Here is a 55,889-nt window from a genome sequence, read left to right as displayed (position 1 = left end):
AGGTAGAGCCTGCGTTCACCGCCGTCGCGGCGCGGCACCGTCAGCGAGAACCCGCCGACCTCCCCCACCGCCTCGGTGACACCGTCGAACAGGTCGGGGCGGTTGTCCACCAACCACTGCGAGCCCCACTTGCCGCCGTTCTCCTCGTCGGCCAGGAACGCGAAGACGATGTCGCGGGGCGGCACGGTGCCTTCGACCTTGAACTGGCGCGCCACCGCCAGCATCATGCCGACCATGTCCTTCATGTCGATGGCGCCGCGACCCCAGACGTAGCCGTCGCGCACCGCGCCGGAGAACGGGTGCACGCTCCAGTCCGACGCCTCGGCAGGCACCACGTCCAGGTGCCCGTGCATCAGCAGCGCGCCCCGGCTGGAATCGGCGCCTTTCAGTCGCGCGAAGACGTTGCCGCGGCAGGGCGCACCGGATTCCACGTATTCGGTGGTGTATCCGACCTGGTGCAATTGATCGGCCACCCACTGGGCGCATTCGCGCTCACCCTTCGTGGTGGCCAGATCACCCGTGTTCGAGGTGTCGAACCTGATCAGTCGACTGACCAGCTCGACGACCTCGTCCACCGCGCGAGATCTGCTGTTCGGACCGGAGCCTTCGCCGTTAACGGACACGTCCCCTTTCCTACCACTCGTCGCCGGTGCGGCGCTCCGCCACCGCGCCGCGAGTCCGCACGCGACGCGCCGTGGCGTGCGCGATCGCGGCGCCGTCCGTTAGCGATCAGCGTGCGGCAAACCCGTGCCCGCGGCCGAAACATGCTGTCGCGGCGGGCGGCACCGCGGCGGACGGCCGACAGGAACTGGTGGATCCGACCCACTACACTGCCGGAGACCTGGTCGACAGACTGTCAAGGTCGTTCGGGGGGCGTGCTCGGAGTTCCGCCGAAATCAGACCCGCGCTCGCCGAGCGTCGACGACAAGTGAGGAATTGATGACGTACCCCCCGCCCCAGCCCGGCTTCGACCCGTACAAGCAGTCCGACCCGTACGCGCAGCAGCAGCCGCAACCGGCGAGCGACCCCTACGCGCAGCAGCCCGGGTACCCGGCCGCGCCGGGGTATCCCGCGGCGCCGGGTTACCCTGCCGCGCCCGGCTACCCCGCGGCGCCGGGTTATCCGGCCGCGGGTGGCTACCCGCCCGCCCCGGGCTACCCGGCCGCTCCCGGTTACGGCCCCGGCTACAACCCGGGAACGCCGCCGGAGAACAACATGGTGTGGGCGATCCTGGCGACGGTGTTCTGCTGTCTTCCGTTCGGCATCGTCGCGATCATGAAGGCGGCCAACGTCAACAGCCTGTGGGCGCAGGGGCAGGCTGCCGAGGCCTACCGTGCCGCCGAGGACGCCAAGAAGTGGACGATGATCTCGGCGGTGTGCGGCGTGATCGTGTTCGTGATCGCCCTCGTCGCCAACATCGCGCTCATCGGAGCCTCCGGGGTGTGAGCACGCCCGTCTCCGTCTCGCACCGGCTGGCCGCGCCCGTCGCGGTCGCCGGTGCGGGCGCACTGGTCTGCGCCGCCGTGCTGTGGGCCGACCCCACCACGCCCGGCGGCGTCATCCCGGTCTGCCCGTCCAAGGCGCTGTTCGGCATCAACTGTCCCGGCTGCGGCAGTTCCCGCATGCTGTACTCGCTGCTGCACGGCGATCTGCCCGCTGCGCTGCACTACAACGCTCTCGGCCTGCTCGCGTTGCTCGCGCTGGTCGGCACGTTCGTCTTCTGGACGCGCGACCGCGTCCGTGGCCGCGACTCGGTGCGCTGGTATCAGTACCGCAACGCCCCGCACGTCACCCTCGCTCTGGTACTCGGCTGGCTGGTGCTGCGCAACATCTCGTTCGCGCCCTTCACCGCTCTGCGCGTCTGAACTCAGGCGCGCGGTGTCGCCGTCATCGGGACCGGCCCGTCCGGCCCGCCGGTGAACGACAGCGCCCGCCGAATCGGTTCCTCGGTCGCCAGGTCCATATCCATGCGCTGCGCCAGAACCGCCAGCGACAGCACCATTTCCATCATCGCGAAGTTCTGCGCGATGCAGATGCGTTTGCCCGCGCTGAAGGCCAGCGATCCGTGCCTGCGTTCGGTGGTCAGGTTCTCCGGCAGGTGCCGCGAGGGGTCGAAGCGTTCGGGGTCGGCCCAGACCGACGCGTTGTGGTGCACACCGTGCAGGCTGATCACCACCGTCGTCCCCGGCTCGATCCGGTAGCCGGCCAGCACATCCGGTCCCTTCGCCACCCGGGTCAGCCCGATGATCGGCGGATACAGTCGCATCGATTCGGCCAGGACGGCTTTGGTCCACACCAGCTCGTCCACATCGGCGGCGGCGGGGGTGCGCTCGCCGAGTACGTCGCGCAGCTCCTCGTCCATCCTGGCGCGGGCCTCGGGATGCTCGGCGAGCAGCTTCCAGGTCCAGGTCAGCGCGGTCGCCGAGGTCTCCATCCCAGCGCCGATGAAGGTCATCAGCTCGTCGTGGATCTCGTTGTCGCTGTAGGCGTGGCCGGTTTCCGGATCGCGCGCTTCCATCAGCAGGCCGAGCAGATTGTCTTTGCGCGCGATGCGGCCGTCGCGGTGATCGGCGACGAGGGTGTCCACCGCCCGCTCGATGCGGCGCAGCTCGAGCATGATGTGCGGGGCGGTGAGCCAGGTCAGACAGCGCATGGCGCGGATGGGGACGCGTGAACCGGCGCGCCGCTCTTCGGGTGTCGTGCATCGGACGACGAACGTCGACAGCGCACGCAACGGCCTGCTGATGTTGGTGGCGAAGCCGACGCCGAAGAACTTCAGCAGGTTCGTCAGCCGGATCTGGGAGATGGGGCCGGACAGGTCGGTGCCGAACATGGTGCGCGCCACGATGTCCAGGGTCAGCCGGTTCATCTCGGCGCCGATGTCGACCGAGCCGTCCGCGGCGCAGACGCGCAGGATGCGGTCGGCGGCGTCGGCGGCCGCCTCGGTGATCGGTCCGGCGAACTGCTCGATGTTGCCGCGCGCGAAGATGGGCTGCACGAGGCGGCGGTTGCGCTGGTAGCGCCGGTCGTCCATATCGGTGACGAGGCCCTGGCCGAAGGTCACCGCCATCATGTCGTATTCCGCGCTCTTGCAATAGTTTTCCTGATTCGAGACCAGGATGCGGCGGGCCAGTTCGGGGTTGCGCACCACGGCGTAGCGCAGCATCGGCATGCGCGCGACGAGCACGTCGTCGGCGCCGGGCAGCTCCACGGTCAGGTAGTGCACCAGCGTCCGGTCGCGCCAGCGCGGAATCAGCGCGGCGGCGTAGCGCCAGGACTGCGCCCAGCCGACCTCGGTGCGATGCCAGCGCATGGGCGCGGGCTGCCAGCGCGGCGGGTGCAGGGTGGTGTCGCCTCGGTCGTCGGTGGGTTTCTCGGTTGCCGATGTCGTCATGCGGCAGTCCTCATCGTGTGTGAATGCGTATGCGCCGAAAGGTGTTCGGCCCGTGCGGGCTCGGTCGAAGAGTAGACGACGCGTCCGGCGCGCGACGGGTCCTCGCGGCCCGTCGAAAGTACCGGCTTGCGGGAACTTTTTTCCTCGATTACCGGCGGGTAGCTTTCCGTCGCGCGCTGCCGCCGATTGGTGTACGTTGCTGTTTGTAAATAGAAATTCCTGCTCGGGCAGGGGTTTTCACACAACCCGTCACGAAAGTTCCTGGTGCCTCAGACGTTCGACGACGTAGTGGTGCGAACCGCTACGAAACAGGATGTGCCCGAGCTGGTCTCGGTGCTGGATCGAGCCTTCGACGCCGACGATCCGTTCGGCGAGTACATGTTTCCCGACCCCGCGCAGCGTCGCCGCAACCAGCCTCGGCTGACCAGGGCGATGATCCGCCACCAATACCTGCCCGCGGGCGGGGCTCTGGTCGCGACCAGTGCGGGACGCATCGTCGGAGGCGGACTGTGGCAGACCCCGGACTACCGCTTCGGGCCGCTGCGCTACCTCGCCTCGATCCCGGAATTCGTGTGGGCCATGGGTTCCGGCGGCCCGCGCGCCTTGGCGATGGACGCCACGATCAGCAACCTGGCCAAGGGCCTACCGCACTTCTTCGGCGTGACCCTCGGCGTCGATCCCGCGCACCAGCGCGGCGGGGTCGGCCGGGCGGTGCTCGCCTACGCGATCGCGGAGATCGAACGGGTGGGCGCGCCGATGTTCGGGGTCTGCAAGGACGGCAATGTCGCCTACTACCGGGCGCTGGGGGCACTGCGAGTGGGCCGGGTGCGGATCGGACGCACCGGTCCCCTCGTCAACGTGATGATGTGGCTGCCGAGCAGCCTCGCCGAGTGAAGGAGCACATTTCGTGACCGACATCGCGATCGTCGGCATCGGCTGCCGCTACGCCGGTGGCATCGACTCGCCGGACACGTTCTGGGATTTCGTGGTGGACAAGCGCGACGCGGTCACCGAGATCCCGGCCGACCGCTGGGACTACCGCCGCTACTACGACCCCGACCGCCGCGCGCCCGGCCGGATGTACACCAAGCGCGCCGCGTTCCTGACCACCGATCCGTGGGCGTTCGACCCCGACTTCTTCGGCATCTCCCCGCGCGAGGCCACGGCGATGGACCCGCAGCAGCGGCTGGTGCTCGAGGTCGCGTGGGAAGCCCTCGACGACGCGGGCATCGCGGGCCGCACCGGCGAGGCGCCGGTCGGGGTCTACCTGGGCGCGTTCACCCTCGACCAGCTCGCGGCCGGCTTCACCGGCGAGGCGGTGCCGCACATCGACATGCACTCCTCGGCGGGCGCGTCCTACACGATGCTGTCCAATCGAATCTCCTACGCGCTCAACCTGAGTGGGCCGAGCGTCACCGTCGACACCGCGTGCTCCTCGTCGCTGGTCGCGCTGCATCTTGCCTGCCAGGCGCTGCGCGACGGCGACTGCCGCACCGCACTGGCGGGCGGGGTGAACCTGATGCTGCAACCGGGCACGTTCATCTCCATGTGCAAGGGCGGTTTCCTCGCCGAAGACGGACGAAGCAAGTCCTTCGGAGCCACCGCCGACGGATACGGGCGCGGTGAGGGCGCGGGCATGGTCGTGCTCAAGGCACTCGCCGATGCCGAAGCCGACGGCGACCGCGTCTACGCGGTGATCGAGGCGACCGGTTCCAACCAGGACGGCCGCACCACCGCCATCACCGTGCCCAACGCCGAGGCACAAGAGGCGCTGGCGAAATCGGTGTGCGCGCGGGCGGGCATCGCACCGCACGAGGTGACCTACGTCGAGGCGCACGGCACCGGAACGCCGGTCGGCGACCCGCTGGAACTGCGCGCGATCGGGCGGGCCTACGGCGCCGTCGCGGGGCGCACCGCGCCGTTGGGTGTGGGGTCGGTGAAAGCGACCCTCGGGCACACCGAGGCCGCCGCGGGCGTCGCGAGCGTCATCAAGGCCGCGCTGGCCATCTTCCGGCGCACGCTGCCGCCGCAGGGCTGGCTCGACGACGAACTCAATCCAGACCTCGCGCTCGACGAGCTGCGGTTGACGATTCAGACCGAGGCGCAGCCGGTCGGTCCCGAGGAGTGGATGACGGTGGCGGTCAACGGGTTCGGCTATGGCGGTACCAATGCCCATGCCATCTTGCGGGAGTACCGGCCCGCCCATGGGCGAGGGACCGCGCCCGCGGCGTCCGTCGCGGCGCACGTGCCGGTCGACCGAGCGTCCACGTCGGTTGATCGAGCGCTCACCTTGGTCGGTCACACTCCGGCAGCGTTCGATACCGCTCCCGCGGCTGCGGCAACCGCCCCGCGCCACCGTGGCGTGCTGCCCATTTCGGCGCGCAACGAACAGGCCGTGCGCGAGCTCGCGGCCGCGTACGCCGAGCTGCTCGCCACCGGCGCTGATCTCGATCACGTGGCCGCAGCGGCCTGGACCAGGCGGCACCACCACCCGTTTCGGGTCGGTGTGCCGTTCGTCGATCCCGCCGAGTTGATCATCGACCTGCGCGGCTTCGCTGCGGGCGAGGGTCGCGCACCGGTGCGCGCCGTCGGAAACCCCTCCGTCGGACCGGTTTTCGTGTTCACCGGTATGGGTCCGCAGTGGTGGGGCATGGCGCGGGATCTGCTCGCCACCGACCCGGTCTTCGCGGCGGCGGCCGAACGTGTCGACACGGCGTTCACCGCCCTGGCCGGTTGGTCGATCCGCGCGGAACTGTCCCGTCCCGAGCACGAGTCCCGGGTGACCGCGACCGAGATCGCTCAGCCCGCGAACTTCCTCGTCCAGGTCGCGCTCTTCGAAACGCTTGCGGCGCTGGGTGTCCGGCCGTCGGCGGTGGTCGGGCACAGCGTCGGCGAGGTGTCGGCCGCCTACGTCACCGGCATGCTCTCGCTCACCGACGCGGTCGCGGTGGCCTATCACCGCGCCCGTCTCCAGGCCACGACCGCGGGCACCGGCGGCATGCTCGCGGTCGGCCTGCCCGCCGAGGAGGCGGCCGACCTGCTCGGCGCGGGCGTCGACATCGCCGCGATCAACAGCCCGACCGCCGTCACGCTCTCCGGCGCGATCGACCGGCTCGACGAGATCGCCGAAATACTCACCGAGCGCGGCATTTTCGCGAAGCGACTACAGGTCGAGGTCCCGTACCACAGCGCGCTGATGGATCCGATCCTCGACTCCCTGCGCGCCGCCCTCGCCGACTTGACCCCGCGACCCCCGTCGATCCCGCTCTACTCCACCGTGACCGGCGACCGGGTGACCGAGGCGGACTGGGACGCCGACTACTGGTGTGCGAACGTCCGTCGGCCGGTGCGCTTCGCCGCGGCGATTCGCGGCCTGATCACCGCGGGCGAACGCGTCTTCCTCGAAGTGGGCCCGCATCCCGTGCTGGCCGCCAACCTGCGCGAGCTGCTGCTGCACGCGGGCGAGAAAGGCGCCGCCGTCGCGACGCTGCGGCGCAAGCAGGCCGACGCGGTCAGCGTGCGCGAGATGATCGCCGGGCTCTACACCGCGGGCGCCCTCGACATCCCCGCCTTGGTCGGCACGGCGCCCGTCGCGCACCTGCCGCTCCCCCGCTACCCGTGGCAGCGCAAGCGCCTGCGCTCCGACCTGCCGGGATCGTCACAGCAGCGGTACGGCACTCCCGGCCTCTACACCATGCTCGGCGACCCTGGCTTGGACGACGAGCGGCACTGGACCGTCCCGATCGCCGCCGAGGTGCTGCCCTGGATCGATGATCACGTCGTCGACGGCTCCCGAATCCTGCCCGGCGCAGCGTATTTGGACGCGGCGTTGAGTGCGGCCGCCGTCGAGTACGGCGCGAGCGTCGAACACGGCATCGCCGCGGTGGAGCAGGTGCGGTTCATCGCGCCACTGCTCGTCGAACGCGGCGACGTTCCGGTGATGCAGTTGCGCGTGGAGGAGTCGACCCGCCGCTTCACCATCCGCTCCCGGACCGCGGTCGGGACGACGTGGACCGTGCACGCCACCGGCCGGCTGGTCGAGGGCGCGTTCGAACCGGGCAAGATCGCGGTCCCCGACACCGCCGCCATGACGCCCGTCGTGCCCGAGACTCTCTACGACGACCTGACAGCGACCGGCGTCGCCCACGGCCCGGCCTTCCGATTGGTGCGGGAAGCCTGGGTGGACGGCGACACCGTCGTCGCGACGCTGGACGCGAGCATCGCCGCGACCGCCGGGCATCTGGCGCACCCGTGCGTGCTGGACGCGGCCTGGCAGGTCGTCTCCCTCGGCGACGCGGGCGGGCCCGAACTGACCGGTGCGGTCATCCCCGTCGGCGCGGCCGCCGTGCGGATGTTCGCGCCGCTGCCCTCGCGCGCGGTGGTCGTCGCCCGGCTGACCGAACCGCTGCGCGCCGAGGTCGCGGTGCTGGACTCCGAGCACAACCTGGTGTTGCAGATCGTCGGCGCGAAGTTCCAGGCGGTGCCGTTCGGCGGCGGGCTGCGGCGCCGGCTCGAAGACCTCTACTACGAGGAACGCTGGACCCTGCGCGATCCGCTCGACCGCGCGGCGCTGCCGCAGGCCGCCACCGCGTACACCGTCGTCGTCCCGCTGTCCGGCGCCGCCCCCGCCCGCGTCGAACAGGTCGCGCGTTCGACCAGCCGAGCCGAAATACTCTTCCCGGCAAACGATTTCGAACAAGCGCTGGCCGAGCGGCTGAGTGCCGCGCACGCCACCGAAGGCGTCGACCGCGTGCACGTCTGCGTGGTGGCCGGGACGAGCGCGGACCCGGTCGCCGACCTGTGGCTGTTGAGCAGGCTGGCGCTGATCGTGGAAGAAGTCGCCGACGAAATGCATCCCGAGCCGCTGCCGTTGACCGGGGACGGCTCCGTGCACGTGACTTTGGTGACCGAACGCGCCTTCACGCATCCAGAGGACACGGCCGTGCCCAATCCCGCCCACGCGGCCCTCGCGGGCGCGCGCCGGGTGTTGCTCAACGAGCAGCCACCGCTGCGTTGGCGTCTGGTCGACATCGAACCGGAGACCTCCGAAGCCGAGCTGCTCGCCGAACTGTCCGTCCCTGGCGCGTTCAGCGCCGACGGGACCGACGAAGTGTTCCTGCGCAACGGATTACGGTGGTGCACCGTCGTGACGCGCGCGCTGCCCGACCGGCTCACCGCTCTCGACGATCCGGCGCCGCTGACCGATCCCGAGGCCAATTTCGTCCTCGACATCCCGCGCTCGCGCGTGCTGTCCCAGCTCGGCTGGCGCCGCGCCGCGCGCCGGGCCCCCGGTCCCGGTGAGGTCGAGGTGCGGATGGCCGCCATCGGACTGGGCTTCAAGGACCCGCTCAAGATTCTCGGCGTCCTGGGCGCGGACGACTTGGGTGAGACCCACTTCGGCGTCGCGCCGGGCATGGAGGGCGCGGGCACCGTGGTGCGGGTCGGCCCCGACGTGACCCGGTTGCGCGTCGGCGACCGCGTCGGGCTGGCCTCGGCGGGCATGATCGAACGCTTCCACGTCGCCAGTACCGAGGTCGTGGGACCCGCGGCGGAGAGCATTCGGCCGGAACTGTGCACCTCGACGGTCTCCTTCGTCACCGCCGAGTACTCGCTGCTCGATCTGGCGCGGCTGCGCGCCGGGGAGACGGTGCTGGTACACGGGGCGGCGGGCGGCGTCGGGGCTTGCGCGATCCAGGTCGCCAAGCGGCACGGCGCGCGAGTGATCGGCACCGCGAGCACCGACGAACGGCGCGCCTACGCGCTGGAGCAGGGCGCGGACGAGGTGGTGAACTCGCGGTCGCTGAACTTCGTCGACGACGTCCTCGGCCTCACCGACGGCCGCGGCGCCGACATCGTCATCAGCACCGCGCCGGGCGAGATCGTGCACCAGAACTTCAAGGCCGTCGCCGAATTCGGGCGCATCGTGGAGATCGGCAAGGCCGACATCTACTCCGGCGGCGTGCTGGACCTGCGCAACTTCGACAAGAACGTCGCGTACTTCTCCTTCGATCTGGACCGCATGCTGAAATTGCGCCGGGCCGAGGTGGTGGCCAGGGTGCAGGCGGTGAACGAGAGACTCGCCGACGGCACCTACCGTCCGCTGCCGTACCACAGTTTCGGCGTCGACGAGGTCGGGGCCGCGTTCGAGGAGGCCCTGCGCTCGACCCGCCTCGGGCGCATCGCCCTCGACCTCACCGGCGAAACACCGCCGGTACGACCGCAATCCGCCGACGTGCCCATCGATGCGGACGGCCGCTACCTGATCACCGGCGGCTTCGGCGCTTTCGGCCTGGCCACCGGCCGCTGGCTGGTCCGCCGCGGCGCGCGGCGCCTGGTGCTGATCGGCCGCGGCGGTGCGGGGCACCGACACCGCCCGCGCGCACCTGGACACCTGGCGCGCCGAAGGGGTCGAGGTGCTCGTCGAGCGCGCCGACGTCACCGACGCCGATGCGATGCGCGAGGTCGTGGCGCGCGTCCACACCGAAGCGCATCCGTTGCGCGGTGTCTTCCACGCGGCGGGCGTTCTCGACGATCAGCGCATCACGACGATGGACCGGGCCAGCCTGACCGCCGTCTTCCGTCCGAAGCTCGACGGAGCGCTGGCATTGCACACCGCACTGACCGCCGCGAAGGTGCGCCCCGACCTGATCGTGCTGTTCTCCTCCGGCAGCGCCATCATGGGCGGGATCGGCCAATACTCCTACACCGCGGCGAATCTCGCGCTCCAATCGTTCGCCGACCAACTGGCGCGCCGCGGCGAGCGGGTGCTGTGCATCGGCTGGGGCGCGATGTCCGGCGGCGGCATGGTCGACGCCGACGAGAACGTGCAGCGCTACCTGCGCATCGCGGGCTTCGAGGCGATCGATATGGACGACGGCACCGAATACCTCGGCGAGGCATTGCGTCTCGGCGTCCGGCAGGCCGCGATCATCCCGGTCGACTGGAGCAAGGTGGTGCTGGCCGCGCCGCAGCTGGCCTACACCGCGCGCGTCGCCGAGCTGATCGCCGCGGCCTCGGAGGACAATTCGGCCGCGGCGCGGCTGCGCGGCGAGATCGTCGCGCTGGACGAGGCGCAGCGCGCGGCCGTCGTCGGTTATGTTCTCGCCGAACAGCTCGCCGAGGTGATGGGCGTGGCGCCGGATTCCATCGACCTGTCGGTTCCGCTGCCCGAACTCGGCCTGGATTCGCTCATGGCGGTCGAATTCGGCGCGCTGGTGAGCAAGACCCTCGGTGTGGAGATGAACAGTATGCAGCTGGGTCGTTCGTTCAGCCTGGCGCAGGCCGGCGCCAGGATCGCCGAGATCATCGTGGGATCCGTAAGCGCCCAGGCGGTTCCGGCATGACCGACGAGCGGGACATCGCGCGGCGGCTGCTGGCCGGTGCCCGCGAGCGCGACACCGCCGCGCCGCCGGATCGGCCCAAAGCCGCGCAGGCCACTCCGCGCACCAGCGCGCGGCGCGGACCGGGACGCCAGTTCGCCGACCATCCGGCCGTGGTGGCGGCGCTGGAGAAGCAGGCGGCGATCCAGCGGCTGATCGACGCCACCGGGCTGCCGCATCCGCTGTTCCTCTCGCCGGAAGGACACAACGGCGCGGTGATCCGTTCCGGCGGAAACGCCTTGGTGAACTACAGCTCCTACAACTACCTGGAGTTGGCCGGACACCCGCGCGTCATCCGCGCCGCCAACGAGGCCGCCGAACGCTACGGCACCTCCGCCTCGGCCACCCGCATCGTCACCGGGGAGATCCCGCTCTACGGCGTGCTCGAACGCCGCCTCGCCGACATCTACCGGGCGGGCGCGGCGCTGGTGACCTCGAGCGGGTTCCTCACCAACGCCGCGGTGATCGGCTTCCTGCTCGGCGAAGGCGATGTCGCCGTGTGCGATTCGCTCGCGCACGCCAGCCTGGTCGCGGGCACCCAGTGGGCGGGGTGCCGACGAGTCACCTTCCGGCACAACGATCCCGAGTCGCTCGCCGCGCTGCTGCGGACCTGCCGCCACCAGTTCGATCGGGCGCTGGTGATCATCGAGGGCCACTACAGCATGGACGGCGACCTCGGCCGGATCGCCGAGATTGCTGCCGTGGCACGGACATACGATTGCGCGGTCCTCGTCGACGAGGCGCACGCCATCGGCGTCCTCGGCGCCACCGGACTCGGCAGCCGGGAACACTTCGATCTGCCCGGCGACCTGGTCGACATCTGGGCGGGCAGCCTGTCGAAGGCGCTCGGCAGCACCGGCGGGTTCATCGCGGGCGACGCCGACCTGGTTCAGGCGATCAAGTACGCCGCGCCCGGCATGGCGCTCTACACCGCGGGACCGTCCCCGGCCAACGTCGCCGCCGTCCTCGCCGGGCTCGACGTGCTCGCCGACGAACCCGACCGGCTGACCCGCCTGTGGTCGAACGCGCGCTTGTTCACCGGCGCGCTGCGCGCGCGAGGCATGAATCTCGCCGACTCCGAATCGACCCCGATCGTGCCGGTCATCGTGCCCGGTGAGATCCGCGCCGGATACGCCGCGGCGGCGCTGCTACAGCGCGGCTACAACGCGGGCGCCATCCTGTCCCCCGTCGTGCCCGCGGGCGCCGAACGGCTGCGGTTCTTCCTGACCAGCGAACACACCGAACGCCAGCTGCTCGACACCGTCGACCAGCTCGGCGAAATCCTCGACATCGTCCACCACATCCCGGACCTCACCATCGGAGCCTTCGAGGCCCCCGACCAACTCGGCCCCCTGCCTGTCCCCGGACGCTGAGATCGGCGCGCGTTCGTTGCTCGAGCCCACCTCACTCCGTTCCAGTCGGGGGTGAAGCCGAGATCGGTGTGTGTTCGCGGACCGAGCCCACCCGACCGGACCGCGGGGCGGATGCTGGGACGTAGCCCGGCCTCGTCGCGGTTGCCATCACCGCTTCTTGTCGGGCGATGGCAACCGGACCGCGTCCCAGGGCACCCAGTGCCGCAGGGTCGTCTCGGTGAGCTTGTTGCGGGTGCGGTAGTCGACCGCGACCTCGGCATACCAGGCGACGTAGTGCCCCAGGTGCAGCCGGACCCAGCCGTACTGGGTCGCCTGGACCCACGGTTCTTGGAACCTCGGGTCCAGGCTGTTGGACGCGACGCCCAGCGACGGACGCTGCGGTCCCGGCCGGTTCGGCAGCAGCCAGATCCGCTTCGGATCGACCAGCACGGGACGTGGTCGCGGCAGTCGCCGGACCGCCGACCAGCCGTCCTCGCTCACCGTCGACCACCCGACCCGGCCGCGCTGCAATTCGAACACATGTTCCCATCATGACATGTCTACGGACCGGTCGGAATGCCCCCCGCTACTGAAGTTGCTGAGCTTGCGCGACGAGCTCGAGAAACGTCCACAACTCGCCGGTGTCGTAGGTCTCGGGCGCCTCGCTGCCGCCCAGGAACGGATAGGGCGTCGCGATGTAGACCTGCTCCGGCGCGAGCGGCCCGAGCAGGTCGCGAATCCGCGCCACATGCTCGGTGCGCAGCACGTAATCGGCGAACCCTTGCTCGCGCAGCACCCGATCCGCGAACTCGGCGGGATCGGCGAACGCGCCATAACCCTTCGCGGCGGCCCGATAGGGATGCAACACCGCGCACTCCCCCGACTGGCTGTTCACCAGGAACGTGTGCCCGAGATCCGAATACCCGAAAACGAGATCGAACTGCGGAAAATGCGGCGCCCACGCCGGCATCGCCTCGACCACCGGCCGCTGCCCGATCAACTGAAAACCCTCGACTGTCACGCACCGATCCAATCAGCCGAGACCGCCCGCTGTCTCCACGCCGCGCGGTTCGTCGCGCCTCGGCGAGTCGTAGCTCGATGACCACCGATGTCGCCGTCGAGGTCGCGGGCTGCTCGACCTGCCGGACGACGCACCGGTCGCGGCATCGATTTCGGCGGGGATCGCACGGCTGACAGACGTTCGGCGCGAACACGATCGCGCGGATGTTTTGCGAATTGATGACGGCGATATGTCGATTGCGATCAAAAATCGCGAATTGTCTGCGGTGGCGGTGCTTGTCGAGTTATCGTCGGCAGGCTCACCGCCATTCCCGCGCAGATCGAAGCGCCCGCGGCGAGCGCCCAGGTCAGTGAACCGGTCAAAATCGCAACGCCGCAGGCCAGGGCCGTGGCGATGAGAGCGCACAGCACGGCCGTACCGCGCTCGATGCCGATTATTCGGCGAGCTCGGTCGTTCCGTGAAGTCATATCGTTGTAGTACCCGAAGGCTCCGTGATTGAAACGTTATTCTTTGTTTCTTTTCTCGGGGCGGTGTTTTCGTCGCGTACCGCGAGCACACGGCTGGGAGTGCGCGAAAGAGGTTTCGCCAGGGCGGGCTTGCAGAAATTGATCATGACGGCGTGCCCGGCAAGCCCACATCATTCCCGTGTGACACCGGCAAGTGGTGCGCTTGCCCGAACCTTCGCGACGAAGGCGGCGCCGAGTGCCTTGGCGGAGTAGGGATCCTGCCCGGTCAACAGCTCGCGGTCGTCGACGATCTTGCTGCCCATCGGCAGCCGGGTCTGCTCGACGCGCGCGCCGCACTCGCGCAGCAGCTCGGTCGGATCGACAGCGAGGTGACCGCGGAACCGGCGCGCCACCGGGACGACGCTGAGCATGGTGTCCACGACGGTCTTGAAGCACGTCATCCGGTAGCCGTCGTAGATCCAGCGCCCATCCACCTTCGGGGCCGCGGCGAGCGCGGCAGGTGCGTGGCAGATCAGCGCGGTCGGCCGGTCGTGGTCGTGGAAGTACCGCAGCAGCGCACCGAAGTCCTCGTTGCGCGAATCGTCGGTGAACGCGTCGCGGTACAGCAGGTCGACCAGCGGCGCGTGGCCGCCGGGGACGAACACCGCGTCGAAACCGGCGAGGTCGCGCGGCGAAGCGGCCAGGTCGGCGAGGTCGGCGGGCTCGGCGAGGCCGAGCTCGAGCAGGCGGGTGTAGCTGGTCAGCGCCGCGTCGCGGGCGCGGCGGGACATGCCGAAGTACATCAGGCTGCACGAGGTGCCGTCGATCGTCGGGATCTTGCCGCCCGGTGTCGCGAACGACAGCCGGAAGCCAGCGGCGAGCATGGCATCGGTCGGCTCGACGAGTTCACCGAGATAGGTGCCGGTCGGTTCACTGCCGCCCTCGCGCAAAGGGATGCGATCGGCGGCGGACACCACGACCAACACGGTGCGGAGCGCACCAGCACTCCGGCTGGCGGCAGGCGAATTCGAGGCGGTCACAGCCGTCGCGTACCCGCGCGACTTCGCACGAAACCGGCGGTGAATTCCGCTCGTTCGCAACTCTTTTGCCACGGCATGCCCGCCGTACCGCAGCCGAACGGGCCATCTGGCTATCACACAGCTCATCCAGGCCTTCGATCGTTCGATCTCGCACCCGCGTCGAGGTCCGATCACCCGTTGTGCGCGCTCGTGCGTTTCACATATCGGACCGCTCCGGCTTTTCGCAGGAAGAACGCGGTTACAACCGCCTCATATTCGGCGTAGCGTCGAAGACTAGGGGCGTGATGTGATCCGGCCCACCTCTGAACGAGTGAGGCTGCAACCGGGCTCCGTTTCGCACACGCGCTGATATAGAGCGGATGGCAAACCAGGAGTGACCATGAAGGGTGGAGCGAGGCTGGCGGCGGGGGTGGGGATCGGATACGTGCTGGGACGCACGCGCAAAATGCGACTGGCGTTGATGCTCGCGGGCGCGGGATTGAGCAGGCAGGCGGGGGGCCCGCAGGCGCTGCTGCAACGCGGTGCGTCGGTGCTCGGGTCGTCGAAGGAACTGACCAAGATCACCGACACGATTCGCGGTGAGCTGATGGACGCCGCGCGGGCCGCGGCGGTCAGCGCCGCGAGCAACCGTATAGATGCGTTGAACGCCCGCCTCCAGGGCGGCGGGGAGACCTCCGAGGCGGACGAAGACACCGGCCAGGAGGAGCGGCCCGACGACGCGGACGACTATGCCGAAGAAGACTACGAATCCGACGAAGACCGGGAGGGCGAGGACGAAGACCAGGAGGACGCCGAGCCCGAGAAAGGCAAGAAGTCTTCATCCACCCGCTCACGCACGCCCACCCGCCGTCGGGCCGCGGCGACCAGTTCCAAGCGGACACCGGCCAAATCGTCCGGCTCCGGGGAGCGTAAGCCGACGGGCTCCCGACAGCGTCGAGCCCGAGCCGACACCGCCGACAGCGCGCCGGTGCGACGCACCAGGAGGTGACGGCGATGGCTGCGAAATCTCTCGAAGACGTCACCCGCAAGCTCGGTGAGACCGCGACCGGAGCCGCGAGCCGGGCCAAGAAGACGGCCGGTTCCGCAACACCGCAGCAGCAGCTGCAGGACTCACTGCGGAACCTCACGGGAACCATCGCCGAGCGTGCGCTCACGAGTGTCGCCGGCCGGGTAGCCGGGACAGCTGATCGTCTCACCCAAGTGGCCGAGGGCGGCGGCGGCAACCTGCTGTCGGCGTTGACCGGGGTCGAGAAGCTCGCCGAAGGCAAATCACCGATATCGGCGGCGATGAGCGCGGGTATGGACAAGCTCAAGAGCTCCGCCACCGAGAAGTTCCAAGACGTGAAGGAATCCCTGACCGGTGGTAAAGGCAAGGGCAGCGGCGGCAAGAAGCTCAAGCTGACCAATATCGTCGAGCACATCGATGTCGGTGTCCCGATCGACCTCGCCTACGACCAGTGGACCCAGTTCGCGGACTTCCCGAAGTTCATGAAGAAGGTCCAGCAAGTCGAGCAGGTCTCCGACGAGAAGCTCGAATGGTCCGGCAAGGTCTTCTGGTCCAAGCGGACCTGGAATTCCACCATCGTCGAACAGGTGCCGTTCGAGCGGATCGTGTGGCGGTCGAAGGGCCACAAAGGTTATATCGACGGCGCGGTGACCTTCCACGAACTCACCCCCGATCTGACGCGGATCATCGTGGTGCTCGAGTACCACCCCGCCGGGCTCTTCGAGAAGACCGCCAACCTCTGGCGTGCGGCCGGACGCCGGGTTCGTCTGGAACTCAAGCACTTCCAGCGTCACGTCATGACCGAGAGCGTGCTGCACCCAGACGACATCGTGGGCTGGCACGGCGAGATCCGCGACAAGAAGGTGGTCAAGGACGACGAGACCGCCCGTCGTGAGGAGGAAGAAGGCGAGGACGAGGAACGCGACGAGGCCGGCGAAGGTGAGGAATACGACGAAGCCGAGGAAGAGGAGACGGACGAGGACGAAGAACCCGACGAAGACGAAGAACCTGACGAGGACGAGGACGAGGGCGAACGCGACGAGGCCGAGGAAGAAGAACCCGACGAGGACGAAGACGAAGAACGCGACGAGGCCGACGAAGGCGAAGAGGCCGAGGAAGACGAGCGGCCCGCCCGTCGGCCCGCGGCGCGCCGGCGCACCACCTCGACGAGTCGTCGCACCACATCAGGGAGCAGGCGCGGCACCACGGAACGCCGATCGACCGCGCGCAGGAGGCAAGAAGCATGACCATCGAACCCGCGGGTGGCGGAGGTGTCGCTGCTCGCCCGAATTCTTCGGGCTTGGCCGACGTCATCGACACGATTCTGGACAAAGGTCTGGTCATCGACGCGTTCGTGCGCGTGTCGCTGGTCGGTATCGAACTGGTGACCATCGACGCCCGAGTCGTGGTGGCCAGCGTCGACACTTATCTGCGATTCGCCGAGGCCGTCAATCGACTGGAAATCTCCGACACCGAACCGAAGGGTCTGCCGGATCTGGTCGGGGAGGTCGCCAGCGGCGGTGCCAAGCACAAGACCCAGGGCGCGCTCGAGGCCGCCGGCGAGAAGGTCCTGAACTTCATGGACGACGTCGAGGCGAGGCGCGAGAAGCAAAGCCGGTCGACGAAACGTAGGGAGGATTGATGTCCACCGAACAAGCGACCGAAGCGCGAGAGAAGGAAAGCGCTGGGAGTACCGCGGTGTACGTCTACGGAATCGTGCCCGCGGATGTGGAACCGGAAGAGCAGGCCTCGGGAGTCGGCGATCACGGCGTCACCGTGGTGCGACATGGAGACATCGGCGCGCTGGTCAGCGAGATCTCGACCGACCGCCCGCTCGGTACTCCGGCCGACATGACCGCGCACGCGGAGCTGCTGGACGGCTCGGCCGCCGTGACACCGGTGCTGCCGCTGCGGTTCGGCGCCGTCATGTCCACCGCCGAAGCGGTGGAAAAGGAGTTGCTCGAGGCCCATCAGGACGAATTCCGCGCGGCGCTGGAGGAATTGGAAGGTCGCGCGCAGTTCGTGGTCAAAGGTCGCTACGTCGAGAAGACGATCCTGCGGGAACTGCTCGCCGAGAACGCCGAGGCGGCTCGATTGCGCGACGCGATCCGTGACAAGGAAGCGGATGCCACGCGGGACGCCAGGATGGCACTCGGCGAGATCATCAACCAGGGCATCGAAGCGAAACGAGCCCAGGACACCCGTCGGGTGCTCGACGCGCTCGACGAGCTGGACCCCCTCGTCAACGAGCGGCCCCCGACCAACGAGCAGGACGCGGTGCACGTCGCGATCCTTGTGGAGCTGGCCAGGCAGGGCGACTTGGAGGATGCGCTGGCTCGGCTCGCCGACGAGTGGGAGGACCGCGTGACCTTGTCGCTGCTCGGTCCGATGGCGGCCTACGACTTCGTGATGAAGCGCGCACCGGAGGGCTGATCGGTGGGTTTGATTTCGGCGATCGTCACGTTGCCGCTCGCTCCGGTCCGCGGCGTGATCTGGCTCGGTCAGGTCATCCAGGACGAAGTCGAACGGCAGCTGAACGATCCGGCGACCATCCGGCGTGAGCTCGAGGCGATCGACGAGGCCAGGGCGGCCGGTCAACTGTCCGAGGAAGAGCACGCGCAGGCCCAGCAGGCGGTCCTCGACCGGATGATGCGCCCGCGCGGCACCGCCTGACCGGAGGGAGTGATCCGAGTGAGCGCCCGGAGAGCCGACGACGAGACCGAGGACGGCGGCCGATCGGATCGATCGCAGTGCCGGACCGCCGCACAGGCGGCCGCGGCGGCGATCGCGGAGCTGGCCGAGCTGACTTCGAAGCAGGCCGAGGGGGCAACCTCGGCCGAGCCCATCGAGGAGGGCTGGCTGGTCGAGATCGAGGTGCTCGAGGACCGTCGCATCCCCTCGTCGTCGGACATGCTCGCGCTCTACGAGGTGGAACTCGACCTGGACGGAAACCTGGTGGCCTACCGCAGAACCCGGCGTTACAGCCGCGGCAGCACCGACATCGGTGTCCGAGGTTCGTCATGACCGTCGTGAACAGCGGATCATCGATGCCGGAGCCGTACGGTGGCGGCCACCGGTCGACGAACCTCGGCGACATCCTCGAGCGGGTCCTCGACAAAGGCTTGGTCATCGCGGGCGACATTCAGGTCAATCTGCTCGACATCGAGCTCCTCACGATCAAGCTGCGGCTGGTGGTCGCGTCGCTGGAGACCGCGAAGGCGGTGGGCATCGACTGGTGGGAGACCGATCCGTGGCTCAACAGCAAGGCACGGTCCCTCGAGCGGCAGGATCACGATCTCGAACTCGAGAACCAGAAGCTGCGCGATCGGATCGCCGAACTGGAGTCGCGAAAGGATCTCGGCCGCAAGCCCATCGAGCGCGCACGCGAACCGGAGGAAGAGCGAGACCGTGACTGACGCCGACGGAGTCTGGCTGTACGCGGTGACCGCGGACCTCGGGGCAGACCTGGGCGACCTGACCGGCGTGGCCGGGGAGGCGGTGCGCACGGTGGTCTCCGGCGATCTCGCGGCAGTCGTGGGGTCGGTGCCGCTCGCGGTCTTCGGCGACGAGCCGCTGCGCCGGAATCTGGAGGATCTGACGTGGCTGGAGGCGACGGCTCGGGCCCACGACACCGTGGTCTCCGCACTGGCGCGACGAGGCGCGGCCGTGCCGCTGCGCTTGGCCGTCGTCTTCCTCGACGACGACCGGGTGCGCGGCATGCTCGACGAACGCCGCGCGGCCTTCGAATCGGCGCTTGCCCTGATCCAGGGGCGGACCGAGTGGGGCGTCAAAGCCTACGGCGACCGGGCGGCGCTCACCGCCGCGGTGGCCGAGGCCGATCTGGCCCGGACCGAAAGAGGCGGCGCGGGCACGGCTTATCTGCTGCGGCGGCGCGCGCAGTTGTCCGCGCGGGAGACCGTCGAACGCGACGCGGCCGAGCGCGCCGACCAGATTCACGAGCGCCTCGTCCGGCAGGCCGCGGCGGGTCGGCGTCAGCCGCTGACCGATCCCGTGCTGAACGGTCGCCGGGACTGGATGGTGCTCAACGGCACCTACCTCGTCGACGACGACCGCGCCGACGAATTCGCCGCGGTGGTGGAGGATCTCGGGAAGCAGTTCCCCGGCATCCGGCTCGAACTCACCGGTCCCTGGCCGCCGTACTCGTTCGCCGGTGCGGAACGGGAGGCGCGATGACGCGCACCGACAGCGAGCGACGCGTCGCGCTCATCGATCTGCTGGATCGGGTGCTCGCGGGCGGCGTCGTCGTCACCGGCGACATCAGGCTCTCCATCGCGGACGTCGACATGGTCCAGATCTCGCTGCGCGCCCTGATCTCCTCGGTCAGCACCATCTCCGCCAACCCGCTCGCGCCGACGGCGCGCAGCGCACTGGAACCGGCCCCGGATGACTGAATTCGACGGCCTGTCACCGCGTATCGACGCCGATCCCGAATCCGTCGAACGCGGACTCGTCACGCTCGTACTCACCTTGGTGGAGCTGCTGCGACAGCTGATGGAGCGCCAGGCACTACGCCGCGTGGACGACGGCGACCTCAGCGAGGTGCAGATCGAACGCATCGGCACCACCCTCATGCTGCTCGAGCAGCGCATGGACGAATTGCGCGAGCACTTCGGTCTCACACCCGAGGACCTGAACATCGACCTCGGCCCACTGGGCACGCTTCTGCCCGAGAGGTGACAGTCCGTGCGGACTATGCGGCGAGGAGGCCGGGATCATCGGCCACGGGGGTGCCGCCCGCTCGCTCCAGCAGGCGGGCGAGGGCGTCGGCGACGTGGCGTGGTTGCTCGAGGATCACGGAGTGGCCAGCGCCCTCGACCATCACCAGGTCCGAGTACTCGATGGTGGCGGCCATCGCGACGGAGTGCGAGGGCGGCGTCATCAGGTCGGCCGAGCCGCACAGCACCAGCGTCGGGATCTTCGAGAGGACGGCGAGCGCGTCGGTCTGGTCGTAGACCATGAAGGCGCTCAGGAAGCTCGCCATCGTCACGATCGAAGTCTTGTTGTGCATCGCGTTGGCGAGCGTCAGCACCCGCGAGCTGACCTTGCGATCGCCGAACTCGGCGGTGCGGATGAGGGGGGCGAAGACCTTGCAGGCCAACAGCTTCGCGTGGTGCATCATGGTCGGCGCGCGCCGGACGGCGGCCTGGAACAAGGAAATGACCGGGTTGCGCAGGAGGCGGCCGAAGCCCGCGTCGGCGAGCCCGCTCGCGGCGGTCGCGATGAGCGCGACGCCGACGACGCGAGTGCCGATTTCGTGCGGGTACAAGCTGGCATAGGTCAGCGCGGTCATGCCACCCATGGAGTGGCCGACCAGCACGACCGGCCCGATGGGGGCGACGGCGTCGAGCACGTCGCGCAGGTCGTGGCCGAGCTGCTCGAGGTTGTAGGTCTGACGGGACGCGACGGCGGAGTCGCCGTGGCCGCGGTGGTCGTAGCAGACGAGCCGACCGCCCGGATACTTGCGCATCAGCGCGTCGCGGACGTAGGCCCAAGACGCGGTGCGCAGGCAGTGTCCGTGCAGGAGTACGACCGTGAGCTCCGCGTCTTGCGGTCCGTATTCACGAAGGGCGAGTTCCACACCGTCTCGGGTCGAGACCGTGGCACGCCGACCCGCCGAGGTGGCGGCTGTGCTGGTGATCGACATCGGAGGCTCCGGTTCGCTGGTGGTTACGTGTCCCACTGTCCGCCGGATCGTCCGCCGTAGTCAGTGCCCCGAGAGCTGAAGTCGCTTCCCCAAGGGTGAACGGATCACCACCTTGGTGGAACCGGATCTACGCGGCGCAGAACTCGTTGCCTTCGGGGTCTCGCATGACCCACCAGTGCCCGGCGGGTCCGTTGTCGAACTCGCGGACGCGAGTCGCGCCGAGCCCTTCCAGCCGTGCCACGAGCCCCTCGAGATCGCCCGGCTCGCTGTGCACGTCGATGTGCAGGCGGTTCTTGCCGGACTTGTCCTCGGGTACGTCCTGGAAGAGCAGCCGCCTGCCGCGCCCGACGCCACTGAGCGGATCGAACGGATCGTCGGGATGCCGGATTCCGGCGTAGCCGCGAAAGATCTTGCGGCCTCCGTGCTCCAGAATCGCCTCCTCGCCGAGATGGCCCGCGGCGAGCAGCTGCTCGATGAGAGCGCTGGGGTCTTCCACCTCGTACTCCAGGGCCGCGGCCCAGAAGTCCGCGAGGGCGGGCGCGTTCTTGCTGTCGATGACGAGCTTCCAGTTCAATGCCACGCGCCGGAAACTACACCGCCGGTACGACAGAAACGCGGCGCCAGGCCCGCACCGACACATCGAAGCCGAACCCGACTCCGGTCACGGTCGGTAGCGCCAAGGTGACAGGTCGAGGTCGGGGTAGCGCAACGCCATGCCCGCCAGAGTTTCGTCGGTCCAGAAGGCATGGCCGGGCGGCGGGAATCCGAAGAGCTGTAGCTGACGCGGGCTGGCGCGTTCGACGAACCGATACCAGGCGGGTTCGTGGCTGCGCAGCGCCCATCCGTAGCGCTGGCCCCACTCGTTGTCGGCGCGGCGGTAGCCCAGATGCATCGAGAAACGCGCGCCGCCCGGCCGTGCCATGCCGGTACCGCGGTGAAAGGTGCCCAACTCGAACGCCACCACCGTGCCGGCGGGACCGGCGGCGGAGACCTCACGTTCGTACAGGTCCGGTCGGCCCGGCCCGCGGAACCTCGCGGCCGGGTCTTGTCCGGACTCCCCATCCGGAAACCAGTTCGGTGTGGCGGCGATATCCCTTGTGTGAGTTCGCGATACGAGATGGGGAGGGCCCAGAGCCTCGGGGACGTCGTCGAGGAAGACGAACATCTCGACCTGCTTGAAGGCCGGAGCGCTGCTCGGCACCAGCAGGGTGTGGTTGAGGTAGTCGCGGTGTAGATGCTGGTCGTAGTCCGCCGCACCGGTGTACTTCGCCCACGCCTCGGCCGTGTAGAGGCGTAAGTCGTTGCTGCCCAGCAGTTCCTCGGCCAGATCGATGAGCAAATCGTGCACCGCCAACAGGGCGACCTCGGTGCCGGCGAAGGGAAAACTGTCGATACCGGCGAACTCGTCGCCGACGAAGCGGTCGCGGCGCGGGTCGCTGCCGTCGTGGAACCCATGCGCCGAAGGGAACATCGACGCCAGATCGGCGACCGCGGGCGTCAAGACGTCTTCGGGCAGATATCCGGGCAGGACGGCGAAACCGTGCCGATTCCACGCACGGGATGCGTTCGTAAGATCCACCGGCACAGTCTCGCCGCATATCTTTCTGTCCGCCAATTGATTCCGAGCGGCTGGGGCTGCTCAGCGAGACGGTAGGGCGCGGATGATGTCGAGGGCTTGGCCGAGGTTGTCCAGGCGAGCGGCGAGGGTGTCCCCCGCGGGATAGAGGCGGACGGTGTCGACACCGGCTTCCTGCCAGACCCGCAACCGGTCGCGCACCATGCCGCACGTTCCGATGAGGGTGGTGGCCAGCACCATGTCGTCGCTGATCAGCGCCGCCGCACCGGCGCGGTCGCCCGCGTGCCAGCGCTCGTTCACCTCGGCGGCGATATCCGACCAGCCCTGCCTGCTGTAGGCGTTGTTGTAGAAGTTGGTCGTGCTGGTGCCCATCGCGCTCAGCGAGAACGCCAGCTCCAGCTTGCGACTGGCGAGCACTTCCGGCAGGTCCGCCTCGTCGGCGACGATGTTCACTTCCGCGCCTTGGCAGATGTCCAGATCGGCGCGGGTGCGACCGAAGCGGCTCAGGCCTTTGTCCAGATGGGAGAAGTACGCCTCGTCGGCGCCTTCCGGGACGAAGCTGGTACCCAGCCAGCCGTCGGCGATCTCACCGGTCAGTTCCAGCATCTTCGGCGACAGCGTCGCGAGGTAGATCGGCACCGACACCGGCTCCAGGGAAACCCGCATCGGCTTGCCCTGTCCATCGGGCAGCGGAATCGCGAATTCCCTTCCGCGATAAGCGATCTTGTCGCCGGTGAACACCTGGCGGACGATCTCGACGGTCTCGCGCATGCGCCGCAGCGGGTGGGCGAACGGTACGCCGTGCAGCCCCTCGATGACCTGTGGACCCGAGGCGCCCAAGCCGAGCAGGAACCGGCCACCGGACAGCTGCGCCAAGGTCATCGCGGTCTGGGCGATCGTGACCGGCGATCGGGTTCCGAGCTGAATGACGCCCGAACCCAACAGGATTCGTTCCGTGCGCGCGGCCAGATAACCCAGCGGCGACGGCGCGTCGCTCCCCCACGCCTCGGCCACCCAGCACATGTCGAGCCCGAGCTTCTCGGCTTCGACGACGAACCCGGTGATCGTGCGCCAATCGCCGCCGGTACCTTCCACGGTCGTCGCGGTGCGCATCACTTCTCCTGTTCGGCGAGCCGCTTGATGGCGGCGAGGTTGGTTCGGATACCTCTCTCGAATTCGCGCAGCCGCACGAAAACGATCTTCTGTTCCTTGTCGGGCATCGCCTCGATCGCGAGGCTGAGTCCGGACGGCGCCGGTCCCATCTGCGCTTCCTGGCGCAGTGTCGTCCCCGAACCGGTGGGCTCGAGCGCGAACCGCCACACCGACGACGGATGGGCGGGATCGCCTATCGCCCAAGCGAATCGACGTGGTCCGTCGAACTCCACCACGGTGCTGACCGTCTCCCATTCGCCCAGGGATGGATGGGCATTCCGGCCGACGAACCGGCGCCCGACGCCGGGGCCGGTGGCCTCGTCCAGCCAGGACACGTCCTGCACCTCGGCGCTGAGCTGCGGCATCAGGTGAATATCGCTGATCAGCTCCCATACCGCGTTCGCGTCCGCCTCGATGTAGATCTCCGCGGCGACCGCCGGCACGTCCGCATAGACCTGTCCGGTCCACTCCATTTCCGAACCCTTCCCGCTAGCCCCTCTACCTCCATAGTTGCGTAGATAGACCCACTAAGCAAATGCAGAAGACTGGTTCTAGCTGCTGAGTCTTATAAATAGATCCGCTAGCATGGTCGAATGAGGCGTACCTCGTTCGCACACTGGCCCTGCTCGTTCGCGCGCACCATCGACCTGCTCGGCGACTGGTGGACCCCGATGGTCATGCGCGAAGCGTTCTACGGATTCCGTCGATTCGACGAGTTCCAGCAGGAGCTCGGCATCGCCAGGAACACGCTGTCCGAGCGGCTGCGCCGACTTGTCGAGGCCGGATTGCTCGACAAGGTCCTGTACGAAACGCAGCCGCCCCGATACGAGTACGTGCTGACCGAATCCGGGCGCGACTTCTACACCATCGTCGCCGCGATGACCCGATGGGGCGATCGGTGGCTCGCCGACAGTGACGGACCGCCGCTGGTCTTTCACCACGAGCCCTGCGGACACGACAGCACGGCCGAGGTGGTGTGCGGACACTGCCGAGAACCGATCGATGTCGACGACGTCGTACCACGCCCGGGCCCCGGCTACCCCGCCAAACTGCTCACCCGCCCGGATGTGCGGCGGAGATTCCACCTCGACGAATCCGGCGACGCCCGGCCGCACGACAACCCCGCGCGAGCCGAAAACGCCACGACTCCATAACGCGCTCGGTCGGTCTCGCCTCGGGACGCCTGCCCGCTTCGACGGACTATCGAGGCGAGCCATGCGCGCTGCACCCGGAGCTTGCGGGACCGATCGCGTTCGCGATCGCGAAGCCGACGACGATCAACGTCGGAACGAGCAACACCTCGAAGCTCACCACCGGCCCGGCGCTGTGGTGCCCGGCATGCGCCGCCGCGCCGGGGCTCGTGCCCATCGCCGCGGCCATGAACGCGGGATCGGCGATGTACAGATACATCGGATAGCACACGGCGACAGTGACGGACAGACCGGCGGCCGCGATCACGCCCGCGGCGGGCCCGGCCGGAAGATGTCGCGAGGCCCACTGGATGACCAGCCAGGTCAGAACTCCGGGAGCGAAACCCCATCCGAGGACGAACCAGGTCGCCATCAGCGTCTTGCGGGCCGGATCCTCGGCCATGGCAAGCAGATCCGCGTGCCAGGCGAGCAGATCGAAGCACGCGCCGATGACCGTGAGCCGGACGCAGACGCCGAGGGTGCTGGAACTCGATTCCTCCATCGGGCTCAGTGAAACACGGCTTCTATGAATTATGCAATAGTGTATAGAACTGCGGGCCTCCTCGGCCCGCGCGTGACGTCGAAGGAGGGGCCGTGCCCAAGAACACCAGGGCGGCGATGATCCACAGTGCGGTGGAAGTGCTGCGCGAGCGCGGGGTCGGCGGCGTGACGATCGACGCGATCCTGGCCCGCAGCGGCTCGCCGCGTGGCTCGGTGTATCACCACTTCCCCGGCGGCCGAGCGCAATTGATCACCGAGGCCCTGGAATTCGCCGGGGACGCGATCGGCGCCATCATCGAGGGGGCGGCCGCGGAGGGATCTACCGCGATCCTGCACGAGTTCGTGCGATTCTGGCGGCAGATGCTGCTCGACAGCGATTTCACCGCGGGCTGCCCGGTGGTCGCGGTGGCCGTCGGCTCCAACGACGAGGCGCCCGAACTGTTCGACAGCACGGCCGGAATCTTCCAACGCTGGTGGGACGCACTGCATCGGGCGTTCCTCGGCGAGGGTCTGGCCGAGGACGATGCCGGGCAGCTGGCGACCATGGCGATCGCCTCGGTCGAAGGCGCTGTGGTGCTGTGCCGGTCACGGCGCGGCCCGCAGCCGCTCGACGACGTCGCGCACCAGCTGGAACTCCTGATCGACAGTCAGCGCTTCCTCTCCCGCGCACGCCGCTCGACATCGACCGAGCGGTCTTAGCCGAGGATCTTCCGCTCGATCCCTCTGGTCTATGCATTATGGTATGTGACATACTCTGCACCAGCCGTCGACCACCGCTCGACCGGCCATCCCAGCGACCCACTCGGCGTCGTCACACCACCGGCCCGCACCGGTGCAGATTCAGGAGTACTCAATGGCCACGATGCCGAATTTCGCCACGACCGCAGGACCGTCGATGTCCGAGGGTGAACGCCGAGCTCTCCGGACGATCAAGGTCTTCATTTCCCTGGGTTTCCAAGGGGAACTGTTGTTCTTGATCATCGGGTTGATCCTCTTTCCCGATAACGGCCCACTCGTATGGCGTTTGGTTTGGACCCTCGGCTTGTGCGGAATCGGCATGGGCGCGGCCGTCGGCGGCATCACTTACCTGATCGGCCACCGATTCCGCCCCGGCACCCGCGCCGCCTACCTCGTCACCGCGTTGTCCGCGGCAGCGGCATACAGCGTGTGCCAGACGCTGTGCTGGAGCCTGGACCACAACGTCGGCCTGAACTACTGGGGTTCGATCGACATGCCCGAACTGTTCTTGATCAAGGGCTACACCGCCGCGATTCTCGGCGGCGTGACAGGCAGCTTCCTGCTGAATTCCGACCTCGGCACTCGCTTGCTCGATCGAGCGAGGATGTGAGCGGTTCCCTCGGAGGCTTACCCTCAGTTCCCGGAAAGCACTGAAAAACGAACCACCGCGCGGTCTTTCGACTGCGCGGTGGTGGCGTTTGCTTATCGAGGCGCCTGCTGAATGATCTTGCGGCACCGCCGATGCAGGTAGTTCACGGAGAGCCATAGCGTACGGAACGCCGGGCTGCGGGTCTGCTTGTGGTGGTAGCGGTGAGCATGCCGGGCAGATGGCTTGGCTGGCGACGGGCGCGGACCGCACCGTGTTCATCGCCCATCAGCTGACCTTGGCGACGACGCGCAGCGGCAGAACCCGCATGGCGGCCGCCAGCGGCAAGCCCGGCCAGGCGGGGACTTTGGCCTGGACGCGTTCGGCCTCGATGGCTTTGACCATGGCCCGCACGCCTTTTCGGGTCGACACCATCAGCGGCGTTCGGCCCGCGGCGGCGGTCATCTCCGACTCGATGTACCCCGGGTACAGCGTGGTGACCGCGATCGGAGTGTCGAGCAGTTCGGCGCGGATCCCCTCGGCCAGCGCCGCGACACCGGCCTTGCTCGCGGCATAGGTGGTGAGATTGCGCGGCAGGCCCCGCATCGCGCTGATCGAGGAGATGACGACGAGGTGACCGGACCGCTGACGGCGGAAGATCTCCACTGCGGCCTCGCATTGGGCAAGTGCCGCAACGAAATTCGTCTCGGCGGTCTGCCGGTTCGCGTGGAAGCGGCCGGTGCCGATCGGCTGGCCTTTGCCGAGCCCGGCGTTGACGATCACCCGGTCCAGGCCGTCGAGGTCGTCGCGGAAGGCATGGAACACCTCGAAGACCGCGTCGTGGTCGTTGACGTCGAGTTCGCGCACGCTGACCCGAATGCCGGGGTGCGCGGCGAGCAATTCGTCGCGCAGCTGGTGCAGCCGCTCGACGCGGCGCGCGCACAGCGCGAGGTCGCGTCCTTTCGCGGCGAAGCCGCGGGCCATCTCCTCGCCGAGGCCGCTGCTGGCGCCGGTGATCAGAATGCGCTGTCGGGTGGTCATCGACGATCCTCCTGAGGTTCGAATGTGTGCGGCCGGGTCACGCGCGGTCCCGATACCGGGCGAGTTCGACACGGGCGACGACGCCGAGGTGCACTTCGTCGGGGCCGTCGGCCAGCCGCAGCGCCCGCGCCGCCGAGAGGAACCCCGCCAGCGGGGTGTCGTCGGACAGTCCCGCCGCGCCGTGCAGCTGGATCGCCATATCGATCACCGAGTAGGCCATGCTCGGCACCGAGGCCTTCACCTGCGACAGCTCGCTGATCGCCGCCGCGGCTCCCCCGGTGTCCAGCAGCCACGCCGTGTGCAGGACTTGCAGCCGCGCCTGGTTGATCGCGATGCGCGCGTGCGCGATGCGTTCGCGGTTGCCACCGAGATTGATCAACGGTTTGCCGAAACCGTGGCGGCTGCTGGCCCGTTCGCAGGCCAGCTCGAGCGCGCGCTCGGCCATGCCGATCAGGCGCATGCAGTGGTGGATCCGGCCCGGTCCGAGGCGGCCCTGGGCGATCTCGAAGCCGCGGCCCGGTCCGGCGATGATCGCGTCCAGCGGCAGGCGGACGTCGGTGAACGACACTTCGCCGTGGCCGTAGGGCTCGTCGTAGTAACCCATCACCGGCAGCATCCGTTCCACCCGAACGCCCTCGGTGTCCAGCGGCACCAAGACCATCGAATGCCGTGCGTGGCGGTGCGCTTCGGGATCGGTCAGGCCCATGAAGATGACGAATCGGCAGTTCGGATGCCCGATTCCGGTGCTCCACCACTTGCGGCCGTTGAGGACGACGCTGTCGCCGTCCACGATCGCGGTCGCGCTCATGTTCGTCGCGTCCGAGGATGCCGCGTCCGGCTCGGTCATGCAGAACGCCGAACGAATCCGGCCCTCCAGCAGCGGTGTCAACCATTCCGCGCGCTGGGCGTCGCTGCCGTAGTGCACCAGCACCTCGGCGTTGCCGGTGTCGGGGGCGTTGCAGTTGAACACCTCGGGAGCCAGCAGCGAGCGACCCATCAACTCCGCCAGCGGCGCGTACTCCACGACCGACAGGCCCGCCCCGTACTTGTCGTCGGGCAGGAAGAGGTTCCACAGCCCCTGCTCACGTGCCGCGGCCTTGAGTTCCTCGACGACGGGCGAGACGACCCACCGGTCCGAAAGACCGTGCAGCGTGGCGAAATAGTCCGCCTCGCGCGGCGTGATCTCATTGTCGATGAACGTGCGTACCCGGTCGATGTAGTCACGAGCGACGGCTGAATGTGTGAAGTCCACGATGGCTCCTTGTCGATTCCCCCGATACGGCGACATTAGAACATTTCTAAGCAATGCTCAATAAGGCGCGCCTCGAAGGACTCGATGCAGGGTTCAGCGGTGTCAGTCTGCGGGCGAGCCGAACAGGCGGCCGAGGGCGTCGACGAGGTAGTCGACCAGATCCGAGGTGGCCACGTCGTCGTCGGCTTCCACGGCCATCTCCTCGGCCATCGCGAGCCAGCCGCGGACGGCGAGGCGCGTCATCGCGTCGGCCTCCGGACGCCCCATCGCGTGCAGGATCCGGTCGGTCAAGGTCGCGCGAACGTCCTGGAACACTTCCATGACTCGGTCGTCGCCGCCGCTGGCCGCGCGCACCAAGGCCACGTAATTGGCGCGACGACGCCGGATGAAGTTCACGAAGCCATCGGTGACAGCGTGCTCGCGCGTTTGCGACGTTCCGTCTTCGGGCACTTCGGTCTGACCGAGCATCCGGTCCCCCGCCGCCCGGACTACCGCGATGTAGTAGTCGCGCTTGGTCGGAAAGTAGTGGAACAGCAAGCCGCGCGAGATGCCGGCCTCCGCGGCGACCTCGTCGATGGCGAGCTCGTGGATCGGGCGGGTGACGAGCAGGCGCAGCCCGATGCCGATGAGCTGTCGGCGACGATCCTCGCTCCTCAAGCGGATGCGGGCGCTCCCGGACGCGGTCATCTGGCGAAGGTACCACCGTTGTGCAAAGCTCCATCCACTATTGAGCGTTGCTCAACCTGACGCTAGCCTGTAGCCCCGCGACGATGAGTCGACCGCTGACCAGGCAGGAGTCACTATGCCGACCAGTCACATCAATGGCGCCGAACTCGCCTACATCGACACCGGCCTCCCGCCGCGGCGGCCGCACGCGCCGACCATCGTGTTCGGACACGGGCTGTTGTTCGGCGGCTGGATGTTCGAACCGCAAATCGAGTCGCTGCGTTCGCGTTACCGCTGCGTCGCGATCGACTTCCGCGGCCAGGGCTACAGCGCACCGACGCCGTCGGGCTACGACATGGACACTCTCGCCGATGACGTGGTGGCCCTGATCGACCACCTGGATCTCGCGCCGGTGCACTACGTCGGCGTGTCCATGGGCGGGTTCGTGGGGCAACGCATCGCCGCGCGCCGCGGCGAATTGCTGCGCTCGCTGACCCTGCTCGACACCAGCGCCGAGGCCGAGAGCGCCGTGCAGTCCGCCAAGTTCAAGCTGCTCGCGTTGGTCTACCGGCTCGCCGGAACCAGCCTGGTGCGCGACCGCGCCGCGAATCTGCTGTTCGGGCCGGTGTTTCGGGCCAGCTCGGCGGGTGAGCCGGTCATTGCCGAATGGGCTCGGCGGCTGAGTCGATCCGAGCGCGCCGGAATCCACCGCGCGATCATCGGTGTCGCCGACCGTCGCGCGATCCTGCCGGAACTGGACCGCATCGATGTGCCCACCCTCGTCGTCGTCGGCGCCGACGACATCGACACCCCGCCGGACAAAGCCAAGCAGATCGCCGACCGCATCAAGGACGCCACGCTCGAGATCGTCCCCAACTGCGGCCACACGAGCACGCTCGAGCAGCCCGAGGTGATCACCGAGCTGATCGCACGATTCGTCAAAACGACCGACGACGTCGCCGCGGCCCGCACCAGGCGCTGAGCCGCGTTCACGAAACCGCTACGCGCCCAGCGTCTCCAACACCCGCCGCGCCTGGTAGTCCGCCCCGAGCTGGTTGGGATGGAAAGGCACGGCGAGACCGGCCGGTGTGCTGGAGAACGGGACGAGCCCCTCTACCCACCGCACCCCGGGAGGTTGGCAGGCGTCGTGGCCGGTGCTGCCGGTGTGGCTGTCGACGAACTCCACACCGGTGGCCGCGGCGACGCGGGCGAGCATGTGGTTGAGCTCGATGAGCTTGTCGCCCAGCCAGATCGCGTCGGCGTCGGAAATGGGAATCTCCGGGAAGCAGCCGCCGGTGGTGCCGACGGCATCGAAGTAGTCCAGCAGCAGGATGCGGGCGTGCGGGGCGCGTTCGCGGATGCCAGCGATCGTCGCGGTCACCCGGGTGGCGGCGACGCCGATGGCCTCGGTCATGCGGTCGGTGTCACCGGTGATCATTCTGTCCAGGCACGGTGTCGCGGCGGGATCGAGCGTCAGGCAGGTGAACACGGACTTCGCCAGGGCGGCGTCGTTGCCGCCGATGCCAAGGGTCACCAGATCCGTGGTGGGAGTAAGACTGTCGAATTGGGGCGGGTTGCTGCCCAGCCCTGTGGCCTGCGGGCTCGTCATGTGCCGGGTCTCGGCGCCGCCGCAGGTGGCGTCGCGAAAGACCGGTATCGACAGCGCGGCGGCCACCTGCTTCGGATAGTTGAAGGCGCTCTGCAGGCAATTCACCGGCGCGAACTGTGTGCTGATCTGACTGCCCGTGACATCGGCCGCCCACGAATCCCCCAGCGCCACATACTCGGAATACCCCGGATCGGCCGCCGCCGGTCCGGCGGGCAGTCCCGCGGCCGCGAGGGGCAGCATCGCCACCGCGGCGGACGCCAGCACTGTACGCGTGGTCCCCAGCACTGTTTCTCCGCTCGAAATACCCGACCCCGTGTATGAATTGGACTAACGTCCAGACGGAATGTAGCACGGTTGTGCGGGCATGCGCCCGCAACCGCGGAGATCGGCTTCGGTAACGGAGAATTCGTCCCCGCGCTCCTTAGGGATTGAGCCGGTATCGGCCGCCGCCGAGGGAGCGAGAGCGGGAGCGGACCTGGTCGGAATACTCGCCCCAGCGTGTCGCTTCCGACCACGTCACGTCTTTCGCCGTCGCGATGCCCGGAATCTCGGCCTCGGAGAAATCCGTTCCCGCCGCGTCGACTCGGGTCAGGTCCGCGCCGGTGAGATCCGCGCCGCGCAGATCGGCGTGGTCGAGCTGGGCGTGCGCGAGTTTGGCGTCGACCAATACCGCCTCGACCAGGTAGGCCTGGCGGAGATCGGCGGAGGTGAGATCGGCTCCGGTGAGGTCCGCTCCGGGGAGCTCGACCCCGTGCAGTCTCGCGCGAGCCAGATCGGCGCCCGGCCGGATCGCCACTCCGCCGCAGACGATCAGCACGGTGCGTAGCGATGCCGCGCCGCGCCACAGCGCGGTGGTCGCGTTCTGGAGCAGCGTTCGAGGTGCAGCAGTACTCAATCAAGCCCCCTGCATGCGAGAAGTTAGCCAGCGAGTTCCGGCACGGCACACGGTGTGGCCGCCCGGGTCGTTCGAATTGTTCGATGGACCAATCAAAATCGACGGGGTTCAGCGCTGATAGCCAGCTTATCGCTACAGTGTGACATGGAGGAAGCTCGACATGGCTTGTTCGACGGGTAATAGCTGTCGCGTCCGAATGTCCGTCGGGAAAGAGGATCCGGCGGTGTCACCGCTGTTTACGCATCCGAGTTTCGTATCCGAGAGGACACTTCGTGAACCCGAAGGACCGAGCCTGGGATCTCGGGTACGCGGCGGGCTGGCGGCTGGTGCGTTCCATGCCGCAGCGGTGGGCTGGCCGGCTGTTCGACATGGCGGCCGAGCGCTCGGCCCGTGACGGCGGACCAGACCAACTGCGGCGCAATCTGGCTCGGGTACTCGGCACCGCCCCGCACGAGGTGCCGGACGATCTCGTGCACGCGAGCCTGCGCTCCTACGCTCGCTACTGGTGTGAAGCGTTCCGGCTGCCGTCGATGGATCCGGTGCGGCTGGCCGAGACCATCGAATCCTCCGCCACCGGGCTCGAACACATCCACGAGGCGGTCGAGCGCGGACGCGGCGCGGTGCTGGCCTTGCCGCACAGCGGGAATTGGGACTTGGCGGGGGTCTGGATCGTGCAGCGGGTGGGTTCACCGACCGTCGTGGCCGAGCGGCTCGCACCGGAATCCCTGTTCCGGCGCTTCGTCCGGTTCCGTGAGAGTTTGGGTTTCGAGATCGTCCCGCTCACCGGTGCCGCGACACCACCGTTCGAGCACCTCACCGCGCGACTCGAGCAGGGGCGGATAGTCGGGCTGCTCGGTGAGCGCGATCTGTCCGGCAGAGGCGTGCCGGTCGCGTTCTTCGGCGAACCGGCCCGCATGCCCGCCGGTCCGGCCCGGCTGGCGATCGACACCGGCGCACCGCTGCTGCCGGTGCACTGCTGGTTCACCCCCGGCGGCTGGGGATTCCACGTCGGCGCGCCGATCGACACAACCGGCGGAGTGCGCCACACGACTCAAGTCCTCGCCGACCGATTCGCCGCCGGTATCGCCGCACACCCGGCAGACTGGCACATGCTGCAACGGGTATGGATCGCCGACTACACCGACGACGAACTCGCGCGCATACAGGCTCGCCGCGATTGACGGTCCGCCGCTGTCCATTCTCCGCCCGCCGCGGCACCGACTTCCGCTGAGTCAGGGTTCGAGATAGAGCCGCTCGTTCGGCAGCCGCCGGAATCCGTTCACGGCGGCATCGACGGTCACCGCGTCGACGTAGTGCCGGTCGCGGTGCTCGGCGACGAACACCAGCGCGGCGGTCAGGCACGCGACGAAGTCCATGCGCACTCCGTGCAGGAACACCGAAAGGTGCACATCCGGCTCCTCCGGTCGCGGTGAGACGGTGCTCATCGCGAATGCTCGCGGAGCGAGGTCGCGCACCTGTGCGCTCCGGAGAGCACCGCACGGCCGGAAGGGCGGAACGTCGAGTGCGCGGCGGTGATCCACCCGCGATACTCCGAGCCCTGATCGGCAGGTGACGGCAACGCGATTCGATCACCGTTGCCCAGCACCGTGATTCGGCGACTGCGAGACAACGCCGCTTGCGCCGCGACCATGGTTGCCGGGATGTCCGAGCGCACGAGGAATGTCCACGTGCGGGATCGGGGGTGGGTGACGATCGGCCCGCCGCCCTGTTTGGTGGTTTCGAGGTGGAATTCGACCGACTGTCCGAGTTCGGAAGGCATCTCGATCGCCCACACCATGCCCGCGGTGAAACTGATCCGCCCCGTGTCGGGTTCGACGACCGCGGGCAGATCGCACACCGTACGGTAATAGGCGACCCTTGAACGCGGTGTATCGGCGCCGACCCGCGCGAACGGATCGGTGCTCGGCGGGGTGTCGTTCACAACCGCCTCCTGACCACTGCGTCGAACACACCCATTCGGAACCCCCTTGTTCACTCGACATATGAGGAGCGCCCGCCGCCGGGAACTGATGGGGGCACCGCATCGACCCGGCGGCGGGGCCAGGTATCAGCTTGATGGTTGGGATGTGTTCGAAAGGCCAGTGCAGGGACAGGTTTCGAGTAGTGCGGGGCGGTGCGGTGGGGATCGATCTACCCTCGAGGCATGGGCCAGCACGCTGGGGAGCGGATCGCCGCGGAACGGAAAATCGCTGGGCTGAGCCAGCAGCAGTTGGCCGGTCGGGCCAAGTACAGCCTGAGCATGGTCAAGGCGGTCGAGCAGGGGCGTGAGGTGGCTTCTCCGGGGTTCATCGCGGCGGTGTGCGGCGCGCTCGGCATCGAACCCGAGCGGCTTCATGGCAATCCCTATGTCGAAACTCTCGCCGAAGACGGTCCGATCGAAGGGCTCGCCGAGTTGCGCACGGTGCTGGCCGAAGGCGCGTATGTCCGAGCGGTCGAGCCGCCTTCTTTCGAGGAGCTGTCCGCTGGCCTTGCCTCCGTGGAGGTGGCCCTGCGCAACGACCGCACCCGTCGTGCCCTGGTACTGCTCCCCGCTCTGATCCGGCAGTTGTACGGCGCGATCCACGCCGCGCGAAACGACCGGGACCGCGCGAAGGCGTACAAGATGCTGTGCGCGGCGTATATCGCCGCCGAGGGGGCGTGCGGCAGACTGGGCTACTCGTCGTTGACGGCGCTGGTGCTGGACCGGCTGGATTGGGCGGCATCCCACGCCGACGATCCCGCCTATGCCGTCCGCAGTCTGATCAAACGGTCGCGCCTTCTCATGGCACACGGAGCGACCGACGTGGCGATGTCCCTCGTCGATCGTGGCCTGGCTCTGGTTCCCGGTGACAGCGAGGCGGAGAAAGTCCTTCGCGGGTACAGCCACCTGCGCGGGGCGATCGTCGCCGCACGTGCACGACGCCTCGATGACGCGCGGACCCATATCGGTGCGGCACGGCGGATCGCGAGCCCGATGGCCGGGGAAAGTGCGCTTTATACGACGGATTTCGGCCCGGGGAACGTCGAGGTGCACGCTTGTGCGGTCGAGCTCGAGGCGGGCGATCCTGGCAAAGCGGCGCGTGACGGTGCCGCCTTGGCCCTTCCGTCCGATATGGCCGCGCCGAGGGCGGCTCACCACTGGCACGACAACGCCCGCGCCTGGCTGATGACCGGCAAACCCGATCAAGCCCTGGCCGCGCTCAACAAGGCCCGTGCCGCTGCGCCTCAGCAGACGCGCCTGCATCCGTCCGTGCGGGAGACTTTGTTCGGCATCGCCGCAGCGCAGCGCCGCCAGACCGAGAGCCTGGTCGGCTTCGCCTCCTGGCTCGGCGCGAGTCTCTGAGCCGTCAGCGCACCAGGCGATCCAGCGCTACCTCCGACCCCGGAGTGCTGCCGCTGGTGCGGGCAGCTCCCGGGGTTGCTGGTGTGGTTCTCCTGGGCGCGTGCCGGACGGCGGCGCGGTGATCAGTAGTAGTAGTAGTTACCGTAGGCGTCGTAGTTCTCGGACGATGTGCCGGGCGTGAGGTTGGTCTGGCCACCCGGGGTCAGGTCGGTCTGGCCGCCGGGGGTCAGATCCTGCTGGCCGCCACACACCAGGTTGGGCCAGGAACAGGTCGGCAGGCTGGGGTCCTGCTCGGCTTGGGCGACGCCAGCCGTCACCAGGCCGGCACCTAGCAGGGCGGGTGCCGCGGCGATCGCCAGGGCGCGTGCGAAGCGGTGGGTGCGGCGGGTCGAGCGCTGGTCGGTCGTCATAAGGGCTGCTCCTTCGTGTTGTTCTGGCGGGGCGGTCCCGCTGTCGTTGTGACGGTGTCCAGCCTGCTCGACGCTGGCCTGCGCTGATAGGACACCCAGGGTGCGGGACGACGCCCCCTCCTTGTGGTTCGAACCCACCAAGGTGGGCTTCGGTTCGGAGCTCGTGTGGTTGAAAAATCGACTACCCGTGACAGTTGAAAACGCGATCAGACCGGCACCTTGGGGGGCGACCAACGCCCATGTAGCAGCGCCGGCGTCCGGTGCGGAATGGGAGCCGAGACGAGCGGCGGCGGTACCTCGCGCAGGCCCAGTGGTCAGCAGCGCGATCGACGTGTTGGACAGCAATCGAGGGACGCGGCACGGTGGTGGGCGCGTCAGTGATCACCGTGAAGACGATCGGCCCGGTGGATGCCGTTGAATTCGTCGGCGCCGTGCCATCCCGCTGACTCGCGGATGAAAAGTATTGTGCTCGAACATATTTCGTCAGCAATGGAAGAGTGCGGAACACGTCGAGCAGGCACCCCGATGCCGCCGATCGTCCGTAGGCCGGTTCGCATCCGATTCCTCTTCGGACGCTGTCGCGAAGGCCGCGGTGTCAGCGGGGTGACTGAGATTCGTTTATTATCAAGCACTTTGAAGCGAAAGCGCGAAGCTGTCGGACGCGCGTGGGTCAACGGCTCGGATCGCGAGCCGATCAACGAACGATAGCGTTCGCGAACGCGCGCGGCAAGGCTGTCGCGGCGTCACGGCCTACTTCCCACGCCTCGAGAGGGTAGCGGCAGACGCATTGCGGAATACGCTACGAGCACGTAGAAGCAAACAAGTAGCGATCGAATGATGTTGCCCTCGAACGATTTCCGGAGCAGGGCCGTCTGATTCGGGTTCGCGATGGTCCGGTACTGGGGATCGTTCCATGACTACCCTCCGCCAGGCCCGGTGGTCGAGCACTGAACCAGCGTCTGTCTGAGTTGCATTGTCGTGCAATGTGATTCCTCACAGAAGTTTGCCCAAAGAATTCCGGTCGGTTTCAACGCGCGCCTAGATGTGTTGTGCGGTAGCCTCTTTCGCTATGTTCGTGGTTGAAGAACTTGTTGCGCTCGTGGTTGCGCTGGGTGATGGACGGGCTGCGGCGGGCGTAGAGCAAGACCATGTGGAACGACTACTACCGGGTGCGTGACCATCTGCGCGCGTACGCGGACGAGCACCCCGGCGATCCGGACGGTGTGCTGGTTGTGGACGAAACCGGGTCTTTGTACAAGAACGTGAAAACCCTTCGGGCGCAGTGCCTATGCTCGCGTCCAACAGGTGCGGTCGAGATCTGTCGGCTCGACCGTCTCGGCAACGGGCATGTCCTCGCTGCGTCGCACCGCCGGGCCACCCCGACTACCGCGGCCGACCTTCGCTCCGAACATAATGGTGCACAACTCATTTCACGGCACTCGACATCGAAGTCGACCCGGTTACGCGATGGTTCCGTAGCCGGAGAGCCGTGGATTCCCGAACGGGCGACGGTCGCACTGCCATCCGCCCCACGGACCACTCCCCCCGGACTCAGCTGCGGACCCATCGCTCGGCGGATACCATCGCCGACTCCCGCGGGCGACCACGAAATCGCCGCCTAGCTGCGCTCCGCACTCACCGAGACCAGCGACGACCAGCTCACCGAAGTCGCGGTGGCGGCAACGACGCCTGCTACCCGAACGGCCGATTCGTCCGTAACAGCACGCCCTCTTCAGGCCCGTGGTCGCCGCCGCATGCCCGACTCCGCTCGCTATGACACCGAAGGAGCTCACCGCCAATGGACAATCCCACGTCACCGTCAGGACTTCAGGAGGACGGGCACCTGGTCGCGGCCATGTCCGGAGGGTCGAGCACCGCGGTCGCGGACGGCCGCGTGCACGTCGCCACCCCGGCGGCGAACGGACATACCCGCGCCGACTCCGCAGAGCAGGTCGTCGCGCCGGTCGACCAAGCGGCGATGGTCACCGAGAGGATGCGCGAAATCCTGGTCACCGGAGGCGATTTCGACGACATATACCGTCACGTCCTGACCGCCCCCGGCAAACGGGTCCGGGCCAGACTGGTACTGGACTGCCATCGCCTGCTGCCGTCGGCCGTCTCGGCGTCCGTCCCCGACGCCGTCGATCTGGCCTGTGCGATGGAGATGCTCCACGAAGCGTCGCTGATCCACGACGACATCTGCGACAGTTCCCTGCTGCGGCGCGATTCCCCCTCGGTGCCCGCCTTGTTCGGCATCCGAACCGCCGCCCGGGTCGGCTTCCACATGGCGGGCACCGCATTACAGGTCTTGGCGCGGGTACTGGAAGACAACCCGGTGGTCTGCGCACACCTCGGTGAGGCTCCCGGCGTCACCTATCTGGACAGTATCTCGGACCTTTCCGCGGGGCAGCTCGTGGAGACCATGACTCCCGACGTCGACGACGCCGCGCTGCGCAGGCACTACGAGGTCGTCGCTGGCGCGAAGACCGGCACACTGTTCCGGCTGGCCTGCTCCTACGGCGGTACGGCGGGCGGTGTCGACCACGACCGGCTGCGCGCCCTGATGCGCTACGCCGAGCAGTTCTCCCTGGCCTTCCAGATCATGGACGACGTGCGCGACGTCGAGGGCGACCCCGCGCTCGGCAAGGAGGCCTGCGGCGACCTGGACCGCAGGGTGCCGACCTGGCCGGTGATCGAATGGCTGGCGATACGCCCAGACGCTCGCGAAATGTGGCTGTCCTCAACGACTTCCAGTGCCGAATTGCAGGCCGACCTGGTACGCAGCGGGGCGACCAAGGCCGCGCACGACGCCGCGATCCGCGCCGCCGAGACGGCCTGCGAGGCGCTGGAGACGTTCCCGCCGACCCCGGCGCGGGACGACCTGCGCAACCTGGCGCTACAGGTGGTGTCCCGATGACCGGAGGAAGACTCGGCATCCTCGCCAACGGGCTGCGCGACCTGCGCCGCGCACCCGATCTCACCGCGCTGCGGGCGGCAGGCTCGCCGGACGAGCTGGCCAGGCTGGCACTGATCCCGGCGGCGCGCAACATGGGCATCGCTATCGGTTTCCTCGGCGCGGATCTGCGGGCCGAGGCCACCGCGGCGCTGCTCGCCTGTCGCGTGCTCGACGCCTACGAGGACCTGATCGACCGTCCGCTGGCGGGCAGCGCCGTGCGGACCGCCGCCGAGTACCTCACCGGCAATACCGACACCCCGCCGCCACCGCCGGAGCGTGTCACGGTCCGCGACAGCGAAGCCGTGGACCTGGTGCTGGCCGAACGCATCGCGGACGTGCGCGCACTGGTGTCGGCGCTGCCCGTCGCGGCACGCGAACGCGTGGGCAGCCTGCTGCTCGATATCGGCGATGTGATGGCCCGCAACCTCGATTCGCCCCTCCCGCGGGTCGCCTACAGCGAGGGAGTGCTCGGCCGCGTGACGCATTACGCGTGCACGATGGCCGCCGAAGAGGCTTGTGCCGAAGCGGATTTGCGCGAGCTCACCGCATGCGTCGGCGTCATCGCCCAGGCGGCCAACGACCTGCGCGACGGCGAACTCGCGCTCTACGGCGTCGCCGACCGCGCGGAACTGACCCGAGCGGTGATGCTGCGACTGCTCGCGCCGGCCCTGGGCGGGTTCGCCCTGCTGGCCCGGCTCGGCCCGCGCACACCGAACCCGGGCGCCCGGGCGGCGATGGCGTACATGGCCATCACGACGACCGGCTTCCTGTGCACCACGGTCGGGGCGCCGGTCCCCTACCGGCGGCCGATCGGTGCGACCGCGCTGGCCATCCTGTCGCCCGCGCGCTGGGCCAAGATGGTCGAGCGGGTGCAGCGATGCGCCGACGCGGCGATCCACCGGGTGCTCGACACCTCGCCGGAGCTCGGCGCCGGTTCCGACGCCGCGGCGCGGCTGCTCGGCGCGGTCGACCCGAGCAGGCTCCCGCCCGCGATGGTGCCGCTGATCGTCGACACCACCTTCGCCCTCGTGCGGGCGCTGCCGGACGAACCGCTGACGGGCAAACTCTCCGCCTCCGACATCCGCACCATGATGATCGCCGATCACCTGGCGTTCGGCGCCCTGGACCGGCTGCCACCCCGCGGAGCCGACGAGATGCGCGCCCTCGCAACAAGATTCCAGCTGGCTGCCCTCGACAGCACAACCCTTGGAGGAGATCGCCCGTGACCAGTCCGTCGACCGGCTTCGGCATCGGAACGCCCGCCACCAACACCCGAGGAGAACACCTATGACCACCGTGCCAACCCGTCCCGGCGACGGAACGCCCCCGGCGTCCTCCGACCAACCGCCGTTCAGCCGGCGGGTGCTGAAGCTCGAGCACCCGGCGAACGTCGGCCCGCTACTGCACATCGTGGCGTGGGTCGTGCTGCTGTCCTTCGGCCTGTTCGTGCCGATCGCCACGAACTGGTACCTGGCTGCCCCACTGATCCTCCTGCTGACCTTGCTGAACTTCTCGCTCACCATCGGCGTGATGCACATGCACACGCACCGGGCGCTGTTCGTCTCGCGGCGGCTGAACCGATTCGTGGACATCATGTGCTGTCTGCCCGCCACGCTGACCTCGGCGGAGATGCGCGAAGTGCACGTGCTCAACCACCATCGGTTCAACGACGGACCGGGCGACGTCACGTCCACCGAGGGCATGGAGCGCGGGCTCGGCGCCGTGTGGTACTGGATCAGGTACGGCACGATCGTCAAGAACCACACCATGCGAATGATCTTCGCCGCCAACCCGTCCGAGGGCCGCCGCAAGCGTCGCCACACCTTCGTCCTCGATCTCACGCTGGCTTTGGCGCTGCCGGTGGGCATCTGGTACGTCGCGGGCTTCGAGCGGTTCGCGCTGTTCTGGGCCCTGCCGTTCCTCATCACGCAGGTGAACTCCGGCTACTTCGCCTGGCTGACCCACGCCCCGGCGCGGGTGTTCGAGGACGATCCGAGCAAATCGCTGAACACCGCGGGCAACTGGCTGAACTTCTTCATCTTCAACCAGGGCTACCACAGCGTGCACCACCGGTACCCGGGCGTGCACTGGTCGCAGATCCCCGACAAGCTCGACTTCATGCGCCAGGTCGACGCGGCCGTCATCGTGCCTTACTGGATGACGATCCAGTCGTCGTGGCGCCTGGTCCGGCCCGGTGGCTTCCTCGACGCGCGCTACGGCGAGCGCTGGAAGGCCAAGCTGGACAAGCGGATGGAGACGGGGACGGTCCGCCTGCGGTTCCTGCCCTGGTTCGCATGGATCTGACCACCACGCAGCAACAGGTTCGGGGCGCGCTGACGGACCGCCGCCGGCTCGTCCCGTTCCTGCTCGCCTTCGGCGTCTACGGCGTCGCCGGAGTGACCGTGCCGCTGCTGCTGTTGTTCGCCGGAGGCTGGTGGCTGCCCAAGACCGTCGACGAGGGACCGCACCTGTCGACCGGTCCGGCCATCGCCATCGACGTGCTGCTGCTGGCGCTGTTCGGCTTGCAGCACTCGGGTATGTCGCGACCCGCGTTCAAGGCGTTCATCACCCGCTGGGTGCCGGAAGCCTTGGAGCGCACCGTCTACATCGTCATGGTCTGCCTGGTCGTGTGGGTGATGTGCCTGGCATGGCAGCCGCTGCCCCAACGAATCTGGTCGGCGGACGGCGTCGTCGGGACCGTGCTCGACGCCGGGTTCTGGCTCGGCTTCGTGCTGGTCTACGCGGCGACGTTGCTGCTCAACCACTTTCACCTGCTCGGCATCAGTCAGGCATACCGCCACTACGTCATCCAGGTACCGGACGCGACCATGGACCGCCTACAGGTGCACGGGCCCTACCGTTTGGTGCGTCATCCGTTGATGACCGGCCTGCTGCTGTCGTTCTGGTGCGCCAGCGACATGACGGCCGGGCATCTGCTGTGGGCGGTCGGGTTGACCGGCTACATCCTGCTCGGCACGTTCCTGGAAGAGCGCGATCTGGTCGCCCGCTTCGGCGCGGCCTACCGCGCCTACGCCGAGCAGGTTCCGGCCTTCTTCCCGTCACCGCTCGGTCCCTCGGCGCGGGCACGTCTGCGCCAAGCTCTTCTCGGCCGTTCGGATCAGCCGCAGTGACGGCCGAGTTGCGTTCTACCTGAACGTTTTCCGCTCTACCGCACGACCGTGGCCCTGGGTCGCCGCACATCGACGTGGCCATCGGCTGTGCACTGTCCGTCACCGGTTCGTCCCAGTACGGGAACGAGCCGCTGACACCTGCTCGAGTTGGGAGAGGAAACGACGTGAACAGCGTTCGCGAGGGCAGCGGACCCACCGCGGGACCCGCCGCGGGCACGGGCAGTGGACCCACCGCGGGCACCGGCAGTGGGCACGGCGCCCGCACGTGCAAAGGGCACGGCGCCGGTCGCGCCCACGGCAAGGCGATCCTGCTCGGCGAGCACACGGTGGTGCACGGCACGCCCGCGCTCGCGTTTCCCTTGCCGACGCTCGAGGCGCGCGCGGTCGCTCGCCGGGGTGGACCTGAAGTTCCTTCAGGAATCGATTCCCCTGCAGGACAGCAGTTTCGGTTCACCGCTGGCGATGGATCCACCGCGTCGTCCGGTGCGCACGTCGCGGTCGAGGAGGCGTTGCGGCGATGGGGTTCGGCGGGTGAGGTGGTCGAGGTCGTGCTCGACTGCGAGATCCCGCCCGCGCGTGGCCTAGGGTCCAGCGCCGCGTGCGCGGCGGCCGCGGTGCGGGCGATCGCCGACCTCTACGGCCGGACCGTCGGCTCAGACACGCTCTACGAGTTGGTCCAGTGCGGTGAGCAGTTCGCACACGGCCGAGCCAGCGGCGTGGACGCCAGCGCCGCGGTCGCGGCCGGGCCGATCCGGTTCCAGGCCGGGACGGCGCGCGAGCTGGCCGTCGGCTTGGACGCCGCCCTGGTGATCGCCGACACGGGGACGGCGGGCGCCACGCAGCACGCGGTAGCCGCCGTTCGCCGCAAGCTGGACGCCGACCGGAGAGCGGCCGACCGGCTGCTGGAGCGGGCGGCGAACCTGATCGAGTCGGCGGCTGCGGATCTGGCGGCCGGTCACGCCGAGCCGCTCGGCAAGACACTGCTCGAATTCCAAGGCCTGCTGACCGAACTCGGCGTCAGCACACCCCAGATAGACACCCTCGTCACCGCGGCGTCCGACGCCGGCGCGTACGGCGCGAAACTCACCGGCGGGGGCCTCGGTGGATGCGTCCTGGCCCTCACCGAGACCGGCGACGGCGCCGCGAACGTACGCGCGGCGCTGCACCGGGCGGGCGCCGTGCGGACCTGGATCGTTCCGGTCCTAGGCGCACAGCAATGACCGATTCCCGATTCACCTCGATACCGGAGCTCGAGACACGCCAATGACATTCACAGCTGGAGCAGAGCTGGCCGACCCGCTCGCGGATCGACTCGGCGACAACGCGATCGGCGACGCGGCGGTCGCCGTCGCGCACCCGAACATCGCCTTGGTGAAGTACTGGGGCAAGCGCGACGAGACGTACTTCCTTCCCGTCACGGGAAGCCTCTCGATGACCCTCGACATCTACCCGACCACGACCGCGGTGCGGTTGAGCGCGGAACCGGCCGACACCGTCGTGCTCAACGACCACTTGGCGGTCGGCGACACGCACGCCAAGGTGGCGCGGTTCCTGGATCTGGTCCGCTCGCGGGCAGGCCGCGACGAATACGCCATGGTCGTCTCCACCAACGCCGGACCGACCGGCGCTGGCCTGGCCTCCTCGGCGAGCGGCTTCGCCGCGCTGGCCGTCGCCGCGGCCGCCGCCTACGGACTCGACGCGGATGCTCGGGCGCTCTCGCGGCTGGCTCGACGTGGCTCCGGGTCGGCCTGTCGTTCCATCTTCGGTGGGTTCGCGGTGTGGCACGCCGGGGAGGGCGACGGCGAGGCGGGAGACGCGAGTTCCTACGCGGAACCGATCGACGGCGACGCACTGGATCCGGCGCTGATCGTCGCCGTCGTCGACGACGGGGCCAAGGCGGTGTCGAGCCGGGAGGCGATGCGGCGGACCTGCGACACCTCGCCCTTCTACCAGCCGTGGGCCACCGCCTCGCGGCTCGACCTCGCGGAGATGCGCAAGGCGATCGCGCGCCGCGATCTGCCCGCCGTCGGGGAGATCGCCGAGCGCAACGCCCTGGGCATGCACGCCACCATGCTGCTGGCCAGACCGTCGGTCCGATACCTGTCACCACGCTCGGTCGCGATCCTGGACCGGGTGCTGGCGCTGCGCGCGGACGGCGTCGCCGCGTACGCCACCATGGACGCCGGACCGAACGTCAAGGTGCTGTGCGCCCGCGCCGACGAGCAGCGGGTGACCGCCGCCCTGCGCGACGGCGGCGCCGTCGCCGACATCCAGGTGGCGCATCTGGGCCCCGGTGCGGCACTCGTCCGAGACGACGAGCGATGATCACCTGTCGCGCCCCGGGAAAGCTGTTCATCGCAGGCGAATACGCCGTCGTCGAACCGGGGCGCCACGCCGTTCTCACCGCGGTCGACCGCTATGCCACCGCCACCGTCGGCACGGCCGGTGACGAAGCCACGACACTGCATTCGGAACTGGACGGCGGTGTGACGCTGACCTGCGGGCGCATCGGCGACGGACTGGTTCCCTCCGATGGCGTTGTGCCGCCGAATTTCAGCTACGTCTTCGCGGCGGCCGCGATCATCGATCGGCTGCTCGTCGAGCGCGGTCTCGTGGCGCGCCCCTACCGGCTGAGCATCAGCACCGACCTCGCCGACGAGGACGGGAGAAAGCTCGGACTCGGTTCCAGCGCAGCCGTCACGGTGGCCACCGTCGCGGCACTGGGCCAGTTCTACCGGCTCGGACTGAGCCTGATGGACCGGTACCGGTTGGCGATGCTGGCCACCGTGTCGATCAACCCGCGTGCTTCCGGCGGCGACGTCGCGGCGAGCACCTGGGGCGGCTGGATCGCCTACAGCTCCCCCGACCGTCGGCGCGCGTCCGAGGTGGTGGCCGAGGGCGGAGTCGACGCCGCGCTGCGTGCGCCATGGCCGGGGCTGTCGGTGCGCCCGCTACCCACGCCGACGGAACTCGCCATGCAGGTCGGCTGGACCGAGACGCCCGCGTCGACACCGAAATTGGTCGCCGGGCTCCGCGAGCTCGGCACGCCCGCCGACTTCGTGGTCGAGAGCGACCACTGCGTCCAACGACTCGTCGCCGCGCTGGAAGCCGACGACGCACCAGCGATCCGTACTGAAATCGACTGCGCCCGAGTGCTTTTGGTCGACCTCGATACGAGAGCTCGGTTGGGCATCATGACGCCGTCGCTGCGTGCGCTGTGCGCGGCGGGTGAGGCGGTCGGCGCCGCGGCCAAACCCTCCGGCGCGGGCGGCGGCGACTGCGGCATCGCGCTCGTCGACCGCGTCCGCACCGCGGCGATCACCGAGCTCACCGAACGCTGGGTCAGCGCGGGCATCCGGCCGCTCTCGCTGCGAACACATCCATTCGAAGGGGATCGGCGATGATCGCGAGCCGCAAAGACGACCACGTCCGCCACGCCGTGAGCCAGCAGCGCGACGGCGGCCCCAACGACTTCGACTCGGTCACCTTCATCCACCACGCTCTCGCTGGCATCGACGGCGACGACGTGTCGTTGGCCGTCGATGTCGCCGGGAAGCGCTGGGACACACCTCTTTTCGTCAACGGCATGACCGGAGGCAGTCAGCACACCGGAGAGATCAACCGGCAGTTGGCCATCGCCGCCCGGGAGACCGGGATTCCCATCGCGTCCGGATCGATGAGCGCCTTCTTCCGCGACCCCTCCGTCGCCGACACCTTCCGGGTGCTGCGCGAGGAGAATCCGCACGGCTTCGTCATGGCGAACGTCAACGCCACCGCCACGCTGGACGAGGTGGCGCGAGCGATCGATCTGCTGGAAGCCGACGCGCTGCAGATCCACCTCAACGCCGTCCAGGAGATCGTGATGCCCGAGGGTGACCGGTCTTTCGGTTCCTGGCCCCAGCAGATCGAGCGCATCACCGAGCACACGTCGGTGCCGGTGATCGTCAAAGAGGTCGGATTCGGTCTCAGCAGACCCACCGTCACCTGGCTGCGTGACGCGGGCGTGGCCGTCGCCGATGTCGGCGGTCGCGGCGGCACCAATTTCGCGCGCATCGAAAACGACCGGCGCACCACGGCGGACTTCGCCTTCCTGGCGGACTGGGGCCAGTCAACGCCGAACTGCCTGGTGGATTGCGCGGGTGTCACCGGCATCGACCTCTTCGCCTCCGGCGGCATCCGCTCACCTCTCGACATCGCCCGTGCATTGGCGTTGGGCGCCAACGCGACCGGGGTCGCGGGCCGCTTCCTCGAGACGCTCGTCAGTCACGGCACCGACGCGTTGATCGAGACGATTCGCACCTGGCTCGATCAGCTGCGGCGGATTCTCACCGTGCTCGGCGCCCCGACGCCCGCCGACCTGGCCGGTAGCGACCTGCTGATCACCGGCGAGGTGGACACGTTTTGCCGGCTGCGCGGTATCGACGCGGCCTCCTATGCCCACCGGAGCCCCCGGTGGAACGAATCGGAAAGAAGGAGCCACGCGTGAACGACGAGTCTTTTGCGGCGGTGCCGCTGCGGTGGGTCGGGCCGGTGCGCATTACGGGCAACACCGTCGACGACAGTGTGGACGTCCCCCTGGCCACCTACGAATCGCCGTTGTGGCCTTCGGTCGGTCGCGGTGCGCGGATCTCCACGCTGACCGACAAGGGCGTGGTGGCCACTCTCGTCGACGACCGCATGACCCGCTCGATCCTGCTCGAGGCCGACGACGCCTACACCGCGCACACCACCGTCGGACAGCTCCGAGACCGATTCCCCGAACTCCAGCAGGTGGCCGCGGGCAGCAGCCGGTTCGCCCGCCTGATCGACCTGCACCACCAGATCACCGGCAACCTGCTGTTCCTGCGCTTCGAATTCACCACCGGCGACGCCTCCGGTCACAACATGGCCACCCTCGCCTGCGACCACCTGATGAACCACATCCTGGCCACGATGCCCGGCCTGCGGTACGTCTCGATCTCCGGGAACTACTGCACGGACAAGAAGGCGACCGCGGTCAACGGGATCCTCGGCCGCGGCAAGAACGTCGTCACCGAACTGCTCATCCCCCGCGAAGTGGTCGAGAAGCGGCTGCACACCACCGCTCGCCAGGTGGCGGAGCTGAACATCCGCAAGAATCTCATCGGCACCTTGCTGGCCGGTGGAATCCGTTCCGCCAACGCGCATTACGCCAACATGTTGCTCGCGTTCTACCTGGCCACCGGGCAGGACGCCGCGAACATCGTGGAAGGGTCCCAGGGCATCACCCACGCCGAGGACCGCGAGGGCGACCTCTACTTCTCGTGCACGCTGCCCAATCTCATAGTCGGGACGGTGGGCAACGGCAAGGACCTGAGTTTCGTCGACGACAACCTGACCCGCCTGGGTTGCCGCGCGGATCGCGATCCCGGCGACAACGCCCGTCGGCTCGCCGTCATCGCCGCGGCCACCGTGCTGTGCGGCGAACTGTCGCTGATGGCGGCGCAGACCAACAGCGGCGAATTGATGCGCGCCCATACCCAATTCGAACGGCCCACCGCAAGCGTCCCCACCGCCAGTATCGGAGCACAGCCATGACCATCACCCCGGTAGGAATTCACGACCTTTCCTTCGCCACCACCCACTACGCGCTCGACCACGCGGTGCTCGCCGAGCGCCTCGGCGTCGATCCCGACAAGTTCTACCTCGGCATCGGCCAGGAGAACATGAGCGTCGCCGCCGCCGACGAGGACATCGTCACCATCGCCGCGGCCGCCGCCAAGCCCATCCTGGACCGCCACGGCGTCGACAACATCCGCACCGTGCTGCTGGCCACCGAAAGCGGTGTCGACCAGTCCAAAGCGGCTGGGCTCTATCTGCATCCGCTGATCGGCCTGCCGAACACCGCCCGCGTCGTCGAGCTCAAGCAGGCCTGCTATGGCGGCACGGCCGGATTGCAATTCGCCGCCGGGCTCATCGCCCGCGACCCTTCGCAGCGCGTGCTGGTCATCGCCACCGACATCGCCAAGTACGAGCTCGACACCCCCGGCGAACCGACCCAGGGCGCCGCCGCGGTCGCGATGCTCGTGAGCGCGAATCCGGCCATCCTGCAACTTGATCCGCAGTCCGGTATCTACAGCGCCGACATCATGGACTTCTGGCGTCCGAATTATCGCACCGCCGCCATGGTCGACGGCAAGACCTCCGTCAACGCCTACCAGAAGGCCACCCAGGAAGCCTGGACCGACTACCGCCGCAACGGTGGGCGCGAGCTCACCGAGTTCGCCGCGTTCTGCTACCACCAGCCGTTCACCAAGATGGCCTTCAAGGCACACCGCCACCTCCTGGAGAGCCAGGGGCACACCGCCGACGCGGCGGAGATCGACGCCGCGATCCACAGCACGACTATCTACAACCGCACGGTCGGCAACAGCTACACCGCCTCGCTCTACCTCGGTCTGGCGTCGCTGCTCGACCACACCGACGACCTGACCGGTAAGCCGCTCGCCTTCATCAGCTACGGATCGGGCAGCGTAGCCGAATTCTTCAGCGGCACAGTGCAACTGGGCTATCGCGAGCACCTGCGCACCGACGCCAACCGGGACGCCATCGCGACCCGCGTCGGGCTCGACTACGACCGTTACCGCGTCCTGCACGAAACCGAATCGCCGTCGGACGGGATGTATCACGCCATCCCCGAGGAGACCGGCCGCCCGTTCCGGCTGGCCGCGATCTCCGGCCACAAGCGCATCTACGAAGCTCGTTGAGGAGCGGTATGAGTGAAAGCAACACCAACGATCCGGCACCGCGGCACACACGTGTCCTCATCATCGGTAGCGGGCTTTCCGGAGTCGGTACGGCCGTTCGGTTGACCCAGGAGGGGCACACCGATTTCCTGGTCGTCGAGCGTGGTGACGATGTGGGCGGCACTTGGCGGGTCAACACGTATCCCGGTGCGGGGTGCGATGTTCCGTCGCAGCTGTACTCGTACTCGTTCGCGCTGAATCCGGAGTGGTCGCGGTCGTTCTCGCCGCAGCCGGAGATCCACCGGTACATCCAGGGCATCGCCGACCGGTACGGGCTGCGCGACAAGCACATCTTCGACTGCGCGATGACGGGCGCCCGGTGGAACGACGCGGACGCCCGGTGGGAGGTCGAGACCACGCGCGGAAAGTTCACGTCCGACATCGTCGTCTCCGCGGCCGGGGTGCTCGCCGAGCCGAATCTCCCCGATATCAAGGGAATTCACTCCTTCGAGGGTGAGATCTTCCATTCGGCGCAGTGGGATCACGACGCCGATCTGGCGGGTAAGCGGGTCGCGGTCATCGGCACGGGCGCTTCGGCGGTGCAGATCGTGCCGTCCATCGCGCCGCAGGTCGCGCAGCTCGACGTCTATCAGCGCACCGCGGGATGGGTGTTCCCGCATCTCACCCGCAGGTACCTGGCGCCGGAGCGGTTCGCCTTCAAACATGTTCCGGGGCTTCAGCGTTTGATCCGCGGTCTGATCTACGCCAACCGCGAGCTGTTCGTGATCAGCCAGGCCAAGTACCCGGCCACGGCCGTGTACCTCGAGCTGATCGCGCGCGTGAAGCTGTGGTTGGAGGTGCGCGATCCGGCGTTGCGCAAGCGGCTCACCCCGAACTTCCGGGCGGGCTGCAAGCGCCTGCTCGTCTCGAACCGGTTCTACCCGGCGCTCACTCGGGACAATGTCGAGCTCGTCACCGACGGCATCGAGGAGATTCGCGGACGCTCGATCGTCTCGGAGGACGGCACCGAACGCGAGGTCGACGCCATCGTGCTGTGCACCGGCTTCCATGTCGCCGATTCGCCGACCTACAGCATGTTCACCGGCCGAAACGGACTCACCCTGTCCGAGGAATTCGATACCCACGGGCTACAGGCCTACAAAGGCACGACCGTCGCGGGCTTCCCGAACCTCTTCACCATGCTCGGCGCCAACTCCGGCCTGAACTACACCTCGCTGATCTACATCATCGAATCCCAAATCGCCTATGTCCTCGACGCTCTCGCGACGATGGACAAGCAGGGGCTGCGGACGTTCGAGGTCCGCAAGGACGTGCAGGACGAGTACAACCGCGGCGTGCAGCAGAAGATGGCGCGCAGTGTGTGGTTGACCGGCGGGTGCACCAGCTGGTTCCTGGACCGGCACGGAAACAATCCGACGCTGTGGCCCGACTTCAGCTTCCGGTTCCGCGGGCAGTTGCGCAGGTTCGATGTGACGAACTACGCGACGACTCCTGTTGCGGCACAAAGCAATCCGACTACGTCGGTAGCGTGAAGATCGGACTGTTCCAACTGTAGCCACCGGGCAGGCCATCGCGCGTCGACGGCCTGCCCGGACCTCGACGATTCTCCCCTTCCCCTTCTCAAGATATAGCGCACCGGGGGGCTTGCGGCAAGACCCGGGTCATGGCCCATCATTGTCGGCCGGAAGCCATGACCTGCGGAAATGGGGAGATCTGAAGTGCGTGTGTTGTTGACGACGGTGGGATCGCGCGGAGATGTCGAACCCGTGGTCGGGCTCGCGGTGGCGTTGCGGGAGCTCGGCGCGGAGGCGCGGGTGTGCGCGCCGCCGGACGAGGAGTTCGCGGCACTGCTGGCGCGTGTCGACGTGCCGCTGGTGCCGCTCGGCCCGCCCGTGCGCTCGGTGGTCGCCGGTGCGAAGCCGCCGACGGCGGACGACGCGTTCCGGTTCGCTCGCGAGTTGGTCGCGGCGCGGTTCGCCACGCTGACCGAGGCGGCCGAGGGATGTGACGCGCTGCTGGCGACCGGCCTGATGCCCGCCGGTGCGCGAGACGTGGCCGAGAAGCTGGGTATCGGCTACGTCTTCGCGTGCTTCCAGCTCTACGGACTGCCGTCGCGGCACTTCCCTCCCGGCGCGCGGCCGGGCAAACAGTCCCCGCAGAGCGAGACGGACAACCGGGTGCTGTGGGAGCAGGACGCCCAGCGGGTGAACGCGCTGTACCGCGAGGCGCTCAACACCCACCGGGCGGAGATCGGCCTGCCGCCGGTGGTCAACGTCCGCGACTACGTCTTCACCGACCAGCCGTGGCTTGCGGCGGACCCGACGCTGTGTCCGTCGAAGGGCATGACGGACCTCGACCTCGTGCAGACCGGGCCGTGGATTCTGCCCGACCATCGCCCGCTTCCGGAAAGACTGGAAGCGTTCCTGGACGCCGGGGAGCCGCCGGTGTACGTGGGCTTCGGCAGCATCGCCTCGTATGTCCCGAAGGACATCGCCCAGGTGGCCATCGAGGCGGTCCGCGCGCAGGGCCGCCGCGTCGTCCTCGCGCGCGGCTGGGCCGAGCTGGCTCTGATCGACGACGCCGAGGACTGTTTCGCCGTCGGGGAGGTCAATCAGCAGGCGCTGTTCGGCCGCGTGGCCGCGGTCGTGCACCACGGCGGCGCGGGCACCACGACGACGGCCGCCCGGGCGGGCGCGCCCCAGGTGGTGGTGCCCCAGATCGCGGACCAGCCGTACTGGGCCGACCGGGTGGCCGGGCTCGGCGTCGGCGCGGCACACGACGGCCCCATACCGACCGTCGAATCCCTCTCGGCCGCACTCGAAGTCGCCTTGACCCCCGAAACGCGCACGCGAGCAGGGGCCATCGCGGACACGATCCGCACCGACGGGGCGACGGTCGCCGCGAAGATGCTCCTCAACTCCACAGTGTCACATGCACTTTCGGCCGGAACCGCGTGACGCCCACGCCGGAGCCGCGGATCATCGCCTGGATGCAGCGCGGGGTGGTGATGAACCGGAGTAGTTCCGACACCGCGGGCTGGCGAGCGTCGGGGGGCAGGGTGGTCGCGCACCACTCGTCGGATATCTGCAGGCCGGGGCCGTTGATGTGGGTCAAGCGACCGGCGGCGAGGTCGGAGGAGACGGCGAAGCCGATTGTCAGGGTGATGCCTCCGACGCGGCGGACCTCTTCGAGAGCGGCGGCGTCGCTCTGGAAGATCCGCTGCTGTGCTTCGGGAATCGCCAACTCGCGCAACATCGTCGCGATATGCCCGTCGACACTGCCCGCGCTCGGACCGAGCATCCACTGCTGCTCACGCAGCAGCGCCGGATGCGGTGTGGCGCCCGCCAGCGGGCTGTCGGGGCGCGCGACGGAGATGATCCGATACTTCAGGAACGGCCGGGCGGTGACGGTCGTGTCGGAGCCCTCCGGCGCGGGCCCGAGCGCGATGTCCACCGCGCGGGTCTCGATCAGCCTGCGGAACTGGCTGGTGGGATGCACGCTCAGCTCGACCGACAGATCCTTCGCCCGCGCCGCGAACAGATCGATGAGGCCGGGTGCGGCATGTTCGGCGAACGCGCTCGACGCCGCGATGTGGAGCAGCCGTCGGCCGTGCGCCGCCTCGCTCACCTCGATGGCGGTCTGGCGCTGCAGTCCGAGGATCTCGATCGCCCGGCTGGCCAGCCGCAGACCGCCAGGTGTGAAGATCAGCCCCGCCGCCGCGCGGGTGAACAGCGGATCGTCGAGCTCCTTGCGCAGCTGGGCGATGTGCATCGAGACACCGGCGTCGGACATCCCCAGCTCTCTGGCCGCCGCGTGGACGGAGCCGAGCCGCACCACGGTCGAATAGGCCCTGAGCTGGGCGGGCGTCACGATCCGAGTCTAGTTTGGAGATGGACGCGGTGCCTACCGCCGCATTGTGCCCGGAGGACACATCATGCAGGACGTGCTCACGGATCTGATGACAACCTGGAACGCCGGGGGCACGGCCGGGGTCGCGACGGTCGTGCGGACCTTCCGTTCGGCGCCGCGACCGCCGGGTGCGGCCATGGTCGTCGCCTCGGACGGGACGGTCGGCGGTTCGGTCTCCGGTGGTTGCGTCGAAGGCGCGGTCTACGAACTCGCCACCGAGGTCGTCCGGACCGGTCGCCCGGTGCTGCAGCAATACGGCTTCTCCGACGACGACGCGTTCGCCGTCGGTCTCACCTGCGGCGGCATCATCGATATCTTCGTCGAGTCGATCTCGCGGGAGACGTTTCCGGAACTCGGCGAGGTCGCCGCGGACATCGCCGCCGACCGGCCGGTCGCGATCGCGACTGTCATCGAGCACTCCGACGCCGCCTGGGTGGGGCGACGGCTGGTGATCCGGCCGGACAGCGCACACGGCACGCTGGGTTCGGCGCGCGCCGACGACGCGGTGACCGATGACGCCCGCGGGCTGCTCGCGGCGGGCCGCAACAAGGTGCTGACCTACGGTCCGGACGGGCAGCGCCGCGGCGAGGGCATGGCGGTTTTCGTCGCGAGTTACGCGCCACAACCGCGGATGCTGGTGTTCGGCGCGATCGATTTCGCCGCCGCGGTCGCCAAGCAGGGATCGTTCCTCGGTTACCGGGTGACGGTGTGCGACGCGCGACCGATCTTCGCCACCTCTGCCCGCTTCCCGACCGCCGACGAGGTCGTCGTCGACTGGCCACACCGTTATCTGGCCGCGCAGATCGAGGCGGGCGCGATCGATTCACGGACCGTCGTCTGCGTGCTGACTCACGATCCCAAGTTCGACGTTCCGCTGCTCGAGGTGGCGCTGCGCCAGCCGGAGATCGGCTATGTCGGTGCCATGGGGTCGCGCCGTACGCACGACGAGCGGATGGCCCGGCTGCGCGCGGCCGGTCTCACCGACGAGCAACTCGCCCGGCTCGCCAGCCCGATCGGACTCGATCTGGGCGGCCGGACGCCCGAAGAGACGGCGGTCTCGATCGCGGCCGAGATCATCGCACGACGCTGGGGCGGACATGGCCGCTCGCTGACGGAAACCGGCGGCCGGATTCACCACACACCCGGCGCGAACAGCGAATTAAGTGATTCCTTAAATCGGTCTTGACGGCGGCATCAGCGGGGCAGAGGCTGAGCTTCCCCCATCGATGTGAGGTCGATCACATGCAAGTTCCTGGGCCATTCGAATACGAGCGCGCGACAGGCGTGGATCACGCCATCGGACTACTGGACCGGCTGGGGGAAGAGGCGCGCATCATCGCGGGCGGGCACAGCCTGCTGCCGATGATGAAGCTGCGCTTGGCCAATCCGGAATATCTGGTCGACATCAACGACCTGGCCGCCGAGCTGGGCTACATCGTCACCGATCCGACCTTGGTGCGCATCGGTGCGATGGTCCGGCATCGGAATCTGCTCGAATCGGACCGCCTCGCCGCGGTGTGCCCGATCTTCCGCGACGCCGAGCGTGTGATCGCCGATCCGGTCGTGCGCAACCGCGGCACGATCGGCGGCTCGCTGTGCCAGGCCGATCCCGCCGAAGATCTCACCACGGTCTGCACGGTCCTCGGCGCGACCTGTCTGGTGCGCGGACCGTCCGGCGAACGGGAGATCGCGATGGACGACTTCTTGACCGGTCCGTACGAAACCGCCATGTCGCACAACGAACTTCTGATCGAGATCCGGATTCCCGTGCGGCACCGGACATCCAGCGCCTACATGAAGGTGGAGCGCCGGGTCGGCGACTGGGCGATCGCGGCGGCCGGCGCGACGGTGACCTTGAACGGCGACGCGATAGCGGCCGCGCGGATCGGTCTGACGGCGGTCGATCCCGATCCGGCGGCGCTGACCGCCGCGGCGGACGCGCTCATCGGCGAGCCGCCCACCGAAGAAGTCTTCGCGGCGGCGGGCCGCCGGGCGAGCGCGGCGTGCTCGCCTGTCTCCGATTCCCGCGGCAGCGCGGACTACAAGCGCCACCTCGCGTCCGAACTGACGATCCGCGCGCTGCGCACGTCGGTCGAGCGCGTAATGAACCATCCTGCGCTGAAAGGGAATTAGCCATGCAGGTAACCATGACCGTCAACGGCGAGCCGGTCACCGCGGAGGTCGAGCCGCGCACCCTGCTCGTGCATTTCCTGCGAGATCAATTGCGGCTCACCGGCACCCACTGGGGCTGCGACACCAGCAACTGCGGCGCCTGTGTGGTGGAGGTCGACGGCGAACCGGTGAAGTCGTGCACGATGCTGGCCGTCATGGCGGGCGGTCATGCGGTGCGCACCGTCGAGGGACTCGAAGTGGACGGCCAGCTCGATCCCGTGCAAGAGGGCTTCATGCAGTGCCACGGGCTACAGTGCGGATTCTGCACGCCGGGAATGATGATCACCGCCCGCGCACTGCTCGACCGCAACCAGAATCCCGACGAGCAGACCATCCGCGAGGCTATCTCGGGCCAGATCTGCCGCTGCACCGGGTACACCACCATCGTGCGGTCGATCCAGTGGGCCGCGTCGAAGCAACGAGGCGAAGCCGCGGAACCCGAACCCGCTTCCACGGCAGCGCCGGCGGGGAGCGCGTCATGACCGCCGTCGAGCCCCGCCCCGAAGACCGCGTCGACAACGACCGCAAGCCGTGCGGTCACGGCAGGATGCTCCGCAAGGAGGACCCGCGGTTCATTCGCGGACGCGGCAATTTCGTCGACGACGTGGCGCTGCCCGGCATGCTGCATTTGGCGATCCTGCGGTCCCCGTTCGCGCACGCGAAGATCGTCAGCGTCGACGTCTCAGCGGCACAGGCGCATCCGAAGGTCAAGGCGGTCGTCACGGGCGCGGATC

The 55,889-nt window shown here is 68.4% G+C and carries 57 protein-coding genes and 1 pseudogene (2 of these 58 cut by a window edge); 38 read left to right on the top strand and 20 right to left on the bottom strand.

All coding sequences use genetic code 11. From position 1 onward, the window contains the following. On the bottom strand, positions 1-623 hold the start of the coding sequence (locus AB0H49_RS06020; protein ID WP_357247690.1) for a M20/M25/M40 family metallo-hydrolase. 739 nt of this gene lie to the left of the window's left edge; 623 of the gene's 1,362 nt are visible here — the first part of the coding sequence; it begins with the start codon at positions 621-623; its stop codon lies off the left edge, out of view. A gap of 316 nt (positions 624-939) precedes the next feature. Between AB0H49_RS06020 and AB0H49_RS06015 the strand changes: the two genes are divergently transcribed. Then, a complete protein-coding gene (locus AB0H49_RS06015) occupies positions 940-1,446 on the top strand; it encodes a CD225/dispanin family protein (protein ID WP_141810689.1) in 507 nt (168 codons plus the stop codon). After that, positions 1,443-1,865, top strand: a complete 423-nt coding sequence (locus AB0H49_RS06010; protein ID WP_357247686.1) for a DUF2752 domain-containing protein — start codon at positions 1,443-1,445, stop codon at positions 1,863-1,865. The genes AB0H49_RS06015 and AB0H49_RS06010 overlap by 4 nt, the downstream gene beginning before the upstream one ends. Positions 1,866-1,867: 2 nt before the next feature. Here the strand turns inward: AB0H49_RS06010 and AB0H49_RS06005 are convergent, their stop codons facing one another. Continuing rightward, positions 1,868-3,394 (bottom strand): cytochrome P450, encoded by a 1,527-nt coding sequence (locus AB0H49_RS06005; protein ID WP_357247683.1) that lies wholly within the window; start codon positions 3,392-3,394, stop codon positions 1,868-1,870. Between the two features lie 264 nt (positions 3,395-3,658). On the opposite strand from AB0H49_RS06005, the gene AB0H49_RS06000 reads away from it, so the two are divergent. The 4 genes and pseudogenes from AB0H49_RS06000 (at position 3,659) to AB0H49_RS05985 (ending at position 12,146) form a co-directional block, all read left to right on the top strand. Beyond that, positions 3,659-4,288, top strand: coding sequence for a GNAT family N-acetyltransferase (locus AB0H49_RS06000; RefSeq protein WP_357247680.1), 630 nt, complete (start codon positions 3,659-3,661; stop codon positions 4,286-4,288). A gap of 13 nt (positions 4,289-4,301) precedes the next feature. After that, positions 4,302-9,704, top strand: a pseudogene (locus AB0H49_RS05995) (beta-ketoacyl synthase N-terminal-like domain-containing protein); the annotation flags it as partial. Positions 9,705-9,747: 43 nt separating this feature from the next. Further along, positions 9,748-10,737, top strand: a complete 990-nt coding sequence (locus AB0H49_RS05990; protein WP_357247981.1) for a beta-ketoacyl reductase — start codon at positions 9,748-9,750, stop codon at positions 10,735-10,737. Beyond that, a complete protein-coding gene (locus tag AB0H49_RS05985) occupies positions 10,734-12,146 on the top strand; it encodes an aminotransferase class I/II-fold pyridoxal phosphate-dependent enzyme (protein ID WP_357247978.1) in 1,413 nt (470 codons plus the stop codon). Before AB0H49_RS05990 ends, AB0H49_RS05985 begins: the two co-directional genes overlap by 4 nt. A gap of 147 nt (positions 12,147-12,293) precedes the next feature. Here the strand turns inward: AB0H49_RS05985 and AB0H49_RS05980 are convergent, their stop codons facing one another. From AB0H49_RS05980 to AB0H49_RS05970, 3 genes are all read right to left on the bottom strand, one after another. Then, the gene (locus AB0H49_RS05980) at positions 12,294-12,665 is read right to left on the bottom strand and encodes a hypothetical protein (RefSeq protein WP_355001383.1); all 372 of its coding nucleotides are present in this window, start codon (positions 12,663-12,665) and stop codon (positions 12,294-12,296) included. A 46-nt stretch (positions 12,666-12,711) separates the two neighbouring features. Continuing rightward, the gene (locus AB0H49_RS05975) at positions 12,712-13,146 is read right to left on the bottom strand and encodes a T6SS immunity protein Tdi1 domain-containing protein (protein WP_355001384.1); all 435 of its coding nucleotides are present in this window, start codon (positions 13,144-13,146) and stop codon (positions 12,712-12,714) included. A 637-nt stretch (positions 13,147-13,783) separates the two neighbouring features. Beyond that, positions 13,784-14,578 carry a DJ-1/PfpI family protein gene (locus AB0H49_RS05970; protein WP_357247676.1) on the bottom strand — a complete coding sequence of 265 codons (795 nt, stop codon included), beginning with the start codon at positions 14,576-14,578 and terminating at the stop codon, positions 13,784-13,786. Between the two features lie 433 nt (positions 14,579-15,011). On the opposite strand from AB0H49_RS05970, the gene AB0H49_RS05965 reads away from it, so the two are divergent. Genes AB0H49_RS05965 through AB0H49_RS05920 form a run of 10 tightly spaced genes read left to right on the top strand, consistent with a single transcriptional unit; the run spans position 15,012 to position 20,336 of the window. Next, on the top strand, positions 15,012-15,620 hold the full coding sequence (locus AB0H49_RS05965; protein ID WP_357247673.1) for a hypothetical protein: 609 nt from the start codon (positions 15,012-15,014) through the stop codon (positions 15,618-15,620). 5 nt (positions 15,621-15,625) lie between these two features. Beyond that, positions 15,626-16,885, top strand: coding sequence for an SRPBCC family protein (locus AB0H49_RS05960; RefSeq protein WP_357247670.1), 1,260 nt, complete (start codon positions 15,626-15,628; stop codon positions 16,883-16,885). Further along, on the top strand, positions 16,882-17,280 hold the full coding sequence (gvpJ, locus tag AB0H49_RS05955; protein WP_097244002.1) for a gas vesicle protein GvpJ: 399 nt from the start codon (positions 16,882-16,884) through the stop codon (positions 17,278-17,280). The genes AB0H49_RS05960 and gvpJ (AB0H49_RS05955) overlap by 4 nt, the downstream gene beginning before the upstream one ends. Further along, positions 17,280-18,071, top strand: a complete 792-nt coding sequence (locus tag AB0H49_RS05950) for a GvpL/GvpF family gas vesicle protein (protein ID WP_355001388.1) — start codon at positions 17,280-17,282, stop codon at positions 18,069-18,071. The genes gvpJ (AB0H49_RS05955) and AB0H49_RS05950 overlap by 1 nt, the downstream gene beginning before the upstream one ends. Before the next feature lie 3 nt (positions 18,072-18,074). Beyond that, positions 18,075-18,311, top strand: coding sequence for a gas vesicle protein GvpG (locus AB0H49_RS05945; RefSeq protein WP_355001389.1), 237 nt, complete (start codon positions 18,075-18,077; stop codon positions 18,309-18,311). 18 nt (positions 18,312-18,329) lie between these two features. Further along, positions 18,330-18,662: a gas vesicle protein GvpO gene (gvpO, locus tag AB0H49_RS05940; RefSeq protein ID WP_355001390.1), complete on the top strand. Its 333-nt coding sequence runs from the start codon at positions 18,330-18,332 to the stop codon at positions 18,660-18,662. Next, positions 18,659-19,054: a gas vesicle protein GvpJ gene (gene gvpJ / locus AB0H49_RS05935; RefSeq protein WP_355001391.1), complete on the top strand. Its 396-nt coding sequence runs from the start codon at positions 18,659-18,661 to the stop codon at positions 19,052-19,054. The genes gvpO and gvpJ (AB0H49_RS05935) overlap by 4 nt, the downstream gene beginning before the upstream one ends. After that, on the top strand, positions 19,047-19,832 hold the full coding sequence (locus tag AB0H49_RS05930; protein WP_357247663.1) for a GvpL/GvpF family gas vesicle protein: 786 nt from the start codon (positions 19,047-19,049) through the stop codon (positions 19,830-19,832). Before gvpJ (AB0H49_RS05935) ends, AB0H49_RS05930 begins: the two co-directional genes overlap by 8 nt. Beyond that, entirely contained in the window at positions 19,829-20,050 is a 222-nt protein-coding gene (locus AB0H49_RS05925) for a gas vesicle protein (protein WP_357247660.1), read from the top strand. Before AB0H49_RS05930 ends, AB0H49_RS05925 begins: the two co-directional genes overlap by 4 nt. After that, the gene (locus AB0H49_RS05920) at positions 20,043-20,336 is read left to right on the top strand and encodes a gas vesicle protein K (protein WP_357247657.1); all 294 of its coding nucleotides are present in this window, start codon (positions 20,043-20,045) and stop codon (positions 20,334-20,336) included. The genes AB0H49_RS05925 and AB0H49_RS05920 overlap by 8 nt, the downstream gene beginning before the upstream one ends. 13 nt (positions 20,337-20,349) lie before the next feature. On the opposite strand, the gene AB0H49_RS05915 is transcribed toward AB0H49_RS05920, so the two are convergent. The 5 genes from AB0H49_RS05915 to AB0H49_RS05895 all read right to left on the bottom strand — a co-directional run bounded on the left by AB0H49_RS05915 (position 20,350) and on the right by AB0H49_RS05895 (position 24,504). Then, the gene (locus tag AB0H49_RS05915) at positions 20,350-21,303 is read right to left on the bottom strand and encodes an alpha/beta hydrolase (RefSeq protein WP_357247654.1); all 954 of its coding nucleotides are present in this window, start codon (positions 21,301-21,303) and stop codon (positions 20,350-20,352) included. Between the two features lie 127 nt (positions 21,304-21,430). After that, a complete protein-coding gene (locus AB0H49_RS05910) occupies positions 21,431-21,883 on the bottom strand; it encodes a VOC family protein (RefSeq protein ID WP_355001396.1) in 453 nt (150 codons plus the stop codon). A gap of 81 nt (positions 21,884-21,964) precedes the next feature. Next, positions 21,965-22,882, bottom strand: a complete 918-nt coding sequence (locus tag AB0H49_RS05905; protein WP_357247650.1) for a phytanoyl-CoA dioxygenase family protein — start codon at positions 22,880-22,882, stop codon at positions 21,965-21,967. Positions 22,883-22,942: 60 nt separating this feature from the next. Then, positions 22,943-23,992, bottom strand: coding sequence for an LLM class flavin-dependent oxidoreductase (locus AB0H49_RS05900; protein WP_357247647.1), 1,050 nt, complete (start codon positions 23,990-23,992; stop codon positions 22,943-22,945). Next, positions 23,992-24,504, bottom strand: a complete 513-nt coding sequence (locus AB0H49_RS05895; protein ID WP_357247644.1) for an SRPBCC family protein — start codon at positions 24,502-24,504, stop codon at positions 23,992-23,994. The genes AB0H49_RS05900 and AB0H49_RS05895 overlap by 1 nt, the downstream gene beginning before the upstream one ends. Before the next feature lie 120 nt (positions 24,505-24,624). On the opposite strand from AB0H49_RS05895, the gene AB0H49_RS05890 reads away from it, so the two are divergent. Continuing rightward, on the top strand, positions 24,625-25,185 hold the full coding sequence (locus AB0H49_RS05890; protein WP_357247641.1) for a helix-turn-helix domain-containing protein: 561 nt from the start codon (positions 24,625-24,627) through the stop codon (positions 25,183-25,185). A gap of 46 nt (positions 25,186-25,231) precedes the next feature. Here AB0H49_RS05890 and AB0H49_RS05885 read toward each other — a convergent pair whose 3' ends face one another. Further along, positions 25,232-25,723 (bottom strand): hypothetical protein, encoded by a 492-nt coding sequence (locus tag AB0H49_RS05885; protein WP_357247638.1) that lies wholly within the window; start codon positions 25,721-25,723, stop codon positions 25,232-25,234. A 116-nt stretch (positions 25,724-25,839) separates the two neighbouring features. Between AB0H49_RS05885 and AB0H49_RS05880 the strand changes: the two genes are divergently transcribed. Both AB0H49_RS05880 and AB0H49_RS05875 read left to right on the top strand, forming a co-directional pair. Continuing rightward, a complete protein-coding gene (locus AB0H49_RS05880) occupies positions 25,840-26,421 on the top strand; it encodes a TetR/AcrR family transcriptional regulator (RefSeq protein ID WP_357247975.1) in 582 nt (193 codons plus the stop codon). 154 nt (positions 26,422-26,575) lie between these two features. After that, positions 26,576-27,070, top strand: a complete 495-nt coding sequence (locus AB0H49_RS05875) for a hypothetical protein (RefSeq protein WP_357247635.1) — start codon at positions 26,576-26,578, stop codon at positions 27,068-27,070. Between the two features lie 264 nt (positions 27,071-27,334). Here AB0H49_RS05875 and AB0H49_RS05870 read toward each other — a convergent pair whose 3' ends face one another. The 3 genes from AB0H49_RS05870 to AB0H49_RS05860 form a co-directional block, all read right to left on the bottom strand. Further along, a complete protein-coding gene (locus AB0H49_RS05870) occupies positions 27,335-28,087 on the bottom strand; it encodes an SDR family oxidoreductase (RefSeq protein WP_355001404.1) in 753 nt (250 codons plus the stop codon). A 37-nt stretch (positions 28,088-28,124) separates the two neighbouring features. After that, positions 28,125-29,339: an acyl-CoA dehydrogenase family protein gene (locus tag AB0H49_RS05865; protein ID WP_357247632.1), complete on the bottom strand. Its 1,215-nt coding sequence runs from the start codon at positions 29,337-29,339 to the stop codon at positions 28,125-28,127. Positions 29,340-29,441: 102 nt separating this feature from the next. Continuing rightward, on the bottom strand, positions 29,442-30,026 hold the full coding sequence (locus AB0H49_RS05860; protein WP_355001406.1) for a TetR/AcrR family transcriptional regulator: 585 nt from the start codon (positions 30,024-30,026) through the stop codon (positions 29,442-29,444). Between the two features lie 115 nt (positions 30,027-30,141). On the opposite strand from AB0H49_RS05860, the gene AB0H49_RS05855 reads away from it, so the two are divergent. Then, on the top strand, positions 30,142-30,987 hold the full coding sequence (locus AB0H49_RS05855; protein WP_355001407.1) for an alpha/beta fold hydrolase: 846 nt from the start codon (positions 30,142-30,144) through the stop codon (positions 30,985-30,987). Between the two features lie 18 nt (positions 30,988-31,005). On the opposite strand, the gene AB0H49_RS05850 is transcribed toward AB0H49_RS05855, so the two are convergent. Together AB0H49_RS05850 and AB0H49_RS05845 are read right to left on the bottom strand one after the other, a co-directional pair. After that, a complete protein-coding gene (locus AB0H49_RS05850) occupies positions 31,006-31,899 on the bottom strand; it encodes an SGNH/GDSL hydrolase family protein (protein ID WP_357247627.1) in 894 nt (297 codons plus the stop codon). A 136-nt stretch (positions 31,900-32,035) separates the two neighbouring features. Then, positions 32,036-32,509: a pentapeptide repeat-containing protein gene (locus AB0H49_RS05845; protein ID WP_355001409.1), complete on the bottom strand. Its 474-nt coding sequence runs from the start codon at positions 32,507-32,509 to the stop codon at positions 32,036-32,038. Positions 32,510-32,781: 272 nt separating this feature from the next. Between AB0H49_RS05845 and AB0H49_RS05840 the strand changes: the two genes are divergently transcribed. Next, positions 32,782-33,690 (top strand): phosphatidylinositol mannoside acyltransferase, encoded by a 909-nt coding sequence (locus AB0H49_RS05840; protein ID WP_357247624.1) that lies wholly within the window; start codon positions 32,782-32,784, stop codon positions 33,688-33,690. A gap of 51 nt (positions 33,691-33,741) precedes the next feature. On the opposite strand, the gene AB0H49_RS05835 is transcribed toward AB0H49_RS05840, so the two are convergent. Both AB0H49_RS05835 and AB0H49_RS05830 read right to left on the bottom strand, forming a co-directional pair. Further along, positions 33,742-33,954, bottom strand: coding sequence for a hypothetical protein (locus AB0H49_RS05835; protein WP_355001411.1), 213 nt, complete (start codon positions 33,952-33,954; stop codon positions 33,742-33,744). Further along, positions 33,951-34,451, bottom strand: a complete 501-nt coding sequence (locus tag AB0H49_RS05830; RefSeq protein WP_357247621.1) for a DNA-directed RNA polymerase subunit beta — start codon at positions 34,449-34,451, stop codon at positions 33,951-33,953. The genes AB0H49_RS05835 and AB0H49_RS05830 overlap by 4 nt, the downstream gene beginning before the upstream one ends. A 222-nt stretch (positions 34,452-34,673) precedes the next feature. Here AB0H49_RS05830 and AB0H49_RS05825 point away from each other — a divergent pair, with 222 nt between their 5' ends. Beyond that, the gene (locus AB0H49_RS05825; RefSeq protein WP_357247618.1) at positions 34,674-35,852 is read left to right on the top strand and encodes a helix-turn-helix transcriptional regulator; all 1,179 of its coding nucleotides are present in this window, start codon (positions 34,674-34,676) and stop codon (positions 35,850-35,852) included. A 122-nt stretch (positions 35,853-35,974) separates the two neighbouring features. Here the strand turns inward: AB0H49_RS05825 and AB0H49_RS05820 are convergent, their stop codons facing one another. Next, positions 35,975-36,262 (bottom strand): hypothetical protein, encoded by a 288-nt coding sequence (locus AB0H49_RS05820; protein ID WP_355001414.1) that lies wholly within the window; start codon positions 36,260-36,262, stop codon positions 35,975-35,977. Positions 36,263-38,060: 1,798 nt separating this feature from the next. Between AB0H49_RS05820 and AB0H49_RS05815 the strand changes: the two genes are divergently transcribed. The 12 genes from AB0H49_RS05815 (at position 38,061) to AB0H49_RS05760 (ending at position 52,031) form a co-directional block, all read left to right on the top strand. Next, positions 38,061-39,179, top strand: coding sequence for a polyprenyl synthetase family protein (locus tag AB0H49_RS05815; protein WP_357247615.1), 1,119 nt, complete (start codon positions 38,061-38,063; stop codon positions 39,177-39,179). After that, entirely contained in the window at positions 39,176-40,444 is a 1,269-nt protein-coding gene (locus tag AB0H49_RS05810) for a hypothetical protein (RefSeq protein ID WP_357247612.1), read from the top strand. Before AB0H49_RS05815 ends, AB0H49_RS05810 begins: the two co-directional genes overlap by 4 nt. A gap of 61 nt (positions 40,445-40,505) precedes the next feature. Beyond that, complete coding sequence (locus AB0H49_RS05805) at positions 40,506-41,522, top strand: fatty acid desaturase (protein ID WP_355001418.1); 1,017 nt, start codon at positions 40,506-40,508, stop codon at positions 41,520-41,522. Beyond that, positions 41,513-42,349 (top strand): isoprenylcysteine carboxylmethyltransferase family protein, encoded by an 837-nt coding sequence (locus AB0H49_RS05800; RefSeq protein ID WP_357247608.1) that lies wholly within the window; start codon positions 41,513-41,515, stop codon positions 42,347-42,349. Before AB0H49_RS05805 ends, AB0H49_RS05800 begins: the two co-directional genes overlap by 10 nt. 164 nt (positions 42,350-42,513) lie before the next feature. Beyond that, positions 42,514-43,569, top strand: a complete 1,056-nt coding sequence (mvk, locus tag AB0H49_RS05795; RefSeq protein WP_357247605.1) for a mevalonate kinase — start codon at positions 42,514-42,516, stop codon at positions 43,567-43,569. Positions 43,570-43,612: 43 nt separating this feature from the next. Further along, complete coding sequence (mvaD, locus tag AB0H49_RS05790) at positions 43,613-44,674, top strand: diphosphomevalonate decarboxylase (protein ID WP_357247602.1); 1,062 nt, start codon at positions 43,613-43,615, stop codon at positions 44,672-44,674. Continuing rightward, positions 44,671-45,753 (top strand): phosphomevalonate kinase, encoded by a 1,083-nt coding sequence (locus AB0H49_RS05785; RefSeq protein WP_355001422.1) that lies wholly within the window; start codon positions 44,671-44,673, stop codon positions 45,751-45,753. The genes mvaD and AB0H49_RS05785 overlap by 4 nt, the downstream gene beginning before the upstream one ends. Continuing rightward, positions 45,750-46,835, top strand: a complete 1,086-nt coding sequence (gene fni, locus AB0H49_RS05780; RefSeq protein ID WP_357247599.1) for a type 2 isopentenyl-diphosphate Delta-isomerase — start codon at positions 45,750-45,752, stop codon at positions 46,833-46,835. Before AB0H49_RS05785 ends, fni begins: the two co-directional genes overlap by 4 nt. Beyond that, complete coding sequence (locus tag AB0H49_RS05775) at positions 46,832-47,905, top strand: hydroxymethylglutaryl-CoA reductase (RefSeq protein ID WP_357247596.1); 1,074 nt, start codon at positions 46,832-46,834, stop codon at positions 47,903-47,905. The genes fni and AB0H49_RS05775 overlap by 4 nt, the downstream gene beginning before the upstream one ends. Beyond that, entirely contained in the window at positions 47,902-49,074 is a 1,173-nt protein-coding gene (locus tag AB0H49_RS05770; protein WP_357247593.1) for a hydroxymethylglutaryl-CoA synthase, read from the top strand. Before AB0H49_RS05775 ends, AB0H49_RS05770 begins: the two co-directional genes overlap by 4 nt. 8 nt (positions 49,075-49,082) lie before the next feature. Then, entirely contained in the window at positions 49,083-50,606 is a 1,524-nt protein-coding gene (locus tag AB0H49_RS05765) for an NAD(P)/FAD-dependent oxidoreductase (protein WP_357247590.1), read from the top strand. A 186-nt stretch (positions 50,607-50,792) separates the two neighbouring features. Then, a complete protein-coding gene (locus AB0H49_RS05760) occupies positions 50,793-52,031 on the top strand; it encodes a glycosyltransferase (RefSeq protein WP_357247587.1) in 1,239 nt (412 codons plus the stop codon). Here AB0H49_RS05760 and AB0H49_RS05755 read toward each other — a convergent pair. Further along, entirely contained in the window at positions 51,988-52,944 is a 957-nt protein-coding gene (locus AB0H49_RS05755; protein ID WP_357247585.1) for a LysR family transcriptional regulator, read from the bottom strand. The genes AB0H49_RS05760 and AB0H49_RS05755 overlap by 44 nt on opposite strands. A gap of 64 nt (positions 52,945-53,008) precedes the next feature. On the opposite strand from AB0H49_RS05755, the gene AB0H49_RS05750 reads away from it, so the two are divergent. The 4 genes in view from AB0H49_RS05750 to AB0H49_RS05735 are tightly spaced (at most 56 nt apart) and all read left to right on the top strand, a layout consistent with a single transcriptional unit that may run on beyond the window. Further along, complete coding sequence (locus tag AB0H49_RS05750; RefSeq protein ID WP_357247582.1) at positions 53,009-54,169, top strand: XdhC/CoxI family protein; 1,161 nt, start codon at positions 53,009-53,011, stop codon at positions 54,167-54,169. 56 nt (positions 54,170-54,225) lie between these two features. Beyond that, complete coding sequence (locus AB0H49_RS05745) at positions 54,226-55,116, top strand: xanthine dehydrogenase family protein subunit M (protein ID WP_355001430.1); 891 nt, start codon at positions 54,226-54,228, stop codon at positions 55,114-55,116. A 2-nt stretch (positions 55,117-55,118) separates the two neighbouring features. Continuing rightward, on the top strand, positions 55,119-55,637 hold the full coding sequence (locus AB0H49_RS05740) for a (2Fe-2S)-binding protein (RefSeq protein ID WP_355001431.1): 519 nt from the start codon (positions 55,119-55,121) through the stop codon (positions 55,635-55,637). Continuing rightward, positions 55,634-55,889, top strand: partial view of an aerobic carbon-monoxide dehydrogenase large subunit gene (locus AB0H49_RS05735; RefSeq protein WP_357247578.1) — the 5' end (the start) only. 2,135 nt of this gene lie beyond the right edge of the window; only the first 256 of its 2,391 coding nucleotides appear in the window; it begins with the start codon at positions 55,634-55,636; the stop codon falls past the right edge of the window. The genes AB0H49_RS05740 and AB0H49_RS05735 overlap by 4 nt, the downstream gene beginning before the upstream one ends.

The sequence above is a fragment of the Nocardia sp. NPDC050713 genome (assembly GCF_040654315.1).
Classification (GTDB): Bacteria; Actinomycetota; Actinomycetes; order Mycobacteriales; family Mycobacteriaceae; genus Nocardia.
Note: the sequence above shows the minus strand (reverse complement) of the source record. Positions and strands in the feature narration are given on the sequence as shown.

Coding starts and splice junctions, on each gene's coding strand:
- AB0H49_RS05805 (WP_355001418.1), top strand. CDS start 40,506: ATGACCACCGTGCCAACCCGTCCCGGCGACGGAACGCCCCCGGCGTCC.
- mvaD (WP_357247602.1), top strand. CDS start 43,613: ATGACATTCACAGCTGGAGCAGAGCTGGCCGACCCGCTCGCGGATCGA.
- AB0H49_RS05890 (WP_357247641.1), top strand. CDS start 24,625: ATGAGGCGTACCTCGTTCGCACACTGGCCCTGCTCGTTCGCGCGCACC.
- AB0H49_RS05765 (WP_357247590.1), top strand. CDS start 49,083: ATGAGTGAAAGCAACACCAACGATCCGGCACCGCGGCACACACGTGTC.
- AB0H49_RS05750 (WP_357247582.1), top strand. CDS start 53,009: ATGCAGGACGTGCTCACGGATCTGATGACAACCTGGAACGCCGGGGGC.
- AB0H49_RS05870 (WP_355001404.1), bottom strand. CDS start 28,087: ATGACCACCCGACAGCGCATTCTGATCACCGGCGCCAGCAGCGGCCTC.
- AB0H49_RS05950 (WP_355001388.1), top strand. CDS start 17,280: ATGTCCACCGAACAAGCGACCGAAGCGCGAGAGAAGGAAAGCGCTGGG.
- AB0H49_RS05875 (WP_357247635.1), top strand. CDS start 26,576: ATGGCCACGATGCCGAATTTCGCCACGACCGCAGGACCGTCGATGTCC.
- AB0H49_RS06005 (WP_357247683.1), bottom strand. CDS start 3,394: ATGACGACATCGGCAACCGAGAAACCCACCGACGACCGAGGCGACACC.
- AB0H49_RS05820 (WP_355001414.1), bottom strand. CDS start 36,262: ATGACGACCGACCAGCGCTCGACCCGCCGCACCCACCGCTTCGCACGC.
- AB0H49_RS05745 (WP_355001430.1), top strand. CDS start 54,226: ATGCAAGTTCCTGGGCCATTCGAATACGAGCGCGCGACAGGCGTGGAT.
- AB0H49_RS05740 (WP_355001431.1), top strand. CDS start 55,119: ATGCAGGTAACCATGACCGTCAACGGCGAGCCGGTCACCGCGGAGGTC.
- AB0H49_RS05785 (WP_355001422.1), top strand. CDS start 44,671: ATGATCACCTGTCGCGCCCCGGGAAAGCTGTTCATCGCAGGCGAATAC.
- AB0H49_RS06015 (WP_141810689.1), top strand. CDS start 940: ATGACGTACCCCCCGCCCCAGCCCGGCTTCGACCCGTACAAGCAGTCC.
- AB0H49_RS05825 (WP_357247618.1), top strand. CDS start 34,674: ATGGGCCAGCACGCTGGGGAGCGGATCGCCGCGGAACGGAAAATCGCT.
- AB0H49_RS05835 (WP_355001411.1), bottom strand. CDS start 33,954: ATGAGCACCGTCTCACCGCGACCGGAGGAGCCGGATGTGCACCTTTCG.
- AB0H49_RS05965 (WP_357247673.1), top strand. CDS start 15,012: ATGAAGGGTGGAGCGAGGCTGGCGGCGGGGGTGGGGATCGGATACGTG.
- AB0H49_RS05770 (WP_357247593.1), top strand. CDS start 47,902: ATGACCATCACCCCGGTAGGAATTCACGACCTTTCCTTCGCCACCACC.
- AB0H49_RS05900 (WP_357247647.1), bottom strand. CDS start 23,992: ATGCGCACCGCGACGACCGTGGAAGGTACCGGCGGCGATTGGCGCACG.
- AB0H49_RS05815 (WP_357247615.1), top strand. CDS start 38,061: ATGGACAATCCCACGTCACCGTCAGGACTTCAGGAGGACGGGCACCTG.
- gvpJ (WP_097244002.1), top strand. CDS start 16,882: ATGACCATCGAACCCGCGGGTGGCGGAGGTGTCGCTGCTCGCCCGAAT.
- AB0H49_RS05925 (WP_357247660.1), top strand. CDS start 19,829: ATGACGCGCACCGACAGCGAGCGACGCGTCGCGCTCATCGATCTGCTG.
- AB0H49_RS05985 (WP_357247978.1), top strand. CDS start 10,734: ATGACCGACGAGCGGGACATCGCGCGGCGGCTGCTGGCCGGTGCCCGC.
- AB0H49_RS05855 (WP_355001407.1), top strand. CDS start 30,142: ATGCCGACCAGTCACATCAATGGCGCCGAACTCGCCTACATCGACACC.
- AB0H49_RS05880 (WP_357247975.1), top strand. CDS start 25,840: ATGATCCACAGTGCGGTGGAAGTGCTGCGCGAGCGCGGGGTCGGCGGC.
- AB0H49_RS05800 (WP_357247608.1), top strand. CDS start 41,513: ATGGATCTGACCACCACGCAGCAACAGGTTCGGGGCGCGCTGACGGAC.
- AB0H49_RS05885 (WP_357247638.1), bottom strand. CDS start 25,723: ATGGAGGAATCGAGTTCCAGCACCCTCGGCGTCTGCGTCCGGCTCACG.
- AB0H49_RS05860 (WP_355001406.1), bottom strand. CDS start 30,026: ATGACCGCGTCCGGGAGCGCCCGCATCCGCTTGAGGAGCGAGGATCGT.
- AB0H49_RS05920 (WP_357247657.1), top strand. CDS start 20,043: ATGACTGAATTCGACGGCCTGTCACCGCGTATCGACGCCGATCCCGAA.
- AB0H49_RS05895 (WP_357247644.1), bottom strand. CDS start 24,504: ATGGAGTGGACCGGACAGGTCTATGCGGACGTGCCGGCGGTCGCCGCG.
- AB0H49_RS05810 (WP_357247612.1), top strand. CDS start 39,176: ATGACCGGAGGAAGACTCGGCATCCTCGCCAACGGGCTGCGCGACCTG.
- fni (WP_357247599.1), top strand. CDS start 45,750: ATGATCGCGAGCCGCAAAGACGACCACGTCCGCCACGCCGTGAGCCAG.
- gvpJ (WP_355001391.1), top strand. CDS start 18,659: ATGACCGTCGTGAACAGCGGATCATCGATGCCGGAGCCGTACGGTGGC.
- AB0H49_RS05960 (WP_357247670.1), top strand. CDS start 15,626: ATGGCTGCGAAATCTCTCGAAGACGTCACCCGCAAGCTCGGTGAGACC.
- AB0H49_RS05915 (WP_357247654.1), bottom strand. CDS start 21,303: ATGTCGATCACCAGCACAGCCGCCACCTCGGCGGGTCGGCGTGCCACG.